Source organism: Candidatus Pantoea bituminis (genome assembly GCF_018842675.1).
GTDB lineage: Bacteria > Pseudomonadota > Gammaproteobacteria > Enterobacterales > Enterobacteriaceae > Pantoea > Pantoea phytostimulans.
The window spans coordinates 57,672-115,342 of sequence record NZ_JAGTWO010000004.1 but is presented as its reverse complement, the minus strand read 5'-3'; the positions used below and the strand labels follow the sequence as shown (position 1 = coordinate 115,342).

Sequence of the window (57,671 nt, the reverse complement as noted above, 5' to 3'; positions counted from 1 at the left end):
TCAACAATTTGTTATTACGCTGGAATTAACGGAGCGCAGTCTGATTAAAGATGGCGACGCCGTGGCGCGTAAACTTGATGCGTTGCGTGAAGTCGGCATTAAGGTCGCGATTGATGATTTTGGCACCGGTCATTGCTCGCTGAGCTATTTAATGACCTTCTCGCTCGATTATTTAAAAATTGATCGGGGTTTTATTAACGCTATTGAATCGCTGGGCGGTGAAACACCGGTACTGGACGCTATTATCAATCTCAGCTTTAAATTGCGTTTACAGGTTTTGGGTGAAGGCGTGGAAACACCGTTACAGCTTCTTTATTTGCAACAACGCGGCGTGGTGTTTATTCAGGGCTACTATTACGCTCAGCCCATGAGTAATAGCGCGCTGAAAATCTGGCTCAAAGAAAAAGGCCCATTGCCCATTCACGTTGAGGATCATGATGCGTCTGAATTGCACCCTTCTTGATGATTATCAGAATATCGCCTTATCACTGGCGGACTGGGAATCGCTGCAACCCGTTGTCACCTCGCGTAGCCTGCAACAACATATTGATGAACCCGACCAGCTGGTTGAGCAACTTGCCAACAGCGATATTTTAGTGGTGATGCGCGAACGCACAGCCATTGATGCGGCGCTAATAGCGCGTTTACCTGCGTTAAAACTGATTGTGACCTCTGGCATGCGCAATGCCGCGATCGATCTGGCTGCTTGCCGCGAGCGTGGCATTGAAGTGTGCGGCACCAGTAGCAGCAGCGCGCCGCCAATGGAGCTGACATGGGGACTTTTACTCGCACTGGCACGGCGCATTACCGACGAGAATCAGGCGCTGCGCACCAACGGTCCTTGGCAGCAATCTCTGGGCATGACGCTGCAAGGTAAAACGCTGGGATTAGTGGGTTTAGGCAAAATAGGCAGCGCGATGGCAAAAGTCGCGCAGGCGTTTGATATGAAGGTCTGTGCGTGGAGCCAGAATCTGACGGCTGAACGCGCAGCAGAATGTGGCGTAACCCAAATGCCCACGTTACAGGCGCTGCTGGCAAACAGCGATGTCGTCTCACTTCATCTGGTGCTTAGCGATCGCACGCGTAACCTACTGGACGCCAGCACGTTGGCGCAGATGAAACCGGGCGCGCTGCTGGTTAATACTTCACGTGCTGGGCTGGTTGATCAATCCGCGATGGTTGCTGCTCTCAAATCGGGGCAGCTTGCGGGAGCTGCACTGGATGTATTTGAAACTGAGCCGCTTCCTGCCGATCACTCTTTGCGCAATTTGCCTAACGTCGTGGCTACGCCGCATCTGGGTTACGTCGCTGACAGCAATTATCAGGCTTACTTTGCTCAGGCAGTAGAAAATATTGCGGCGTGGCTGGATAACAAGCCGCTGCGTTCTCTACTTAAATAGCGGCGCGCGGCGCTTCATGGCGACGCGTAACGCCACTTCAACGGAATCTTCATTCCCTGCCTGCAGCGGCGCGGCGGATTGCGCCTGAAGGCGCTGATTAATCCGCTCCAGCGTCGGCATTAATTGCCCCACCAAGCGCTGATACTCATCCAGTTGAGCGCTATTTTTGCCGGTACGGGTAGAAATGTGTAGCGCTTCGCCTAATTGCTGCAATTGTCGGATGCAATCCTTGCCCTGCCTGGTCAGCCAATCGTTTGCGCGCCGAAGCAAATCATCAGGATTTTGTGCTAGCTGTTGCAGTGCTTGTTCAGCGCGATCGTCACACTGAATCCAGAACTGCGGAATCACCTTAGTAGCAGGCTTTCGTCGAGAGAGGGGCCGATAATTGATTAATTTTCTTTCTATGGTGTCAAATTGAGACAGCCAGGAGTTCTTGAAGGGCTGAAGCGATATCCGTGTCATTTATCCTCCTTACGTCATGACGCGCAGAGTATTACCGAATGTTTCAAATCTGGCAAGTTTCAATAAGCAGTCAAAATATACATTACTTTAACTTAAGATTAACCTTATTAAGCGCATTACTGGCGCTTTTCAACGTTGCGGAAAAACCCATCAATCGTCATCAGACACCGCCATTTTTAACCCACTAGCCTGCTGTTTGTTACCCGGCCAAAACGGTCATTATCAGGTCAAACATGACAAATATCACACTAAAACGGTATACTCTGTCGCTTGAAGCGATAATTTCGACAGGAATTATTGCTTTTACCGCCAGGGAAAAGGCACTTTTCCGGCTATGCTTAAATTTCCTCAACGCAGCGGTCTGAATGCATTTGCTCGGTTCGCGCCGTTGAGGACTTTCATGTTCCATTACAGGGTAATTCTATGAAATTGCGTAGGAAGCGTGTAAAACCAATTGGGCTTGATGATGTCACCATCATTGATGATGCCCGTTTACGTAAAGCCATCACCGCGGCATCTTTGGGCAACGCGATGGAGTGGTTTGATTTTGGTGTATACGGCTTTGTAGCCTATGCGCTGGGCAAGGTCTTCTTTCCAGATGCTTCTCCCAGTGTGCAGATGATTGCTGCGCTGGGTACTTTCTCTGTTCCTTTCTTAATTCGTCCTTTGGGCGGCTTGTTCTTCGGTAGACTGGGCGATAAATATGGTCGCCAAAAGATTCTCTCTATTACCATTATCATCATGTCGATCAGTACGTTCTGTATCGGCCTGATACCGTCTTACGCCTCAATCGGCATTTGGGCACCTATTCTGTTGCTGTTGGCAAAAATGGCACAGGGCTTCTCGGTGGGCGGTGAATATACCGGTGCATCGATTTTCGTTGCCGAATATTCGCCGGACCGCAAACGCGGCTTCATGGGCAGCTGGCTCGATTTCGGCTCCATCGCGGGCTTTGTGTTGGGTGCAGGCTTAGTGGTGCTGATCTCCGCCATTATTGGTGAAGAGAGCTTCCTTGAATGGGGCTGGCGCTTACCGTTCTTTGTGGCGTTACCGCTGGGCATCATTGGTCTCTATTTGCGTCATGCGCTGGAAGAGACGCCGGCGTTTCAGCAGCACGTTGAAAAACTGGAACAAGGCGATCGCGAAGGCCTGCGTGACGGTCCAAAAGTCTCTTTCAAAGAGATTGCCACTAAACACTGGCGCAGCCTGCTGGCATGCGTAGGGCTGGTGATTGCAACCAACGTAACCTACTACATGTTGCTCACCTACATGCCAAGTTACCTGTCGCATAACCTGCATTACTCCGAAGATCATGGCGTATTGATCATCATCGCTATCATGATTGGTATGCTGTTCGTTCAGCCCGTCATGGGAATGTTGAGCGACCGCTTCGGTCGTCGTCCCTTTATCATCATTGGCAGTATCGCGTTACTGATCTTCGCGATTCCGGCGTTTATGTTGATTAATAGCGGCGTATTAGGATTGATTTTTGCGGGTCTGCTATTGCTTGCTGTGATTCTGAATGCTTTTACCGGCGTGATGGCATCGTCGCTGCCCGCCATGTTTCCAACGCACATCCGTTACAGTGCGTTAGCCAGCGCCTTCAACATTTCGGTACTGATTGCGGGTCTGACGCCTACCTTTGCTGCCTGGCTGGTTGAAACCACCAACAACCTTTATATGCCGGCTTACTACCTGATGGTCATCGCCGTGATTGGTTTAATTACCGGTATCTACATGAAAGAGACCGCGAACAAACCACTGAAAGGCGCTACGCCTGCGGCGTCTGACCTTAATGAAGCGCGTGAAATTCTTCAGGAACATCACGATAATATCGAGCAGAAAATCGAAGATATCGATGAAGAAATTACGCGCCTCGAAGCGAAGCGTAAAAACCTGGTGCAGCAGCACCCAGACATCAACGAGTAATCTTTTCTCTCCCGCCGCCCGGCGGGAGATTTTTTCTGTCTCTGCTCTCCGCCGCACACAAACCTTCATCCCTTGCTGCCAAAGGGAGTAAACTATCGCCACTTTTTTATACTGGTAAGCAATGAATATGTCTGATTTTTCCCTTATTCAGCGCCCTAGAAGGCTGCGCTCTAGCGCGTCAATGCGCGCAATGTTTCAAGAATCCTCTCTTAGCGTGAACGATCTGGCGTTGCCAATCTTCGTTGAGGAAGGTGTTGATGATTACAAAGCGATTCAGGCAATGCCTGGCGTGGTTCGCATTCCAGAAAAACGTCTCGCTTATGAAATCGAACGTATTGCGAAAGCGGGCATCCGCTCAGTCATGACATTTGGTATTTCTCACCACCTTGATGCCACAGGCAGCGACGCGTGGAATGAGAACGGTTTGGTGGCGCGTATGTCGCGTATCTGTAAAGACACCGTGCCGGAAATGATTGTTATGTCTGACACCTGTTTTTGTGAATACACCAGCCACGGTCATTGCGGCGTGCTGTGCGATCACGGCGTCGATAACGACCAAACGCTGATCAACCTGGGCAAGCAGGCGGTGGTTGCCGCAGCAGCCGGTGCTGACTTTATCGCGCCTTCAGCGGCGATGGATGGCCAGGTGCAGGCGATCCGTCAGGCACTGGATGCAGCTGGATTCACCCAAACAGCTATCATGTCTTACTCAACAAAGTTTGCTTCATCGTTCTACGGCCCGTTCCGTGAAGCTGCGGGCACGGCTCTGAAAGGCGATCGCAAGACTTATCAGATGAATCCGATGAACCGCCGCGAAGCGATTCGTGAGTCGCTGTTGGATGCCGCAGAAGGCGCAGATTCACTGATGGTGAAACCGGCTGGCGCTTACCTCGATATCCTGCGTGATATCCGCGAGCGCACAGAGCTGCCGCTGGCTGCGTACCAGGTCAGTGGTGAATACGCGATGATCAAATTCGCTGCGCAGGCTGGTGCTATTGATGAACGTAATGTAGTACTGGAAAGCCTCGGTGCGATTAAGCGAGCCGGTGCAGACCTGATTTTCAGCTATTTTGCCCTTGATCTCGCAGAACAAAAAGTGCTCTGATCCCTCTCTCAAAGACAGCGCACTGCATCGCTTCAGTCGCTGTCTTTTTCTTCGCCGCAAGGCAAACACCAGAACCTGGCTTCAGCTAAAAAAATAAAAGGTCTCTGTGATGAAAGCACCTAAGTTTGCTGCCGACGAGGCACAACGTTTATCGCAACTGCGTGCGTTAAATATCATGAATACACCAGCGGAAGAGCGTTTTGATCGTTTAACCCGCCTGGCTCGCCGCCTGTTTAACGTTCCTATCGCGTTAGTCAGCTTGCTGGAAGCCGATTATCAATGGTTTAAATCTTCTCAGGGATTTGACCAAACCCGTTCCCCGCGCACCACCTCATTTTGTGGCCATGCCATTCTCCGGGACGACGTTCTGGTTGTCGAAAACGCATTAGAAGATCAGCGTTTTCACGATAATCCTCTGGTCACTGGCGATCCCCACATCCGCTTTTATGCGGGATGTCCGTTGCGGGCACCGGGCGGCGCAAAACTAGGCACCCTGTGCATTATCGGTCGGGAGCCGCGTCAATTTACTGAAGATGATGAGGTGACCTTGCGCGATCTGGCCGCCATGGCTGAAGCGGAGCTGGCAGCATTTCAGACCGCAACCTGCGATGAGCTGACACAAATTACCAATCGTCGTGGTTTTATGACGCTGGGCCAGCTGGTGTTGAATGAGTGCATTATCAAGCAAAAGCCTGCTTGTCTGACTTTTCTCGATCTCGACAAGTTTAAGCAGATCAATGACACGTTAGGACACCGTGAAGGCGATCGCGCCCTCATGGATTTTGCCGATGCAATGAAAGTGGTTTTCAATCACTCTGATCTTTTCGCCCGCCTGGGCGGAGATGAGTTTGTGGTGCTATTTAATGGCCTGAAGCAACCGCAGGCAGAAGCATTGTTGCAACAGTTCTCACGCTATTTGCAGCAGCAATTTAGCCACCTTAACCGCCGATATAACCTGCAATTTTCAGCTGGCGTGGTGGAATTTGATGCAGCCCAGCCGCAGACGCTGGAACAACTGCTGCATAACAGTGATGAACAGATGTACCTGAATAAAAAGAGCAAGCAAGCGCTGATATCCGCTATTCAGGCGCCGTAGCGCCTGAACGGGTTTACCTGGCCAGATCGTCTATTAACGTCTGGTTAAACTTAGCTGGCTCTTCCATTTGCGGCGCATGTCCCATACCAGGAAGCTCAATCAATCGCGCCCCTGGAATCAGCTTCGCAACCTCTTTGCCCAACACCTTATAGTTGCCCAGCGTCGCTTTCACCGCTGGTGAGGCGATATCGCTGCCGATAGCAGTGGTGTCTGAGGTACCGATGATTAACGTAGTCGGCACGTTAAGATCTTTAAATTCGTAATACACTGGCTGGGTAAAAATCATGTCGTAAATCAGTGCTGAGTTCCAGGCGACCTTTTTATGTCCTGGCCCGCTGTTCAGCCCAGCCAGCATATCAACCCATTTGTCATATTCTGGTTTCCAGCGTCCCACATAATAGGTTTGCTGCTCATATTTTTTAATGCCTTCCGCGCTTAATTTTAACTCACGCTCATACCATTGATCGACGGTGCGATAGGGTGCGCCTTTGGCTTTCCAGTCTTCTAAGCCAATGGGATTCACTAACACTAATTTTTCCGTTTGATTGGGATACATCAGCGCATAACGTGTTGCCACCATGCCACCGGTTGAATGCCCAATAATGACCGCTTTTTGAACGCCCAGTTTAGTCAACAGTTGATGGGTATTTTCAGCCAACTGTTGAAAGGTGTACTGGTAATTAGCGGGTTTGGTCGAGCTACAAAAACCAATTTGATCGGGGGCAATCACGCGATACCCTTTTTCACTCAGATCACGGATTGTCTCTTCCCAGGTGGCCCCGCAAAAATTCTTTCCGTGCATTAGCACTACAGTTTTCCCGTTGGCATTTTGCTGCGGCTTTACATCCATATAGCCCATGCTAAGCGATTGCTGTTGTGATGAAAAATTGAAGTGCTGCAACGTATAGGGGTAGGTAAAGCCTTCAAGCTGCTCGCCATAAACATTGGCGGCAAGGGCAGGTGCGGCGCTGAGTAAGGTCAGCGAGGTGAGCAAAGCGGCAAGCGGTTTCTTCAACACGTATGTCGGGCCCATCCGAATTTCTCCATGCGATAAAAAGAGCACTAAGCCTGGCACGACCCACCTGAAAATGTATTGATACGCCGTGCTATGTGGTTAATTCAGATTCAACCGTCATTTAACCCGGCGATGCCCTTGAATAGATAAATTATTTTGGAATAAGCAAATTAATTCCATCATCTAATTCCTCTATTCCTTCAGAATTTATAACATCCAAACAACAAAAGCCCTTAAAAAATCACCATTTCAAAGACCGGTCTTATATCTAAAAAATAAAAATTCATTTCCTGATAAATCTTTACTAAAGCAGCGTGTAGAGAAAGATAAATTATTCTAAACTTCCCGCATCTTAAATGAGGTGGCTTATGAACGAGAATAAATACAATGAAGGTGTGATTATCTCCATCACTGAATGGATTAATAACAATCTCAATCAGCGCTTGAGTATTAATGACATTGCCGAGAAATCCGGTTATTCCAAATGGTATTTACAAAAACTGTTTGCGCGTTATCACCATGAAACGCTGGCACGCTATATTCGCAAGCGGAAATTAGCCGCCTGCGTGCATGATTTAAAAAACAGTAACGCGCCGATTATTAGTCTGGCCGTGAAATACCATTTTGAAAGCCAGCAATCTTTTACTCGCTCGTTTAAACAGGTTATGGGATGCACACCGAGCGTATGCCGTAAACGACAGCTGAATGCAGAAACACAGGCGCAACTGGAGAAAAGTCATAACCCTTGTGCGCTCTGCTTTCACTCGACTAAGCAAGAGATTATGCGCTGCGGGTCATCACAACGCATGGCACTCGCTTCCACGCGACACCTTATTCCGTCGCGCTACGTTTCCTGATTAAGATTCGTCAGGCTGATAATATTGCACACCAATCTGAATACGCTCGCGACCATTGGCAACGCGATGACGATTGGTGTCGCGCAATGAATAAACGCAACCACAATACTCCTGTTGATAAAAGTGTTCGCGCTTGCTGATTTCAATCATGCGCGCTGCACCTCCGCCTTTACGCCAGTTAAATTCCCAGTAACTCAGATCGGGATAATGCGCCGCGGCGCGCACGCCACAATCATTAATTTGCTGCATATCCTTCCAGCGCGAAATCCCCAGCGAACTGGTGATCACCGGAAAACCATTTTCATGGGCGTAAAGCGCGGTGCGTTCGAAACGCATATCAAAACACATGGTACAGCGTGCGCCGCGTTCCGGTTCCCATTCCATGCCGCGCGCCCGTGCAAACCAGTCATCACGATCATAATCCGCATCCACAAACGGCACGCCAAATTTTTCGGCAAACCGAATATTCTCCTGCTTACGCAGCTCATACTCTTTAAGCGGATGAATATTTGGGTTGTAGAAATAGAGGGTATATTCGATGCCAGATGCCAGCATCGCTTCCATCACTTCGCCGGAACAGGGCGCACAGCAAGAGTGCAACAGGACTTTACGATGACCATCGGGCAGCGGCAGCGGTGATCGTTGAAAGGGTTGAGTCATAAGCACCTTCAATGTATAGCTTGAAAGCGGCAGTGTAGTTTCCGCCGCGTTATGTTGCAAAATTTCGCTTTATAAAGGCAGTAAGCCAACGTTCTTTGCGCATTTGTGCGGCAGCGCAGCTGAGCAAATCGTTGTTAACCTCTTTGTTCTCTAATGCTTTTCCTGCCGTATCACTTAAATCAACGCCGCTAGACTGACTTTTATGTGACCGGCAGCACGTCTGCATCAGCTATGTTTACATAACATTAACAATATTGACAAAGCTGAACCTTCAAGGAGAAATGCATGAGTGCCGCTCACAAAAAACCAGCCAAAATCGTTTTACCTGGTTCGTCTGTTTCATGGCCGCATTGTCTGGCCTGCTGTTTGGATTAGATATTGGCGTGATTGCGGGAGCGCTGCCGTTTCTTTCCGACGACCTGCATATCTCTAATCACGAACAGGAATGGGTAGTCAGTTCAATGATGTTTGGCGCAGCAATCGGTGCGCTGGGTGCAGGCTGGATGTCTTCCAAGCTGGGACGCAAAAAAGCATGCTGGCCGGCGCCACGCTTTTTGTCATCGGCTCATTGTGGTCAGCGTTTTCTCCTGATGTTGAATCGCTGGTGTGCGCCCGTGTGATGTTGGGTTTAGCAGTGGGCATTGCCTCTTACACCGCCCCCTTTATCTGGCAGAAATCGCGCCAGAACGCGTGCGTGGCTCAATGATTTCGATGTACCAACTGATGTTAACCACTGGCATTGTCGTGGCTTATCTGTCGGATACCGCTTTTAGCTATAGCGGTAACTGGCGCGGAATGCTGGGTGTGATCGCTATTCCTGCGGTGATCTTATTCATTGGCGTGCTTTTTTGCCCAACAGCCCACGCTGGTTGGCAGCGCATGGCCGCTTCAATGAAGCTCAACGGGTGCTAGACCGGCTGCGTAATAGCAGCGAACAAGCGAAGCAAGAGCTGGAAGAGATTCGTGAAAGTCTGCAAGTGAAACAACGCGGCTGGTCACTGTTTAAAAGCAACAGTAACTTTCGTCGTGCCGTGTGGTTGGGCATGCTGCTTCAGGTTATGCAGCAGTTCACCGGTATGAACGTAGTGATGTATTACGCGCCAAAAATATTCAATATTGCTGGCTTTTCCAGCACCAGCGAGCAGATGTGGGGCACGGTGATTGTCGGCCTGGTAAACATGCTGGCGACGTTGATTGCGATTGGCTTTGTCGACCGCTGGGGACGTAAACCGATGCTCACCACCAGTTTTCTGGTGATGGCGGTGGGTATGGGCGCGCTAGGCACGCTGCTGCACATGGGGGTTGAAACGGACTTCCGCAAATACTTCGCCATCGCCATGCTGCTGATGTTTATCGTTGGTTTTGCCATGGCGGCAGGCCCGGTGATCTGGCTACTTTGTTCTGAAATCCAGCCGCTAAAAGGCCGTGACTTTGGCATTACCGCGTCAACTACGACCAATTGGGTCGGTAATATGATTGTTGGCGCGACCTTTTTAACCCTGCTCGACAAGCTGGGCAATGCCAACACCTTCTGGTTCTATGCGGCGCTGAACCTGGTGTTTATTTTACTGACGATGCTGCTGGTGCCAGAAACCAAACACGTCACGCTGGAGCACATTGAGCGCAATTTGATGAAAGGAAAAGCGCTGCGGGATATCGGGGCGTAACCGCCCCGCTTTTTCTACCATTGCAGCGTATGGCCGGCGTAGTCAACAAAGTGATGACCGCCGCGCCCGCGCCAGGTATTGAGCTGCTGGATAATACCGGCAGCACTCTCTTCCGCCGTCAGCGGCGCAGATTCACCGCCCATATCCGTTTTTACCCAGCCGGGATGTAGCGTTAGCAGCGTGCCGCGTTGTGCTTCGACTTCACCCGCCAGCGAGCGAGTCAGCATGTTTAACGCCGCCTTACTGGCAGAATAGATCGGCATCTCTGCATCTGGGTTTTCATTCAGGCTACTTAACGTTGAGGAGGTAAAGGCAAGCACGCCTTTCTCATCACTCAGTAAAGGCAGCAGTACTTCTGCGGTGCGCACCGGCGCCACCGCGTTGGTAAGGAACAGCTGAGCCAGCTCATCATCTTCGCTTTGCGCCAACTTTTGATGTGAAGGGCCAAAGATGCCCGCATTAATCAGGATCAGGTCAAACCGTTGCTCACCAAGCTGCGCCGCGAACGCGCTTACTGCCTGCGGCTGCGTCATATCCAGCCGATGCCAGTCACTCTTCGCAACATGGCCCGCCGCAGGAATTTCACTGCGGTAAGTGGCTGTCACATCCCAGTTTTGAGCTGAAAATGCTTGAACAACCGCCAAGCCGATACCGCGTGACGCCCCTACCACTAATGCTTTGCCTTGCTGTGCCATATCCGTTCCTCTTTTTTACGTTAACTGCCAGCTTAGCTTTTCATTCATGAGGCATTGATTCGCAAATGCGGTTTGACGGGCGCATAGCACGAGGTGTAAAAAGATGAGGCGAAAATGTGGCGGATGATGCCTACCCAGATAATAAAAAATCGGGACATTTCTCGCACACCTCCCTTTTTATTGATTTTAAAAGAAAAACATCAGCAATAGTTGCGGTTTTATAAGGTAATGCCCTTCATTAAAACGCAGCACCCGGACTTATTCATCATTTAATTCAGCAGGCATCCTGCTGATTTAATTTAACATTCAAACAGGAATAAAATGGATATTCTTAATAACCTGAATGGCCTTTCCAATAAAATTAAGCAGCAATCAGCCATTATTCAAACTGAGGAAGCCACAAAAAGCGCTTTTGTTATGCCTTTTATCAGTCAGGTCTTGGGTTACGATGTATTTGACCCGGCAGAAGTTATCCCAGAGTTCATTTGTGATGTCGGTACAAAAAAGGGCGAAAAAATAGATTTTGCCATTCTAAAAGGGGTGAAATCCAGATCCTGATTGAATGCAAAAAAATCGGCGAGTCGCTTAATATCAAACATGCCTCACAGCTTTTTCGCTATTTCCACGTCACAAACGCCAGGATATCCATACTCACTAATGGACAGGTCTATAAGTTTTTTACCGACCTGGACGCGCCGAATAAAATGGACGAAAAGCCATTTTTAGAGCTTGATTTACTTGATATTGATGAACACGTCATACCTGAAATCAGCAAACTGAGCAGAAGCGCTTTTGATGTCGATTCCATTGTAAGCGCAGCAGGTGAACTCAAGTACATCAGCCAGATCAAAAAACTGATCTCCACTCAATTCAGTACGCCCGATGAAGACTTCGTTAAATTTTTCGCGTCACGCGTCTATGATGGAATTATCACACAAAAAGTCAGGGAGTTATTTCTGACCTTGACCAAGAAAGCCGCGACGCAATGGTTAAATGATCAGGTCAATGAGCGTCTTAAATCAGCAATAAATGGAACCGCTTCTGCCAGCATTAATATATCTACCGAAACGCCTAACAAAGAAGAGAATGCGCAGGAAGAGCAAGGTAGCGCACTCATCGTGACGACAGAAGAGGAAATCGAAGGCTTCCATATTGTGAAGTCAATCATTCGGAAAATGGTCAAGCCCGAACGCATTACCTACCGCGATACGCAAAGTTATTTTGGTATTTTATTGGATGACAACAACAGAAGACCAATTTGCCGCCTGCACTTTAATCGCAGCCAACTCTATATCGGGATTTTTGATAAAGAGAGAAAAGAAACGCGCCACCCTATTTCATCACTCAACGATATTTATAATTTTGCAGCAGTATTAAGAGAAACAGCGGTGCAATATCAGGGGTAATCATCCAGCCAGGATTTTATCCTGGCTTACTTTTAAAGCGGATCGGTGCGGTTACCTTCACCTAAATCACGCTGCATGATAACGGTGTCAAGCCAGCGGCCATGTTTAAATCCTACCGACTCTAGTGTGCCAATAAGCTTATATCCGCTGGCATAATGCACATTGAGCGAGCCTTGATTCGCGCTGTCGCCCACCACCGCCAGCAGTTGACGAAAACCTTTCTGCTCCGCCCAGCTAATAGCGCACTCCAGCAGCGCACGGCCTGCGCCACGCTTTTGAAAATCGACGTTGATGTAGATGGAATCTTCGAGGGTGAAACGGTAGGCAAAGCGTTCTCGATAACGGCCCAGGTAACAGTAGCCTTTTACCTCGCCGTCATGAATGACCACCAACCACAGCAAGCCTGCTTGCTGAATTTTCCTCAGCCGATTAAGCATCTCAGCTTCGCTGGGCGGTTCGGTTTCAAACGTTGCCGTGCCATGCAGCACATGCCAGGCATAAATTTTTTGTATTGCAGGAATATGGTGTTCTTCTGCCTGAATAATTTCCATCTCGACGACCCCCTTAGCGGCTTTTTTCACAGCCTACTCCTGTTGCGATTAAGAGAGGAGCGTCGTCGTGATAAGAAAAATTTATAACTCTTCTGGTGACTCTTCTGACTGCGGACTTTTAGTCACCGCTTGCGGATCGCCATAGGCCAAAGCGCTGGCGCTGGCCGGATCGAACAGGGAAAGGCTCTCTATCTGATCAACCATAAGCACTTTACGAAAGGCCATGGCATTTTTAGGTTCAGATTCCAGCGTAATATCATGCTCCGCGTACCATTTGCTGTAGTTGTGTTCGACCGCTAATTTCAGCGTTTTGCTGTCACGGTAGCCGCTGAGCATCGGGATCAAGACGATATTGGCCGTGCTTTCATATTCAAACGTGGCGGCGTGTATCATGCCAATATAGATACGACGTGATTTTAAAGTTATCCAGGCCAGCTCACCCTCTTCCATACATTGAAACAGCAACTGCTCAACGCCGTTAGAACGGGACAACTTCTGGTAGAGATCTTTGCGTCCCGGCGCATTGAGACGTGCGCTGCCGGACCAGTTGGAACGATAGAGGCAAAACAGTATTGCGAATGCCAGCATCACCACGACCGGCGCCTGGATGCCGAGGAAACTCCAGTTCATGAACTCGATTTGCCATTTTAAATGGACGCCGGGGATTTCCTGCAGTGCATTCGCAATCGCTGAGATACCTAACAGCACGATCCAAATAATACCGGTGGCAAACACGCCCTGTAATACGAAGATGCAGCCGTAAAGCGCGACCAGGAAGTAAACATCCCAACCCGATGATCGCCGAATTTTAAAGCGGCTAGAGAGATCGCGGCTGGTGTACCAATACCCGCTGACCATCAACACCATAAAGATTGCCGTACCCATGTCACACTCCTTTTAAAGCGTTCACATGGCGAGCGAAATCTTCGCGTACCTCATCACTGGTGACGTTAACCGACGCGTTGCCATCCTCATCAATGATGATGCGATCACCATCAGCGATGGATTCGTTGATGTCCTGGCGTGACATGAGTTGAATGAATTTTTCTGGGCTGGAAAAAACGGAAAGAACATATCTAAACATATTTCTCACTTCATTTGGCTTAAAGTGAAAGTATGTGACCGGATACCCATTCCTGCCATTTTATTAAGGGTAAAAGTTCCTAAATTCAAATGATTAACCAAGCGGCTGGCACTTAGTTGAGGGAATACTGAGGCTTACGTAGCACTGTTATGCAGCGCGCTCTGTGTCGTGCAAAATATGTTTTGCCTTGCCGAGGATAATTTCCCCGGCGACGGAGAAACAGCGGGGATTATCGCCCCTTCTTTTTACGTCCCGGCTGGTTAAAACGCTTACGCGATGCAGCATTGCTCTCCGCTTTTTCTGCGATTTTAGGGCGGTTAACGCCCGGCTTTTTAGCCGCGCCTGACTTAGCCTGCGTTTTCTTCGCCGGTTTGGCTTCTGAAGAGGAGTTTTCAATCAGTTTAAACAACGCAATCAGCTCATCGTCATTTAAATCGCGCCATTCACCCAGCGGCAGCCCTTTAAGATTGACGTTCATGATACGCGTGCGTTCAAGCTTGGTGACTTCATAACCAAAGTGTTCACACATCCGACGAATCTGTCGATTAAGCCCCTGTACCAGCGTAATGCGAAACACAAAAGGCGCTTCTTTCTTCACTTTGCATTTTTTTGTCACCGTTCCCAGCATCGGCACGCCCGCACCTAAACCGTGAATAAATTCATCGGTTATCGGCTTGTTGACGGTAACCAGATACTCTTTTTCGTGATCGTTGCCGGCTCGCAGGATTTTGTTGACCAGATCGCCATGGTTGGTCAGGAAAATCAGCCCTTGCGAATCTTTATCCAGACGACCAATCGGAAAGACGCGTTTGCTGTGGTTAACGAAATCAACAATATTGTCTCGTTCACCCTCTTCCGTCGTGCTGACGATTCCCACCGGTTTATTCAGCGCAATCAGTACTAAGTCCTCTTCGTCGCGCGGCTCAATAAGCTGACCATTGACTTTCACCACATCCCCGGCTGTGACCTGATCGCCGATTGCGGCTCGCTTGCCGTTAATAAAAACATTTCCCTGTTCGATATAACGATCGGCATCGCGACGAGAACAGATACCGCTCTCGCTAATGTATTTGTTAAGACGAATGGATGAGTTGATCAGCATGATGCCTCCTTAAAAATCGAACGATACATTAAAGCGCCTGCGCACATGCCCAGGCCGAGCTCCACGCCCATTGAAAGTTATAGCCACCTAACCAACCGGTTACGTCTACCACTTCGCCAATAAAAAACAGTCCAGGCACATCACGCGCTTCCATGGTTTTCGAAGAGAGTTGAGTGGTGTCCACGCCACCCAGCGTGACTTCCGCCGTACGATAGCCCTCAGTGCCGTTTGGCTGAACTCGCCATTGATGTAGCGTTTGTACCAGCTCGGCCTGCTGTTTGCTGTTGAGCTGCTTCAGGCTGGCGTCCGGCACGACCTTCATCTCTTGCAGAATTTCGACCAGACGCTTAGGCAGCAATTTAGCCAGGCTGTTTTTTACACTGAGATTGGGATGCGCCTCGCGCTGCACGTTAATAAACGCGTCCAGATCATTGGCCGGCGATAAATTGATAGTGACGAATTCACCGGGCTGCCAGTAACTTGAAATTTGTAATACCGCCGGTCCCGACAAACCGCGATGCGTAAAGAGCATCGCCTCTTTGAACAGCGTGCCGTCCTGCGCTTCAATGGTACTGTCGATGGCGACGCCGGAAAGGGTTTGCAGCTGATCCAGCAACGGCTTGTGCAGCGTAAACGGCACCAGCGCGGCGCGAGTGGGAAAGACGCTAAGGCCGAACTGCTCAGCAATTTTATAGCCAAACGGGGTTGCGCCCAATCCTGGCATCGACAATCCGCCGCTGGCGATCACCAGCTTTTTAGCCCGCACCGTGTCGCCATTCAGTTGCAGCGTATAGCCAGATTCATCACGACTGACACTCAATACTTCCGAGCGTAGACGCAGCGTAACCTCTGCTTTTTCGCACTCTTTCACTAACAGTTCGACGATTTGCTGCGCCGAATCATCACAAAACAGCTGTCCTAAGGTCTTTTCATGCCAGGCGATGCCATGTTTGTTCACCAGATCGATGAAATCCCATTGGGTATAACGCGCCAGCGCAGACTTGCAGAAGTGAGGATTGTGCGACAGATAAGCCGCGGCTTCGGTATAGAGATTGGTGAAGTTGCAGCGGCCGCCGCCCGACATCAAAATTTTACGGCCCGGCTTCTTACCGTTATCCAGCAGCAGCACGCGACGGCCACGAAGGCCAGCCTGCGCGGCACAGAACAGGCCTGCGGCACCCGCACCAATGATGATAACGTCAAACTGTTCCACTGCTTCTTACCCACTTTATCTGAAAGGCGCAGATTGTAGTGATCTGCTCACTCCGACGCCAGCGTCAAAAATTTGCCGTAAATGTGTCATAATGTAACTGACTAATTTTTAGACCTTTTTACCCCGTTATATCGTGTAAATTACAACTTAACAGTAAATTAGGACTATATTTTCCTTTCCCATACAGCACGTTGTCGCGGATAATGCGCCGCGTTCATGTCCTCCCAAAATGGCGTAACGTTTATGCTACATCTGTTTGCTGGCCTAGACCTCAGTACCGGCCTGTTATTGGTTCTTGCCCTGCTGTTTGTATTGTTTTACGAAGCAATCAACGGTTTTCACGACACGGCCAACGCAGTTGCGACGGTCATCTATACGCGTGCCATGCGTGCCCAGCTTGCTGTGGTGATGGCGGGTGTATTCAACTTCTTTGGTGTGCTGCTCGGTGGTTTGAGCGTTGCCTATGCCATTGTTCACATGCTTCCCACCGACTTGCTGTTGAATGTCGGATCGGCTCACGGTCTCGCTATGGTGTTTTCTATGCTATTAGCGGCGATCATCTGGAACCTCGGCACCTGGTATTTAGGGTTACCGGCTTCCAGCTCCCATACCTTGATTGGTGCCATTATCGGTATCGGTCTCACCAATGCGTTGATGAATGGCACTTCGGTGGTTGATGCACTCAACATCCCGAAAGTGATCAACATCTTCCTGTCACTGATTCTGTCGCCCATCGTGGGTCTGCTGATAGCGGGTGGATTGATTTTCATTCTGCGTCGCTACTGGAGCAACACCAAGAAGCGCGCCCGGATTCATATGACGCCTGCTGACCGTGAAAAGATCGATGGCAAGAAAAAGCCGCCGTTCTGGACGCGTATCGCGCTGATTGTTTCTGCAATTGGGGTGAGTTATTCGCACGGTGCGAATGATGGTCAGAAAGGCATTGGCCTGATCATGCTGGTCCTGATTGGCGTTGCGCCTGCGGGATTCGTGGTGAATATGAATGCGTCGGGTTATGACATCACGCGTACCCGCGATGCAGTTAATCATCTCGAACAGTATTATCAGCAGCACAATGAATCGCTGACGCACATCATCCAGATGGCTCCGCCTGCGCTGCCAACCCCGGAAGAAGTGCCGTCAGGTCCGCAGCAGTTCCATTGTGATAGCGCACGTGCGCTGCAAGCCGTTCAGCGTGCGCAAAGCTTGCTGAATAACCTGCAGAGCTACGATCAGCTTTCTGTGGAACAACGCAGCCAGATGCGTCGCCTGCTGCTGTGTATCTCTGATACCGCAGATAAAGCGGCTAAGCTGCCGGAAACCACTGGCGATGACAAACGCTTCCTTAACAAGCTGAAAAGCGATCTGCTCGGCACGATTGAATATGCGCCGGTGTGGATTATTGTGGCAGTTGCGCTGGCATTAGGCATCGGCACAATGATTGGCTGGCGTCGTGTTGCGACCACAATTGGTGAAAAGATCGGTAAAAAAGGCATGACTTACGCACAAGGGATGTCCGCGCAGGTCACGGCTGCGGTTTCAATTGGTGTGGCCAGTTATACCGGCTTGCCGGTTTCCACCACGCATATCCTCTCTTCTTCTGTCGCAGGTACCATGCTGGTAGACGGCGGCGGCTTGCAGAGTCGAACCATCAAGAACATTGCCATGGCGTGGATATTCACCTTGCCTGTCTGTATTGTTCTTTCAGGCTCGCTGTACTGGATAGCGTTAAAACTGGTGTAAATCAGTTTGAATAGAGGGCGACGCAAGTCGCCCTTTTTTAATGCCAGATAGCCATCGCTATCAGGCTAATCACCACTAATCCGCACAAAGAACTGGTCAGCATAAACTGCCCACGTACCCGCTCGCAGCGACGAATAAACTCTTCATCGTGGTGATCAAGATAACGCTTAGCCCAGATATAACGTACCAGCCGGACTTGTTTGCTTGGCTGCCCATGAGAAGTGAAAAAGCCCGCGCCATCGACATATTGATAGAGCAGCGGATCGCAGCCTCGTAATACCGCCAGCAAGGCGCGCAGAGAAGAGAAATAGCGCGCCATATTCACAATACAAACCACACACAGAGCCCAAAAAAGCGCGATGGTGCTGATCATCATGTTCCCCTCCCGGCTGGAGCCGCGGAGACGCTTGCAGCGGAATAACGCTAAATACGCCCCACAGAAATTGCCAACCACTGAATGAACCAGACTGCGATGTTGTTCTGACAAGCTCGGGCGCTCAGTACCATACGTGAGTAACCGTCATTTTCAGTGTAGGAGAAATGTTTCATTTTTTTCCAGCGATGATTTTCGTTCGGCGCGAGCAAAAATAGCGGACCTTTGATCTTATTCACAACCGTAGCGGCCGCGGAAGCATTTGTTAACATTCGCAGCTATACTCAACGGTAAAACAATATGACGCCTGCCTCGCAGGCAAACACTTTGGTGGCGCTCATCGCCCGTTCGCGCAAAGGATTTCGCCCAGCTGTGACGCGGCAGGAATACCGGTTGCCATCCTTAATCTCGTGGAAGGAGTTATATCATGGCTTATAAACATATCCTGATTGCAGTAGATCTTTCTCCCGAAAGCCAACTGTTAGTGGATAAAGCCGTTTCGTTGGCTCGCCCTTATGATGCAAAAATTTCTCTGATTCACGTAGACGTGAATTACTCCGATCTCTACACCGGTTTGATTGACGTAAATCTTGGCGATATGCAAAAGCGTATTTCTCAGGAGACGCACCAGGCATTAAGAGGCTTATCTGACTCGGCGGGTTATCCAATCAGCGAAACCCTGAGCGGCAGCGGCGATCTTGCCCAAGTGCTGGTAGACGCAATCAAAAAATATGATGTGGATATGGTGGTCTGCGGTCATCATCAAGATTTCTGGAGCAAACTGATGTCCTCAGCGCGTCAGCTCATCAACACCGTTCATATCGACATGCTGATCGTGCCGTTGCGCGATGAAGAAGACGAATAACGCGTTTTTCGCCTAAAAAAGCCGGTTGAATAACCGGCTTTTTTTATGCTTATTTTGCCAAGGGCGGATAGATATCGAAGCGATGGCTTTTTGTCACCACCGCCGATTGCGTCTCAATATTTGCCAGCGGCGGTGCGTAATCGGGTCGTTTCACCACGATGCGCTTTTTCGCTAAGCGCCGCGCCGGTTCCAGCAACGCGTCAGCATCCTCATCGGCACCCACCAGGGACTGAAATACCCGCATCTCTTTCTTCACCATGGCGCTTTTCTGGCGATGCGGATACATCGGATCGAGATAAACTACGTCAGGTTGTGGCGATATCTCGCTTAATGCCTGGGCGCTGGACGCATGGATCAACGTCAACCTTTCACGTAGCCAACCCCCGATTTCGGCATCCTGATAGCCGCGCTGTAAACCATCTTCTAACAGCGCTGCCACCACCGGATGACGCTCAAGCATCCGCACCCGGCAACCTAACGCTGCCAGCACAAAGGCATCACGTCCCAGACCGGCTGTTGCATCAACCACATCAGGCAAGTATCCGCCTTTAATGCCCACCGCTTTCGCTACCGCTTCACCGCGTCCGCCGCCAAAACGGCGACGATGCGCCATCGCACCGGAGACGAAATCGACAAAAATGCCGCCCAGCTTCGGTTCATCGCGCTTACGCAACTCAAGATGCGTAGGCGTTTGTACCAGCGCCAGCGGTGCATCGTCGTCATGCTCCAGCTGCCAGCGCTGCGCTAAAAGTGATAAGGCGCCGTCTCCGGCGCCTGATTCATCGATCAAACAGATTTTCACGTAACGACTTATCCCTGAATGCCGTAATGTTCCAGCATCGCATCCAGCTGCGGCTCACGTCCACGGAAGCGTTTAAACAGCTCCATCGGCTCTTCAGAGCCGCCGCGCGTCAGGATGTTATCAAGGAAGGATTGACCGGTTTCGCGGTTAAAAATCCCCTCTTCCTCGAAGCGTGAATAGGCGTCTGCGGCCAGTACATCTGCCCACAAATAGCTGTAATAACCTGCGGCGTAACCGCCGGCAAAGATATGGCTGAACGCGTGCGGGAATCGGCCCCATTCTGGGCTTGGCACCACGGCAACCCGGCTTTTCACTTCGCGCAGGGTTTCCAGAATTTGTGCACCTTTCTCTGGATTGAATTCCGTGTGCAAGCGGAAATCGAACAGGCCAAACTCCAGCTGACGCAGGATAAACAGCGCCGCCTGATAGTTCTTCGCCGCCAGCATTTTATCCAGCAATTCTTTTGGCAGCGGTTCGCCGGTTTCAAAGTGACCCGAAATAAACGCCAGCGCATCCGGTTCCCAGCACCAGTTTTCCATAAACTGACTTGGCAGCTCGACCGCATCCCAAGGCACACCGTTGATACCTGCCACGCCGGGGGTTTCCACGCGCGTGAGCATATGGTGCAAGCCATGACCAAATTCATGGAACAGCGTGATCACTTCATCGTGCGTGAACAGCGCAGGTTTCCCTTTCACCGGGCGATTGAAGTTACAGGTGAGATACGCCACCGGTTTTTGCAGATTACCATCCGCTTTACGCATCTGGCCGACGCAATCGTCCATCCATGCCCCGCCGCGTTTGTGCTCGCGCGCATACAGGTCAAGGTAGAAGCTGCCGCGCAGCTCGCCGGTTTCATCAAACAGGTCGAAGAAACGCACGTCTGGATGATAAACATCAACATCGGTACGCTCTTTAGCGGTAATGCCGTAAATCCGTTTTACCACTTCAAACAAGCCCGCAACCGCGCGTGATTCTGGGAAGTAAGGACGCAGTTGCTCATCGCTGATGGTATAAAGATGCTGCTTCTGTTTTTCGCCGTAGTAAGTGAGATCCCAAGGATTCAGGCTTTCAACGCCATGCTCTTTTTCAGCAAAGGCGCGCAGCTGTTGCAGCTCTTTTTCACCCTGTGGACGGGCGCGTTTTGCCAAATCATTCAGGAAGTCGATCACCTGCGATGGGCTTTCCGCCATTTTGGTGGCCAGGGATTTGTGGGCAAAGGAATCAAAGCCCAGCAGCTGAGCCAGCTCATGGCGCAGCGCCAACTCTTCTGCCATGATCGGACCGTTGTCCCACTTACCGGCGTTTGGACCTTGATCAGACGCGCGCGTTGAGTAAGCGCGATACATCTCTTCACGCAGTGCAGCGTTATCGCAATAGGTCATCACCGGCAAATAGCTTGGGATATCCAGCGTCAGCAACCAGCCCTCTTGCTCTTTCGCTTCGGCTTGAGCTTTGGCCGCTGCCATTGCGCTTTCCGGCATACCGGCAAGCTCGCTTTCATCGGTGATCAGCTTGCTCCAGCCCATGGTGGCATCGAGCACGTTGTTGCTATAGGCAGAACCCAACTCAGAGAGGCGCGCGGCGATTTCGCCATAACGTTTCTGCTTCTCTTTATCCAGACCAATACCGGAGAGTTCAAAATCACGCAGCGCGTTATCGACCGCTTTTTTCTGTGCTAAATCCAGTGCCGCGTAATTTTCGCCCTCTTTTAGATTGCGATACGCCTGATACAAACCTTCATGCTGTCCTACCCATGTGCTGTATTCAGAGAGCAGCGGCAGCGTTTGTTCATACGCCTGACGCAGCTCCGGGCTGTTTTTCACTGAGTTAAGGTGGCTAACCGGCGAGAAGATGCGGCCAAGACGATCATCGGTTTCTGCCAGCGGCTGAACAAGATTATCCCAGGTGTAAGGTGCGCCTTGCGCCACGACTTTTTCCACCATGGCACGACAGTCGGTCAACACCTCGGTAACGGCGGGAACCACATGTTCAGGTTGGATGGCAGAAAATGGCGGCAGATCAAAAGAAGTGAGTAACGGATTGGTCATAGCGCAGTCCTTTATCGATGTATGAGGCGCGACAGGTCGCGCAATGCAATCAAAGTAACATGCGGTTAAGTGTAGCGAAAATCAATGGCGGCTATGATGAGGCGCGGAAGAAACGGACAGCGACGAGGCGCAAGGCATAAAAAGCGTCTTGCTACGCAAGCACAATTCACACATCTGGAACGGGTAGCGCGACATCACCCGATTGTTGAGTCACCGCTAACCGAATCTTTAATTTGCAGATATTTATTGGTTTGTGCGCCGGATTTCTGGAATTCAGCCACGTCGTACAGGTCGAAAGGGCCATAAAATGACTAAACTTAAGCTGCAAGCGCTGTTGAATAGCGCGAAACGTCAGCAATTGTTCGCATCTGACGTTATAATCCAGCGCACTCGCTGTATCCCTTTTTAGCTGCAACCTCGGAAATCCCATTTTTTATGCTGAGTTATCGCCACAGTTTTCACGCCGGCAACCATGCTGATGTGCTGAAACACACCGTACAAAGCCTGATCATCACCGCCCTTAAAGAGAAAGAAAAACCGTTTTTCTATCTCGATACGCATGCGGGTGCAGGACGTTATCAATTGAGCGGTGAGCACGCTGAGCGCACCGGCGAATACCTGGAAGGGATTTCGCGTATCTGGCAACAGCCAGACGCACCCGAGCTGTTGCAACCTTATTTCGATGCCATTAAATCGCTTAATCGTGGCGATACCTTGCGTTATTACCCCGGTTCGCCGCTGATTGCCCGTCATTTGCTACGTGAAGATGACAAACTGCAACTGACGGAACTGCATTCCAGCGATTACCCGCTGCTGCGTAACGAGTTTGGCAAAGATAGCCGCGCCCGCGTTGAACGCGCCGACGGTTATCAACAGTTAAAGGCCAAGCTGCCGCCACCTTCACGTCGTGGCTTGATTCTGATCGATCCGCCGTATGAGATGAAAAGTGATTATCAGGCGGTAGTAAAAGGTATTCAGGAAGGCCACAAACGCTTTAACACTGGCGTCTTTGCGCTGTGGTATCCAGTGGTTATGCGTCAGCAGATCAAACACATGATGCGTGATTTCGAAGCGACCGGCATTCGCAATATTTTGCAGATTGAACTGGCGGTGCGTCCTGACAGCGCTCAACGTGGCATGACAGCATCGGGCATGATTGTGATCAATCCACCATGGAAACTGGCTGGCCAAATGAACACGTTGCTGCCTTGGCTGCATAAAAGTTGGTTCCTGCTGGCACCGGTCATTTCAGCGTGACGCAGGTCGTACCCGAGTAACGCATAACGCTGCCGCGATGTTAACGTCGCGGCAAATGTCATCTGTAGGCTTCTGTCATGTGGTTAGTTCTGGCTGGCGCGCTGATTTCACTGGCGCAGGCAAAACGCCTGGCGCTGCTGCTGCTGACACTCTCACTTTTGCTGGGACTTTATCAGGGTCTATTGAGCTGGCCAGCCGGCATATTGATTTTACTTTCGGCAAGCCTCGTCGGGCTGCGTTTACGTTACCCAGCCAATCCTCAACTGCAAAGCAGCACCGAAGCGCTGTTAGTCTTCATCTGTATTGGGCTGTTTCTGCATCTTTTCCCCGGATTTCATCAGCCGCCGCACGTCGAAGCGGTGAGAGCAGGCCCGCAAAGCGTGCCTTTTAGCTTCTCGTTCAATTTTGATAAAGCATTAATTCCTTTTCTGCTGCTAGCCTGCACGCCCACGCTGTTCAACACTGCCGCCCATCCGCCACGGCATAACATCGTTTGGTTTGCCTTGGTGGCTGCTATTCCCCTGCTGCTTTGTTTGGCGGTGATGCTGGGTGGATTAGGATTTGAACCGCATTTTCCCGCGTGGATTTGGGCGTTCATGTTGTCCAATCTGTTTTTCGTGGCGCTGGCTGAAGAAGCTTTTTTCGCGGTTATTTGCAGCACCGCTTGCGCCAGCGAGTAGGCGGAGGCAAAGCCTTGTGGATAACGTCACTGCTGTTTGGATTGGTACATTTTCCAGGCGGTGTATTGCTGGTGATTTTTGCCACGCTCGCCGGGATAATTTACGGCCTTGCGTGGCACTGGAGCGGCCGCTTGTGGATCGCAACCGCATGCCACTTCACCTTCAATATGACGCATCTGCTATTTTTTACTTACCCTGCGCTGCAGCATTAAAAGGTGAAGACCGCCAAATCATGCGCTATCTCAGTCGCCGGAAAAATGGTCTGACATTCTGCCAGCAGGCGCGCCATATCCTGCGGCAGGTAGCGTGAGCTAAAGTGCGTGGCAATCAAACGCTTAGCCCCTGCGTCTTTCGCCGCTTGTGCTGCCTGAAGCGTGGTTGAATGCCCACGTCCGTTTGCCTTTTCAATCATCGCGGCTTCAAGCGTGGTTTCATGCACCATCAAATCAACATCCGCCGCGAGCTGAAGCGCAACCTCAGTCGGTGCTGTATCGCCAAATATCGCCAGCGTTTTGCCTTTGGTCGCGGGCCCCAAATAGTGTGCGCCATTAATCACGCGGCCATCTTCCAGCGTCACTTTTTGGCCCAGCTTCAGCTGTTGATACCACGGCCCGCGCGGCACACCTTCCGCTTTCAGACGCGGCGCATCCAGAAAACCCGGTTTATCGTACTGTTCAATGCGATAACCAAAGCATTCAATGACGTGATTCAACGGCCAGGCCGTCACCCGAAATTCGCCATCATCCAAAACCGTTCCGGCTTCAATCTCAATAATGTCCAGCGGATAGCTGGTAAAAGATCCGCTCAGTGACAGCGCAGTTTCAATGAAGGTTTTAATGCCTTTTGGCCCATAAACGGTAAAAGGATCAAGCAGTCCCGCCATTGAGCGGCTGGTTAATAAACCCGGCAGGCCAAAGATGTGATCGCCGTGCAGGTGCGTAATAAAAATCTTATCCAATCTGCCCGGTTTCAGCGCAGTGCGCATGAATTGAAGCTGGGTACCTTCACCACAGTCGAAGAGCCAGGTTTCGCCGCGAATTGAGCGGGTAAAAGCGATAGAGGTTACGTTGCGTTGCAGGCTGGGCGCACCGCCGCCGGTACCAAGAAAAGTAAGGTGCATGCTATGCTTCCCTGTAATGTGTGGAAAAAATTCGACCCTATTACAATCATAGGCGCAAACTTTGCGTCATTTCGACCCGCAGCGTTACACTCTATGCCAATTTTTCTTGCAACCAGATGGATACTGCAATGACCCGACATTTTGACTATCTCGCCATTGGCGGCGGCAGCGGCGGCATCGCTTCAATTAACCGTGCGGCGATGCATGGACAAAAATGCGCCCTGATCGAAGCCAAAGAATTGGGCGGCACCTGCGTCAACGTAGGTTGCGTGCCGAAGAAAATAATGTGGCACGCTGCGCAAATCGCTGAAGCTATCCATCTTTATGGCCCCGATTACGGCTTCGATACCACGGTAAACCGCTTCGATTGGGCGACCCTGGTGAAAAATCGCAGCGCCTATATTGATCGTATTCACACCTCCTACGACAACGTGCTGGGCAAAAACCAGGTTGAAGTGATCAGAGGTTTTGCCCGCTTCGTTGATGCGAACACAGTGGAAGTCAACGGTGAAACCATCACCGCCGATCACATCTTAATCGCGACCGGCGGCCGTCCAAGCCATCCTCGCATTCCGGGTGCGGAATATGGCATCGATTCCGACGGTTTCTTTGAACTCGACGCGTTGCCAAAGCGCACTGCGGTCATCGGTGCCGGTTATATCGCCGTTGAGCTGGCGGGCGTGGTGAATGCGCTGGGTTCGGAAACGCATCTGTTCGTGCGTCAACATGCGCCGCTGCGCACCTTTGATCCGCTGATCACCGAAACGCTGGTTGAAGTCATGAACACCGAAGGCCCAACACTGCACACCCATTCCATCCCTAAAGCTGTGATTAAAAATAGTGATGGCAGCCTGACGCTGCAGTTAGAAAATGGCAGCGAGCAAACGGTTGATTGTCTGGTTTGGGCTATTGGCCGCGAACCAGCTAACGATGTGTTGAACATTGAAGCCGCAGGCGTGGAACTGGACGAAAAAGGCTATATCAAGGTTGATAAGTTCCAGAACACCAACGTGCCAGGCGTTTACGCCGTGGGCGATAACACGGGCGCAGTCGAGCTGACTCCCGTGGCCGTCGCCGCTGGCCGTCGTCTTTCCGAGCGCTTGTTCAACAACAAGCCGGACGAGCATCTGGATTACAGCAACATCCCAACCGTGGTATTCAGCCATCCACCGATTGGCACTGTAGGTTTAACCGAGCCACAAGCGCGTGAGCAATATGGCGACGATCAGGTGAAAGTCTATAAATCGGCCTTTACCGCGATGTATACCGCCGTGACGCAGCATCGCCAACCCTGCCGCATGAAGCTGGTTTGTGTCGGCGCTGAAGAGAAGATTGTCGGCATTCACGGAATCGGATTTGGTATGGACGAGATGCTGCAAGGCTTCGCCGTGGCGCTGAAAATGGGCGCGACCAAAAAGATTTTGATAATACCGTCGCGATTCACCCAACGGCTTCGGAAGAGTTTGTGACAATGCGCTAATAGCCGCCATTGATTACACATTTATTTCTCATCAGAATCCTACATGTTGAATGTAGGATTTTTTTGGCAATCTACCTAGGATCGGCAATTCATCCTTTATATGAACCCTGAGTTTTAAAAGAATAAAAAAGGCTCAATATTGAGCCTTTTACGATCATACCAACCCTATAAGATGCTTGGTTCATAATAAAAGGGTTAACTCTCTCTCTATAAGAACCTCGCGCTATCCACTTTATACGCAACTGACTTGTGCGCTTTCAATGCCGTTAATCATGCCGGTGGCCTTAAGGCTGCTTATTGATGCGGTGAAAGCCAACTATCAGCCCTGGCGCGCTGGCGCGTTGTGCACCAGCGTGTAAGCGTAATCAACGCCCATGCCATAAGCACCACTGTGTTCACGAACCAGATCCATCACCGCGTCATAGGTCTCTTTACGTGACCAGTCGCGTTGATATTCAAGCAGCACCTGCTGCCAGGTGACAGGAATCGCACCCGCCTGCACCATACGCTGTACTGAGCGTTCGTGTGCATCAACGCTGGTGCCGCCCGACGTATCGGTGACCACGTAGACTTCAAAGCCTTCGTTCAGTGCCATCAATGCCGGGAATGTCAGACAAACTTCCGTCCACAGCGCGGAAATCACCAGTTTTTTGCGGCCCGTTTTTTTCACGGCTTCGACGAATTTGGCATCTTCCCACGAGTTCATCGAGGTGCGTTCAATCGGTTTAATCTCCGGGTGAACCGCCAGCAGTTCAGGCCAGATATAACCGCTGAAGCTTTCGGTCTCAACGGAGGTATAAATCGTCGGCACGTTAAAAATCTTGCCCGCCTTGGCGAGGGCGACAGTGTTATTTTTAAGCTGCTGACGATCAATATTGGCGACGCCGAAAGCCATTTGCGGCTGATGGTCGATGAAGATCAGGGTAGAGTTTTGTGGGTCGAGCAGGTCAAGTTTAGACATGATTATTTCCTCTCAGAAGCCGTTGATTAGGTGGTTGTGCTGTTGGAATAAACTTTACGGCGACAGGCGCATAAGAGATAACGGAATGCATTTGATAACTTGTTCAAAGAATTTATAGAAGCTTGTTAAGAAAGGATTTTTCTGGGGAAAATAGCGAATTCAGGCATGAAAAAGGCGGTTTTATGCCGCCTTATTAACATTTTTTGTGGGTGCAGCGCTGCACCGGTTCGGTGCAGATTAACTTAGTCGATCCAGCCAGCCTACATAGGCTTGATCCCACAGTGCGGCAGGCGTTCCTGCTTTACCTAAACCAAAACCGTGTCCGCCTTTACTGATTTGAATCAGCTCAACCGGGACACGATTACGCCGACAGGTATCGCGCATAAGTTCCGTATTGAAAGGGTTTGAGGTGTGATCGTCCTCGGCCTGCGCCAGGAACGTGGGCGGATAGCTGCGTGTAACGTAATTTTGCACCGACCAGTTAGCTTCATCTTGCGGCGTGGCGTTTTTCCCCACCAACATTAAGTGGGTTGTGGTGTGCTGATACGGCGCTTCCAGCGTAATCACGGGGTAGATCAGACCTACGCTATCCACTTTCGGCACCACTTCATCCAGAGGATCCTGCGGAGCATAAGAGTCATATTCTGGGCGCGCGGCCGCCATTCCCAACAGATGCCCACCCGCAGAGAAGCCCAGCACATGCACCTTGCGCTCAAAAGAGCGCACCAAGCGAATGGCGCGTTGCGCATCCTGTAGCGGCGCTAAATGCCCGGCTTGCCATTTTTCCTGCGGCAGGCGGTAGCTCAGCACATACGCGGTATAGCCATGGGCGTTTAGCCAGCGCGCCACCGGCCAGGCTTCACGCCCCATTCCAATCCAACGATAGCCGCCACCGGCAGCAATTATTACCGCCTCGCCGTTGGGATTTTCAGGCTTAAACCGTTGAATTGACGGGCTAACAATGTTCGACCATGAACCCGTTTTATTGATATGCAGCTCGCCGGACGGTCCGCCACCGCCGGGCGGATCGTCCGGCCAGAGGGGAATAATGTCGTCTCGAGCAAACAATTTGCCAGTGGTCATAGAAAGCGCAAGGGCTCCCGTGCCGAGAATAAAGTGTCGACGCGTAATCATGATGCCTGTATTTCAATGCTCAAATGATCAGCAAACCGTTGCGGTTCACTGAGGAGTGATTATGTAATGCAAGTCCAGTGCCAAATGCTGGCGATTATGTACGCAACTTTGCCTTAAAATCCATAAAAAAACGCGCCAGTCAGGCGCGTTTATTCGTTAATCAAGCTGAACTAATCTTCTTGCTGAAACTGCGTCATGACAGTCTGTTCACACTGCTGTTCATTGGCACGTAATTTAGCGCGTTCTTCATCGCCCAGTTGCAGCCAGGCACTGGCCACTTCATTGGCGGTATCTTCATCAAACTCGGGCTGATTCATGGCTGAAGGTGACTGGCTTTGCGCGACATACGTCTTCATTTTTTCAACGTATTGATCAGCGCTGGAAACCGCGTGCTCGCTGCTAACAATGTGACACAGCTGGCTGGCATACACATTTTGTTCGCCTTCGTTGGCTGCCAGCGCACTGCCGGAAACCAGCATGCCCAGCAGCAGTAGTTGAGTAGCTTTCATTACTGACTCCTGTTTTTTTAAATTAAGCAAAAACGTTAGTTACGATGTCGTGCTTCAAGGCGTTTCTGCCGCCAATTCAACAGCGGTGTCACCGTTACACCGTGAACCACTATGCTGCTTACCACTAGCGTCAACGCCATATCCACCATCATTTCGGCCTGCGCACCTTCCATGCCATGCACCCAGGCAAAAGCGATATAGTTAAGGCTACCGATGCCGCGAATACCCAGCCAACCTATCAGCAAGCGTTGCGCTGTGGGAATGCCGGCTCCGATAGTTACCAGCCACACCGCGACCGGCCGTACTACAACAAACAGTAGCAGGCCAAGCATCACACCGTTGAGATTCCAGTGATACGCCAGCGTTACGCCCAGCACCACCATCATCAACGCAGCCAATAAACGTTCAATAGTATCGCCGAATGACAACGCATCGCCTACGACCAAACCCACCGATTTCACCATGCCGTTGTCATCGTGCTCCATGCGTTTATTGGGATTTACCAAGGCTTCCGCTGGCATCACGCGCTCATCATCGGTCATATCATCCGTTTGATAGCGTTTGAACACCCCAGCTCGGCACGACGTAAGCCTACGCCGGCAGCAAACGCAGCGAGAAAGCCAGACGCACCCAGCCATTGTGTCAACGCATAACTCAGGGCGATCAGCGCCAGCGCAAGAAAATCATTGGGTGCGACATTACCATGCGCACTACGTAAATTGGTTGCCAGCGAGCCGATCAATCGCCCAAGCACAAAGCCAATCAGCAAACCACCGCCAATCGCCCAAAGCACCTCAGTCGCGCCCCAATGTGTCAGCAGCGTGCCGTTCACGCTTTTACCGTTAAACAGCGCCAACGCCAAAACCAGCAACGGCAATGCCGAGCCATCATTCATGCCAGCTTCACTTGAGATTGCGACACGCAGTGAATCATCGTCACGCGCATCGTTAACAGAAATCAGACTCGCCAGCACCGGATCGGTGGGTGCGACAATTGCGCCAAACGCCAGCGACAGCGGCCAGTCAAAACCAATTATCCAGTGCACCAGCGCAGTCATTGCGGCAACAGTGAGCAGCATAGCCGGGAACGCCAGCCTGACGCCAGTACGCCAGCTGCGCGCTTTTAACGGCAAACGCAATTTTAACCCAGTGATGAACAGCGACGCTGCCATGGTGATTTCAGTGATGTGCGCTACCAGCTCGGAATGGCGGATAATGTCAATTTGCAGGACGTTAAAAACCCACGGGCCGCATAACACGCCTGCAACCAGAAAAAGTCCAAATGAGGTCACTGGCCCACGGTGTATCCAACCGGCAGCCAGTGACATAAGCAGTAGCAGACAGCCGGTTGCGGCTGTCCAGGCGAGAAAATCCATAACGCTCCAATTATTTCCAGATTATCTTTAATCCTGGCACATCTTTTGAAAATGAGGTGAGCGTCATGGCAAGCACAATATAATCAGTTTTTAAGATGGCGACTGGCAAAGCGCACCGCCAAACTCGCTGCTCCGGCTAACGTGGATAACGCCACCACGCCGTTCCAACCCCAATGCGCCAGCGCCAGGCTTCCCAAGGCTGCACCGCTTGCCATCCCAATAAAGACAACGGTAAACAGCAAGGCATTCAGGCGGCTACGCGCTTCCGGGGCAAGGCCATAAACCAATGTTTGGTGGGCGACCAAGGTGGCCTGCACGCCTAAATCAAAACCGACGGTACTGATGATGATCAATGCTAGCTGAGCAGGCATCGGCAGCAGCGGCAGTAAAAACATCAAGGCGAAAGAAACGGTCACTAACGCTGCGCCCACTTGGGTAACGCGTGCCGGGCCGATGCGGTCGGCTACGCTGCCTGCCAGCGGCGCAGCCAATGCGCCCGCCGCGCCGGCCAAACCAAATGCACCCGCAACGGCGCTGTCGAAATGAAACCGCTCGCTAAGCATGATCGCTAACGTTGACCAAAAGGCGCTGAAACCCACCGATAACAATCCTTGCGCTAACGCGGCACGGCGCAATGTTTGATGCTGACGCCAGAGATGCACCAACGACAGCAGTAAACGTGGATAGCTCACCGATGTGCCCGGCGTAAAGCGTGGCAGCACGCGCCACAGCGCCAGGCTAATGAAAAGCACCGCCAGCGCAGCGATCATATACATGGTGCGCCAGCCGAAATATTCCGCCACTACGCCGCTCACTACGCGTGACAGCAAAATCCCCACCAGCAAACCCGTCATGACGGTGCCAACTGTTTTGCCGCGGCTGCGCTCTGGTGCTAACGCTGCAGAAGCGGGAACGATATCCTGCGCCACAGTGGCGGTTAATCCGGTAGCAAAGCTGGCAACCAGCAGCGCACTCAGACCACCCGAAAATCCACACAGCAGCAGCGCCGCCATTAACAGCAGCCCTTTGATTAATATAATGGTGCGGCGATCGTGTCGGTCGCCGAGCGGTGCCAGCAGTAAAATGCCCAACGCATAACCCGCCTGCGTCAGCATCGGTACCATGCCCACCGCGCCAACGCCCACGTTGAATTGCTTGCTGATGATATCCAGCATGGGCTGGCTGTAGTAAATCGACGCCACGCTTAAACCCGCGCCTGCTGCGAGTGTAAAAACCAACGGGCCCGGAAGGGCTTCGGCCTGGTCGCTATTGATGCTGTTAACTGCTGACATAATCTCTTCCTATAAATTCATTTCGCACATTAAAGCGCATTGCGGCTATACGCGGTAGACTGCTTAAAAGCAAAACCGTTATGCGCGAGGCGTATGAGCAACCCCATCAGCAGTGATCGCATTGAGCTAATGCAAACTTTTATCCGCATTGTTGAGAGCGGCAGTCTGTCAGCCGCAGCGCAACAACTTGGCACTACGCAGCCGACCATCAGTCGTCGCTTGCAGACGCTGGAGCAGCGGCTCGGCCTGAAACTGATTATGCGCACTACCCATGCGCTGAAACTCACCGATGATGGTGAACGTTGCTATGCGCAAGCGCGGCAGCTGCTGGCAACCTGGTATGCGCTTGAAGACGATTTGACGCGTGCCAGCGACGATCCGGTAGGAACATTGCGCGTGCGTGCGCCGCATGCATTTGGTCAAGATCAGCTGATCGCCCCGCTGCTCGACTACCTGCGGCGTTATCCACGCCTGAATGTCGAGTGGATGTTAAACGATCGCACGCCCGATTTTATGGCAGAGAACGTGGACTGCGCGATTCAGGTCGGTGCACCGACAGACACCTCGCTGGTGGCGATTTTACTGGCTGAAGTTCCGCGCATTGTAGTGGCATCGCCAGACGTATTGGCACAGCACGCTCCTGTCGAACAGGTTGAACAATTGTGTGATTTGCCTTGGCTGGCGCTGACCAGTTTTTATCGTAATGAAGTGGCATTGCAGCGAGTTCAGGATGGACAGCCCGTGAATCTGGCTATTACGCCAAGGTTGAGCAGCGACAGCTTATATGCGGTGCGCAAAGCGGCTTTAGCAGGAATGGGTGCAGCGATCGTGTCGGCTTGGGTAGTGCAGGAGGATTTGGCTGCTGGACGGCTCATTCAACTGACGCCGGAATGGCAAGCACCGCCGCTGCCCATTTGGCTAACTTATCCGTGGGCAAGTTATTACCCGGCAAGGCTAACCCAGTTTTTTGCAATGATTAAAGATGTAATGCCTACGCTGGCAGGTACAAGGCCAGCATCACGTTAGGTTTGGAAGGTGCGCGCTATCCCCCATCCCGGCCTTCCCCGCGACGCGGGGAAGGAGACGCTGCCACATGCTGGTATTGAGCTGACATATTTCAGCGTCTTCCTCCCCATTTATGGGGGAGGATTGAGGTGGGGGACAAACGACTTCCTCTGCGCGCTATCCCCCATCCCGGCCTTCCCCGCGACGCGGAGGAAGGAGACGCTGCCACATGCTGGTATTGAGCTGACATATTGCAGCGTCTTCCTCCCCCATTTATGGGGAGGACCGAGGTGGGGGACAAACGACTTCCTCTGCGCGCTATCCCCCATCCCGGCCTTCCCCGCGACGCGGAGGAAGGAGACGCTGCCACATGCTGGTATTGAGCTGACATATTGCAGCGTCTTCCTCCCCCATTTATGGGGAGGACCGAGGTGGGGGACAAACGACTCATCTGCGCGCTGTCCCCCATCCCAGCCTTCCCCGCGACGCGGGGAAGGAGACGCTGCCGCATGCTGGTATTGAAGTGGCACAAGCCCTGGCCACCGCTTAATTTCCTAATAATCTTTCTTTTGGTTACGCGACATATTGTCCAGCCAGCCCATCACAAACGCAGACAGCACAAAGGTCAGGTGAATAATCACGTACCACATCAGCTTGTCATTAGCGACATTGCGCGCTTCCATAAACACGCGCAGCAAATGGATAGACGAGATCGCCACAATCGAGGCCGCAACCTTGTTTTTTAACGAGCCAGAATCCATCTTGCCCAGCCAGCTCAGCTTCTCTTTGTCTTCATCAATGTCGAGTTTAGAAACAAAGTTTTCATAGCCCGACAGCATCACCATTACCAACAACCCTCCCACCAGCGCCATGTCGACCAACGACAGCAGGATTAAAATCAGATCGTTTTCCGCCACGCTGAAAATGTTGGGCAACAGGTGAACAATCTCCTGAAAAAATTTGATGGTTAGCGCCAGCAATCCCAGCGAAAGTCCAATGTAAACCGGAGCCAACAACCAGCGGGATGCATACATCAGGTTTTCGGTAAAACGTTCCATAATTTCCCAATAATGATCAAATAAGCTGGGCAGTATAACCGAGGAACTGTGAAGTTATTTCAGTGCCTCTTCAGAAATTTCCGGCACGGGCGGCAGCGGCAATGATAAGCGAAATGATGCGCCACCCTGTGGACGATTCTCTGCCCAAATCTGCCCGCCGTGGCTTTCAATAATGGTTTTGCAGATAGCTAAACCCAGGCCCACACCCGGCACCGCCGATTCCTTATTCCCGCGCGCAAACTTATCAAAGATACGGGTTAACTCTGCCTCGGCAATGCCCGGCCCGCCGTCCCAAATTGCCAGTTCCAGCCGGTCTTTTTCCTGCCACGCCTTGATGCCGCGAGGTGCGCCGTGACCCGCATATTTCAGGCTGTTTTCAATCAAATTGGTCAACACCCGCTCAAGCAGCGTGCTGTCGCCTTTGATCAGTACCATCTCTGGCGGTAACTCCAGCTGAATATGTTGCCCTTTCAGCGAGGCAGCCATGCTGCTGAGGGCGCCGCCAATCACCTCTTCCAGCGCCAGCCACTCTTCACGTAAATTCAAACCGCCCGATTGGATACGCGCCATATCCAACATATTGCTCACCAGCCGAATCGTGCTCAACGTCTGTTCGCGAATCTGGCTGGCCTGCTGCACATATTTTTCATCTTCGCTGGCGAGATCGAGCATCAACATTTCCGCCTGCCCAAACAGCACCGTCAGCGGCGTGCGCAAATCGTGGGATAGCGCCGAAAGCAGTGCATTCCTCAACTGTTCACGTTCTGCTGACAAGCGCGACGCTGCTTCACTCTGCGAAAGTGCTATACGCTCTAATGCGTTAGCGATCAGCACGGTAAAGGTTTCGACCAACCGCTGCTGCTCAGGAATCATCAACTGGCGCAGGTTTTGTGGCTCAACCACCAGCAAACCGCGACACAGCGCACCACTTTTGAGCGGCAGGATTTGATAAGGCACGGCGGACAAGGTGTCAGTGCCCGCGCCTGCGGGTTGGCCTTTGCTGAAGCTCCACTTGGCGATAGCGCGATCCGGTTCGTTGGCGGGTAGCGCATCACCAATAGACTGTAACTCACCCTGCTCATCCGGCAGCAGCAGCAGACTGTGCGCCTGTAACGTAACGTCAATTACCCGCTGGCTGGTCGCAGCGATATCCTGCGGCGTTAATGCGCTGCTCAGCGATTTCGCCATTTCATACAGATAGCGCGCCCGCTGTTCGCGGTAACGTGCAACCCGCGCCTGATAGCGCACGCCAGCGGTGAGATTCCCGACAATCACCCCCACCGCCAGCATCACCGCAAAGGTCACCAAATATTGCAAATCGGAAACCGCAACCGTGCCGGTCGGCGCGACAAAAAACAGATCGAAAGCGAGAATGTTCAAAATGGTCGCAATGACCGAAGGCAAGCGTCCATAACGCAGCGCGACGATCACCACCGCCAGCAAGTAGATCATCACGCTGTTAGCGGGATCGAAACCGATCAGCAACGTTTGCCCCACCGCCGTCACCAGCACGCACAACACCAGCGCCATAAAGCAGCCACGCAGGTGCAACCGCCATTTATCGTTGCTAATGCGTCCCTCCGCCAGTGGATGCGGCGCATCCTTTACCGGCTCATTCAGCGCCACTACCAATAAATCGACATCCGGGCCGAGCTGACCCAGACGCTCGGCAAAGCTATCGCGTCGCCAGCGGCGTACCGGACGGCGACCCATTACAATTTTGCCAAGATTGTGTTCGCGTGCGTAACGCAGCACCGCCTGGGCTTCATCAGGATCGGAGAGCGTAGCGGTTTCTGCGCCCAGCTCTTGCGCCAGTTGCAAGGTGCGGAGAATGGCACGACGGCGGGCTTCTGGCAGGCGATTCAGCCGCGGCGTCTCAACGTAAACCGCATGCCATTCGCTGCCCAACCTGGCGGCGAGCCGCGCCGCGCTGCGCACTAATTTTTCGCTGCCACTGTCGTCGCCAATGCACAGCAAAATGGCGTCACGCGTATGCCATACGCGATCGCTGCCTTGACGGTCGCGCCAGGCACGCATCTGGTCATCAACACGATCGGCGGTGCGGCGTAGCGCCAACTCACGCAGTGCAAACAAGTTACCTTTGCGGAAGAAATTTTCGATGGCGCGTTCAGCGCGCTCACCCATGTAAACCTTGCCCTCTTTCAGCCGCTGGCGCAGGTCATCCGGCGGCAAATCGACCAATACCACTTCATCGGCGCTGTCGAAAAAGGGATCGGGCACGGTTTCGCGCACCTGAATGCCGGTCACGCCGCCAACAACATCGTTGAGGCTTTCAAGGTGCTGAACGTTGACGGTGGTGAGTACGTCAATGCCCGCCTCCAGCAACTCTTCAATATCCTGCCAGCGCTTTGGATGACGTGACCCCTGCACATTGGTGTGCGCCAGTTCGTCCATCAGGATGACCGCAGGATGGCGTGCCAGCGCAGCATCAAGATCGAACTCGGCATGGCGCGAACGCCCCGTCGCGCGGCGTGGCAACAGCGCCAGACCTTCCAGCAGCTGCGCCGTCTCAGGCCGTTCATGGGTTTCTACCACGCCGACCAATACATCCAATTCTTGCGCCCGCATGCGCTGTGCCTCTTGCAGCATGGCGTAAGTTTTCCCGACGCCCGCGCAGGCACCAAAATAGATTTTCAGCTTGCCGCGATGGCTGTCGCTGTTTTCCTGCAGCAGCGCATCGGGATTGGGCCGCAAAGGCTCGTCGTTCATAGCGTCCTTATTAAGGGTTTGCTGGCATCGCATCCAGCGCCATATTCAGCTGTAATACGTTCACCGTCGCTTCGCCGCTGAAGGTCAAAAACGGACGACGCGCCTGTTGTGTAATCAGCGCCTGCACCTGTTCTAACGGCAGCTGGCGCGCAGCGGCAATGCGCGGCGCTTGCCATTGCGCGGCCGCAGGCGAAATATCGGGATCGAGGCCGCTGCCCGACGCGGTAACTAATTCAACCGGCACCGCTTTTGGCGCGAGCGGATTGGCTGCCCGCAACGCTGCAACGCGCTCAGCTACCAGGTTATCCAGCGCCGGATTGCTGCCCGCCAGATTGCTGCCGCTGGAAGCCAGCGGATTGTAAGGCGCATCGCCGCTTGCCGACGGGCGACCCCAAAAGCGATCTGGCTGGGTAAAGTTCTGGCCAATCAGCGCCGAACCGCGCACCACACCTTTTTCCTCTAATAATGAACCGTTGGCCTGAGCGGGAAAAAGCCATTGCGCCAGGCCGGTGGTGAGCAAAGGATAAACCACGCCGGTGACAACGGTAAGCAGCAACAACAGTAAAATCGCAGGACGTAACTGACTCATTTTTTCTCCTCAGGCCACGCCAAACAGCACCAAGATGAGGTCGATGGCTTTGATACCGACAAACGGCACCAGCAGCCCACCTAATCCGTAGATCAACAGGTTACGACGCAATAATGCCGCCGCACTCAGGGGACGATAACTCACGCCTTTTAGCGCCAGCGGGATCAGGAACACAATCACCAGCGCGTTGAATATCACCGCCGAGAGAATGGCCGAGTTAGGGAATGCAGCTGCATCACGTTGAGCGTATTGAGCTGCGGATACGTGGCGGCAAATGCCGCCGGAATGATGGCAAAATATTTGGCTACGTCGTTGGCGATGCTGAAGGTCGTCAGCGAACCGCGCGTCATCAGCATCTGTTTACCGATGTGCACCACTTCCAGCAGCTTGGTGGGATTAGAATCGAGATCCACCATGTTGCCCGCCTCTTTTGCGGCCTGGGTTCCCGAGTTCATCGCCACCGCAACGTCAGCCTGTGCCAATGCAGGCGCATCGTTGGTGCCGTCGCCTGTCATCGCCACCAGGCGGCCTTCAGCCTGATATTGACGGATCAGCGCCAGCTTGGCTTCCGGCGTTGCCTCCGACAAAAAGTCATCCACGCCCGCTTCCGCAGCAATCGCCGCCGCCGTCAGTGGATTGTCGCCCGTGATCATCACCGTTTTAATGCCCATTTTGCGCAGCTCGGCAAAACGCTCTTTAATCCCGCCTTTAACGATATCTTTCAGCGCCACCACGCCTAACACGTTCGCGCCTTCTGCCACCACCAGCGGCGTACCGCCGGTGCGCGCCACCTCTTCAACTCGCGCATTCACTTCAGCCGGAAAATGACCATTACTGGCTTCAATGTGACGACGTACCGCGTCCACCGCGCCTTTACGAATCAAGCGATCCTGCACGTTCACGCCGCTCATGCGGGTTTGCGCCGAGAAGGGAATAAAACTCGCGCCCATGCTGCTAAGGTCGCGTTCGCGCAGATTAAACTTCTGCTTGGCGAGCACCACGATGCTGCGCCCTTCGGGGTTTCATCCGCCAGCGAGGCGAGCTGCGCCGCATCTGCCAGCTGCTCTTCGCTGACGCCGGGTGCCGGTAAAAATTGCGTGGCCTGACGATTACCCAGCGTGATGGTGCCGGTTTTATCCAGCATCAACACATCGACGTCACCCGCTGCTTCCACCGCCCGCCCGCTGGTTGCAATCACGTTTGCGCCTAACATGCGGCTCATTCCCGCCACGCCAATCGCAGAAAGCAGGCCACCAATGGTAGTTGGAATCAAACAGACCAGCAGCGCCACCAGCACCGTAACGCTGACCGGCGTGCCGCCCCACGCGGAAAAGGGCCACAGCGTCACCGTTGCCAACAAAAAGACGAGGGTGAGCGACACCAGCAAAATAGTCAGCGCGATTTCGTTAGGCGTTTTACGACGTTTCGCGCCTTCAACCATGGCAATCATGCGGTCTAAAAAGGTTTCGCCCGGATTTGCGCTGCAACTGATTACCAGCCAATCGGAAAGAATGCGCGTGCCACCCGTCACCGACGCAAAGTCGCCACCCGACTCACGTATCACCGGTGCCGATTCGCCGGTGATGGCGCTTTCATCCACCGATGCGCCACCTTCCAGCACTTCACCATCGCAGGGAATGATGTCGCCCGCTTCCACTAACACCACGTCGCCTTTACGCAGCTGATCGGCCGCGACCTGCTGCCAGCTTGCGCCGTAGCGCGCCTCGGCGAGTTTTTTGGCGAAGCTGGTTTTCTTCACGCCTTTTAAGCTACTGGCTTGCGCCTTGCTGCGCCCTTCCGCCAGCGCTTCTGCCATATTGGCGAACAGCACGGTAAACCACAGCCAAATCGCGATCGCGCCGGTAAAGCTGGCGCTGCCGCTGGTTTTTCCCGCCAGCATCGCCAACGCTAAGAGGCTGGTCAGTACGCTGCCGAGGTAAACCACAAACATCACCGGATTACGAAATTGCACGCGCGGATCGAGCTTTTTCATGGCATCGAGCACCGCAATGCGCAGCAGCGCTGCATCAAACAGCGCCTGTTGTTGACGACTCATGATGTTTTCACCTGAAGATTAAGATGCTCAGCGATTGGGCCTAAAGCCAGAGCAGGAATGAAAGTCAGTGCACCCACCAGCAGCACGGTGCCAATCAGCAGCGAAATAAATAACGGGCCGTGTGTCGGCAGAGTGCCGTTGCCAACCGGCTGCACTTTTTTCACCGCCATCGCACCGGCAATCGCCATCACTGGAATGATGATGCCAAATCGTCCCAGCAACATGCAGCTTGCCAGCAGCAGATTCCAGAAAGGGGTGTTAGCACTTAGACCCGCAAAGGCGCTGCCGTTGTTGTTCGCCGCCGATGAAACGGCATACAGCACTTCGCTGAAGCCATGAATGCCGGGATTTAACATGCCAGCACGCCCAGCATCGGTCATCATCGCCAGCGCCGTTCCGATCAGTACCAGCGCAGGCGTGACTAAAATCGCCAGCGCGGTCATTTTCATTTCCCACACATCGATTTTTTTGCCGAGAAATTCTGGCGTACGACCGATCATCAGGCCCGCGATAAACACCGCTAACAGCACAAACAGCAGCATGCCGTACAAGCCTGCGCCCACGCCGCCAAACACCACTTCACCCAACTGCATCAACCACATCGGCACCATACCGCCCAGCGCGGTAAAAGAATCGTGCATGGCATTCACCGCCCCGCAGGAAGCCGCAGTGGTGATCACCGCAAACAGGCTGGAGTTGAGAATGCCAAAGCGCGTTTCTTTGCCTTCCATATTCATCGCGCTGTCAGCGCCTAATGCGATGAAATGCGGATTACCCTTGACCTCTGCCCACATCACAACACTCACCGCGACCACAAACATCAGCGTCATCGCCCACAGCAGCATGTTGCCCTGACGCCGATCTTTGACGCTTTCACCAAAGGCAAAGCAGAGCGCGGCGGGGATCAAAAAGATGCTGAGCATCTGCACCAGATTGGTTAATGCGTTGGGGTTTTCAAAGGGATGAGCGGAGTTAACGTTAAAGAAGCCACCGCCGTTAGTGCCGAGCATTTTGATCGCTTCCTGCGATGCCACCGGCCCCATCGCCAGCGTTTGCTGTGCCCCTCCAGCGTGGTGATGCTGTGATAGGGTAAAAAGTTCTGGATGCTGCCCTGGCTGACAAAAAACAGCGCCATCAGCAGGCTAATTGGCAGCAGGATATACAGCGTAATGCGTGTGAGATCGCGCCAGGCGTTGCCTAAAGTTTCAAGCGAACGACTGGCGAAGCCGCGGATCAGCGCAAACGCCACCGCGATGCCGGTGGCTGCCGACAGGAAGTTTTGTACCGTTAATCCCACCATCTGACTGAAATAACTCAGCGTGCTTTCGCCACCATAAGATTGCCAGTTAGTGTTGGTGACAAAGCTCACGGCGGTATTCAGCGCCAGATGCCAACTCAGGCTCGGCAACTGCTGCGGGTTAAGCGGCAATTCGCCTTGTAGCAATAAAATGGCCAGCAACAGCAGCAAACCAAGGGCGTTAAACAGCAGAATCGCCAGCAAATAATGCGGCCAGCGCATGCCTGGCTGCTCCGTTCCCAACAGACGCCACAGCGGGCGTTCCAGCCCGGCAAACAGCGGCTTGTCAGCCACGAAACGTGCCAGCCCACGTCCCAGTGGCTGCGCCAGTACCATGAGCAGCAGCACATAAACGGCGATCAGTAAAAATGCATTAGCCGCCATTAGAACGCCTCCGCATTGAGCAAGGCATAAACTAAATAGCCCAGCAATAACACCACCAGCACAATGCCGGTTATTACGTCCACGCTCACAGTCACCTCCAGAGAATTGGATTTGCTGATTAGCTTGCGCTGAGGCGTATAAAGAAGGTGTTAAAATGCGTGGCGTGGGTGTAAATAAAGTATAAAAATGCCGATAAATCAGGCGTTTTATGTGGGTTATGCAGGCTGCATTAATAGGCGGCGCTTAAGCCGCATGCAACGCCCAAATACGGTTGAGATCGACGTTTATCCATAAATTGCTCTCTTCTGCGCTAACAATACTGTCAGTACAAAAGCTGTCACCGAGATCGACTATTTCAGGCTTCATTTCGCGCTGGGCATGCAGCGACCAGAATACGTGAACACAAGGACGCAACAGGGATTTTTCGCCTGCCTTTACCACCAGCGCAACCCGGCCCGATGCCAGACGCACCAGCGATCCCACCGGATAAATGCCAATAGTGCGCACAAAACTATTGAGCAGGTGGCTGTCAAAATGACCGCGCCAGCTCAGCATGTTGTGCATCGCTTCTGCGGGCGTCCAGCCTTTACGATAAACACGCGTCGACGTCAGTGCATCGTAAACATCGCACACCGCCGCCATGCGAGCGAACCGTGTAATCTGTTCGCCTTTCAGCCCATGTGGATAGCCATTTCCGTCATATCTTTCATGATGGTGCAGGGCAATATCCAGCAGATCTTCGTCAGCGTCAGCCTCCATTAAAATCTGTGCTCCGATAATGGGATGCTGACGCATGACGTTGAACTCTTCCTCTGTCAGCTTGGTGGGCTTATTGAGAATATCCAGCGGCACCGCCGCCTTGCCCACGTCATGCAGCAAGCCGCCCATACCCACTCGACGAAGCTGCTGTTCGTTGAGACCCAATGTTTTACCCAGTGAGATCATCAAGCCGCAGACCGCCATGGAATGCAGATAGGTGTAATCATCGTGGCTTTTTAGCCGCGCCACGCTCAGCAAAGCAGAAGGTTCACGCTCAATGGATCCGGCGATTTCATCGACTAAATCGATCATAAAAGAGAGATCGAGGCTGTTACCCAGACGCGCTTCGTTGAACATCGCTAACACTTTCGGCTTGCCCTGCTGAAAGATCAGCTGCGCCTTATCCAGTTCCTGAAAAAACGGCGTGCGTGGAATAGCTTTTTTCTACTGCTGGTGCAAGCGGGGCCTGTACCGATTTATCGAGATCGATCCAGATCGATTGGATCCCTTCGTTACGTAAAGTGATGATCTGATGAGGATCAGTGATCAGCATTTGGTTGCGAATGCGCTTGTCTTTCATCCACCAAACGTCCAGTTTGTGGATGAACATTCCGAGCCGCAGTTCGCCAACGGCAATCAGCTTTATCACGATATCACTCCTTAATATCAGCGGGTGGTAGGGTGATATCGGCAGCTGAACAAATATTCTTCAACAGGTTTTGTGCAAACTGTGTGGTACGACGAGACGGGGATTGTGCGCGCTGTCTCCTGTCCTCTGCACGCTGTCAAACGGCCTCATCTGCGCGCTGTCAAACGGCCTCATCTGCGCGCTGTCAAACGGCCTCCTCTGCGCGCTGTCAAACGGCCTCCTCTGCGCGCTGTCCCCCATCCCGGCCTTCCCCCGCATCGCGGGGAAGGAGACGCTGCAACATGCAGCTTCAATACTCGCATGTGGCAGCGTCTTCCTCCCCCATATATGGGGGAGGATTGAGGTGGGGGACAAACGGCCTCGCATTTATAAGGATCGAGGGGGGACAGACGACCTCATCTGCGCGCTGTCAAACAGCCTCATCTGCGCGCTGTCCCCCATCCCGGCCTTCCCCCGCACCACGGGGAAGGAGACGCTGCCACATGCAGCTTCAATACTCGCATGTGGCAGCGTCTTCCTCCCCCATGTATGGGGGAGGATTGAGGTGGGGGCATACGACCCCGCACTTATGAGGATCGAGGGGGATAAACGGCTTCATCTGCGCGCTGTCAAACGGCCTCCTCTGCGCGCTGTCCCCCATCCCGGCCTTCCCCCGCATCGCGGGGAAGGAGACGCTGCCACATGCAGCTTCAATACTCGCATGTGGCAGCGTCTTCCTCCCCCATATATGGGGAGGACTGAGGTGGGGGACAAACGACCCCGCACTTATGAGGATTGAGGTGGGGGACAGACGACCCCGCACTTATGGGGGGCTTTTATCAGCACGTTAAATTGCTTTAATGCCATCTTCTTTCCCCTGTTTTTCGAAGCCTTGGTGATTTTCCTGCTGCTCTTCCCCGACACGTTCGATAGGGCCCATCACAAACAGGAACAATACTGCGGCAATCACGCAGTGCGCGCCGACAAACACCAAACCGATACTGTAACTGCCGGTCAAACCCACGATGATGCCGAACAGCAGCGGCGTGGTGAAACCCGCGATATTACCGATACCGTTAAAGATTGCGCCCGCCAGGCCAACCGCTTCTTTGGGTGCGGTATCGCTAATCACGGTCCAGGTTCCTGCGCCCGCTGCCACACCTTTGCCAAAGAAAGCAAACGACATGATGGCGATAATGCCCACATTGCTGGGGATCACTGCCGCCAGAATCAAGCTGGCTGCCATCAACATACCCACGATGTAAGGCGTTTTACGCGCCCAGGAAACGCTCCAGCCTCTGGCCAGCAGTTTGTCAGAGATATAACCGCCGCTGATGCCGCCGAGGAAGCCAAACAGCGCCGGTGCAATGGTGGCTAAACCGGCATCCATAATGTTCATGCCGCGCGCCTGCACCAGATAGATAGGAAACCAGGTAATGAAGAAGTAGCTCAGCGCGATGATGCAGTACTGGCCGAGATAGGCGCACCACAACATGCGGTTGGTCAGCAGTTTTTTGAACATCGCTTTGCTCAGTGCCGGACGCTCTTTCAGTGTTTTGGCTGAGTCGATATCCACCAGCGCGCCACCCTCAACGATGTGGCGGAATTCGTTTTCCGACACGCCAGGATGATTGCGCGGTTCACGCATATAGGTTGCCCAAACAAACACCGCCAGCACGCCAATGCCGCCAAGCACAAAGAAAGGCCATTCCCAACCGTGACGTGAAACCAGCCAGGCAGAAAGCGGCGAAAAAATAGCGACAGCAAAGTACTGCGCCGAGCTAAACAGCGACGACGCACGACCGCGTTCAGCGCCAGGAAACCACATGATCACCACGCGGGCGTTGGCAGGAAAGCTGGGTGCTTCTATCAATCCCAGCAGGAAACGCAGGCCAAACATCAGTATCAGTGCACCTGTCATGCCGCTGGAAAACTCACCGACAAATCCCATCGCGATAGTGGATACCGACCAGAGCGCCAGCGTGACGCCATAGACTTTTTTAGCCCCAAAACGATCCAGAAAAAGTCCGCCGGGGATTTGGCCGATCACATATGCCCAACTGAATGCCGACAGGATCAGCCCAAGCTGGATCGCGGACAGGCCAAATTCATCTTTGATCGCCGATCCTGAGATCGACAGGATCGAACGGTCAGCATAGGCCACCACCGATAAAAAGAGGATCAGACACAAAATCCAGATACGAACATGCGAGGTTTTCGTCGCGAGCTTATCTTTCAACATGAGGTGAATTCCTTAAAAAGGGGCAGCGTCCTGCCGCATAGTTTTTTTCAGGAATACCGCTGAGATTCCCTTGTGAAGAAAATATAGATAGGAGCCTAACTAAAGGTCATTGTGCGAATGGTGAGATTGTCGGCCATGTTTAGCGCTAATTTTGGCATCTGCCACAATGCGCAGTGCGACGCTGCACATAAGCTGAAAAAGTACGCCCTTTTTGCCGTGGAATGTGCGCCGTGTCTGAGAAATCAGCACCAGAGAAGGCTATGCAGCACAAATTTTTTCAGCAAAGTGTGCACCCGCTTGCAAGAGTAAAATCAGGCAATTGTCAAAGCCCGCGCCGACTCGTAGGCTGCAAATGAATTCATTAAACCGTTTCCTTTCTTAATGAAAAGAAAATTCCAAAAATAGCCTGCGGAGTCTGCAATGAAAAAGAAAGCGTTAGTAATGCTGTGCATGATGAGTCTCTCCGCTTCGGCGCTGGCTGAAAAAATCGGCGTATCGATGGCTTACTTTGACCAAAACTTTCTCACCATTATTCGTCAGTCGATTGATAAAGAGGCTAAAACGCAGGGGCTGGAATCGCAGTTTGAAGATGCGCGCGGCGATGTCGGTCGGCAAACCGATCAGGTACAGAGCTTTATCGGCTCAGGTGTAGACGCCATCATTGTCGATCCGGTTGATTCTGCCAGCACGCCTGCGCTCACCAAGCTGGCGCAACAGGCAAAAATTCCGCTGGTGTTTGTTAACCGTACGCCAGGCGATAAAACGCTGCCGCCGGGCGTGGTGTTTGTGGGTTCTGACGAACGTGAATCGGGCGTGTTGCAGATGGAAGCGCTCGCAAAAATGGCTAACTATCGCGGCAACGTCGCCATCATGATTGGCAACCTCACCGATGCGGGTGCATTGCAGCGTACCAAAGACGTTGAGCAAGTGGTGGCGAAATACCCCAACATGAAAGTGGTGCTGAAACAAACCGCCAACTATTCACGCAGCGAAGGCATGGATTTGATGTTGAACTGGCTGTCGAACGGTGAAGATATCGACATTGTTGCGGCCAATAACGACGAAATGGCGATTGGTGCCACCATGGCCATCGCGCAGGCAAAACCGAAGAAAAACATTCTGGTCGGCGGCATTGATGCCACGCCGGATGGATTAAAATCGATGGCTAACGGCAGCATGCAGGTCACGGTATTTCAGGATGCGGTGGGACAAGGCAAGAAGTCTGTTGAGGTGGCGCAGCGTTTAATAAAAGGCGAAAAAGTGGATTCGCATCAGTGGATCCCGTTTGAGCTGGTCACTAAAGAGAACATGCAGCAGTACATCGATAAAAGTAAATAACCTGAAACCGGAGCGGCCTGTCCGCCGCTCCGGGCTTGGTTAACTATCCAGCAGCTTCGCCATCATCACCACGTCATGCCGTTTTCCGTCGCGCAACGATGCCTGACGCCGTACGCCTTCACGCTCAAACCCAAGACGCTCATACAAGCGCAGCGCACGGTGATTATCGTGAAACACCTCCAGTTCGATGCGCGTCACGCCCAGCCAGTTTTGCGCGTAATCTATCCCGGTACGAATCAATCGCTCGCCCACGCCGCGCCCGGCAAAGGCGGGATCAACACCAATACCAAAACTGATGCAGTGGCGCGTCCGCGGCCTGTTTTCAACAAACAGGGTTAATTCGCCCACCATTTTGCCGTCAATTTCAGCAACAAAAGCGATGAATCCTTCAGCATCCATTTTCAAAAATTTCTTTTCCCAAGTCGCTACGCTCGGATACGGCAGCTGAAGCGTCCAGGGATAAACATCAGGATGGCTGTACAAACGCTGATAAGCCGCAGCATCGCTGGGTTCACGTCCACGAACGGTAATTTCCATATTTTCTCCTGTTAGACGGTGGGTTTCACTGCACCAAATTGCACTAAGCTGTAATTCTTTATCGGTTGGAAAGAGTGATTCTATGTTGTATCGCCGTTTTGAACGTTTTATCAATATTTTTCAGGATGCGCCCACCGAATCGCCGCCCTCATCAGTTTGGCCCTTTTACGCGTATTATTTGCGTCAGGTGTGGCCCAGTTTTGCGGCGCTGTTGGTGGTTGGGCTGGGATCGGCGTTGGTGGAAGTCGCGCTTTTCAGCTACCTGAGCCGCATCATCGACCTGGTCAACCATTCAACGCCCGCCAGCTTGTTCCGCGACAACTGGCAAATTCTGCTCTGGATGGGATGTGTCGCCTTGATTCTGCGACCCATCTTTATCGCGCTGCATGACATGCTGGTGCATCAAAGTATTAACCCCAGTATGACCAGTATGATCCGCTGGCAGCACCACAACTATGTGTTGCGCCAGAGCCTGAACTTCTTCCAGAACGACTTCGCTGGACGCATTGCGCAGCGCATCATGCAAACCGGCAATGCGCTCAGAGATTCATCAGTACAACTGGTGGATGCCATCTGGCACGTGCTGATCTATTCCGTAACCTCGCTGATTCTGTTCGCCGAAGCGGACTGGCGATTGATGATCCCACTGATTATCTGGATTGTTGCTTATGCCGCCTCGCTGCGCTTTTTGTGCCACGCGTGAAAGCGCGTTCAGTGGTCTCTTCAGAAGCGCGTTCAAAATTGATGGGCACGATTGTCGATGGCTACACCAATATCACCACCATCAAACTCTTTGCCCACAGCGACCTGGAACGCAAATATGCCCGCGAAGCGATTCAGGAACAGACCAACAAAACGCAGCACGCCAGCCGCATGGTTACGAGCATGGATCTGACCTTATCAGCGTTGAATGGCCTGCTGATAGTCTCCACTTCCGGGCTGGCGCTGTGGCTCTGGAGCGAGTCGCTGATCAGCGTCGGTGCTATCGCACTGGCAACCGGTTTGGTGATCCGCCTGGTCAACATGTCCGGTTGGATCATGTGGGTGGTGAACGGCATTTTTGAAAATATCGGCATGGTGCAGGATGGCCTGAATACCATCGCCCAGCCGCTGAGCGTGCAGGATGCGCCAAAAGCCAAAAACCTTGAAGTGACACGCGGCAATATCCGCTTTGAGGATGTGCGCTTTGATTACGGCGGCGGCCGTCAGGTCATCAATCGCCTTAATCTCGACATCAAACCGGGCGAGAAGATTGGGCTGATTGGCCCGTCTGGCGCGGGCAAATCCACCCTGGTTAACCTGCTGCTGCGGCTGTATGACCTGAACGGGGGCGCATCGTGATTGATGGCCAGAATATCGCGGAAGTTACCCAAGAAAGCTTGCGCAGCCAGATTGGTATGATCACCCAAGATACCTCACTGCTGCACCGTTCGATTCGGGAAAACCTGCTGTATGGCCGCCCCGATGCCAGCGAACAAGCGCTGCAATTGGCTATTCATCGCGCCCGCGCAGACGAATTCATTCCGCTGCTCTCTGACCCGCAAGGACGTACCGGGCTGGATGCGCAAGTTGGTGAGCGCGGCGTGAAGCTTTCTGGCGGGCAGCGTCAACGTGTGGCGATTGCGCGCGTGCTGCTGAAAGATGCGCCGATTTTGATCATGGATGAAGCCACATCGGCACTCGACTCGGAAGTCGAAGCGGCTATTCAGGAGAGCCTGGAATCGCTGATGCAGGGCAAAACAGTGATTGCTATCGCTCACCGCTTGTCGACCATCGCCAAGATGGATCGCTTAGTGGTGCTGGAGAAAGGTGAGATTGTCGAGATGGGCAGCCACCGCGAGTTGCTGGCGCAAAACGGACTGTACGCCCGCTTGTGGCAGCATCAAACCGGCGGCTTTGTCGGCACCGATTAATCACCGCGTCGATAGGGCAAGGCGTCGCGCGCCTCCTCTTCCCAGGCGCGTACGCCCCCCTTTCTCGCTGAAGAAAATCATCCACCGCTTCACGCAATCCCGGATGCATTAAGTAATGCCACGAGTGGGTAATATGCGGCTCAAAGCCGCGCACCAGTTTATGTTCGCCTTGTGCGCCCGCATCAAAACGCTGCAATCCTTCTGCAATGGCAAAATCCATTCCCTGATAGAAACAGGTTTCAAAATGCAGCCGGTCAAATTCGGCTAAACATCCCCAATAACGTCCATACAGTGCGTGTTCATCTTTGAGGTAAAACGCCATCGCTGCGGGCTGCTGCTGAAGGTGCGCAATCACCACGCGGATATTTTCTGGCATCCGCTCCGCCAGCAAACTAAAGAAATTGCGCGTTAAATAGGGCCGCTGGCCGCGCACTGCGTAAGTGTTGGCGTAACAGGTATACACAAAATCCCACTGATCTTCACGGAGCTGATCGCCGCGATACCCGCTGAATTCAAAGCCACTCTGCGTCACCTGTTCACGCTCTTTGCGCAGCTGTTTACGCTTGCGTGACATCAACGTGTCGAGGAAATCCTGAAAGTCGCGGTAGCCGCGATTGTGCCAGTGATACTGCAGGCCCCAGCGTTCAAGCCAGTTGGGCTGCTCGTGCAGCAGATGATTGGCCTGCGCATCGGTAAAATTAATGTGCGCGCCGCTCAATCCGTTTTTTAGCAGCGTTTCCGGTAAGGCTGCCAGCAATTGTGCCGCCGCGTCGGGCGCGCCAATCAGACGTGCGCCCGTGACCGGACTGAATGGAATGGCCCCAAGCCATTTTGGATAATAACGGATCCCTGCACGCTGGCTGGCATCGGCCCATGCATGATCAAATACATATTCGCCCTGCGAGTGACGCTTGCGATAGCCAGGAATAGCAGCGCGCAGCACGCCGTTTTCACGCCACAGCAGATGATCCGGTTGCCAGCCCGATTCAGCGCGCACGCTGCCGCTCTCCTCCAGACTAGACAGAAAGGCGTGGCGTAAAAAAGGTTGATCATCAGGTAACAGCGCATCCCATTCGGCGGCAGCAATCTCTGCTAACGAAGTCAGGTGAATCAGTGACATCAACAACTCCAGACAAGAACGGGCGAACCGTCAGTCAAGCAGGTTTTTGAGTAGAGGGAAAGTGTAATGGTATCAGCAGCGGCCAGACGTTATCTATTGATGGAACGGGATGGATCGTTCCGTGATGACAACGCATTGAAACTGCACCCGTTCGACGGTGCGCATTTTACCCGCTCACTGGTCATTTGGCACAGACATCACGCTAGCTGCTCGATGTGGATGTCGCATATTTTCACTCCGTATCCGCTTAACGTATCACCGCGACTATTCTTTCCATTTTGGAAATAACGTTTACCTTTTGGACCGGATTATCACTGAACCCGCAGCGGGTTAAGCTGCTTCTTATTACCATAGAGGAGCAGAATGATGTTAGTGAACGGCAAATGGAGTGCAGAATGGCATCCGGTGCAGGCCACCGATAAGCAAGGCGGATTTGTTCGCCAGACTTCACGCTTCCGCGACAGGATCAGCAGCGATGGCTCAACGGAGTTTGCTGCCGAACCTGATCGCTATCATCTCTATGTTGCGCTGATTTGTCCGTGGGCATCACGTACATTGATTACCCGTAAACTCAAAGGGTTGGAATCACTGATTAGCGTGTCGGTGGTTGAACCGCTATTAAGTGAGCAAGGCTGGCGTTTCGGTGATTATCCGGGCGCCGATCGCGACAGCGTAAACGGCGCAGAATATCTGCACGAACTTTATACCCGCGCTGACGCTGACTTTACCGGTCGCGCCACGGTACCGGTATTGTGGGATAAAAAGACCGGCACCATTGTAAATAACGAATCCGCTGATATTGTGCGAATGCTGAACAGCGGGTTTGGTGGTTTGGCGGATAACCGCATCAATCTCTATCCTGAATGTCTACGTGAAGAGATTGACGCCCTGAACGCGCAAATCTATCCACGCCTGAATAATGGCGTCTACCGGGCGGGATTTGCCACCACGCAAATCAGCTATCAGCAAGCATGTAATGAGGTGTTTGAGCAAATGGATGAGCTGGAAACGCGCCTACAAGATGGCCGCACTTTTCTGCTTGGCGAGCGCATCACCGAGGCGGATATCCGCTTGTTTGTCACGCTGATTCGTTTTGATGCGGCCTACTTCGGGTTGTTTAAATGCAACTTGCGCCGGGTGCGTGACTATCCGTTGCTCAACCGCTACCTGAAGAGCATGCTGTCGGTGTCTGGCGTGCGCGAAACCGTCAATATTGATCATATTAAACAGGGTTATTACTCGATCAAGGCGCTGAACCCCAACGGCATTGTGCCCGCAGGCCCAGACCTGAGCGATTACGGCTTTTAAGGAATAAACATGGCAAAAGCATTGGTGATATTTTTACACGGCGTTGGCAGTAATGGTGACGATCTTGCTCCGATTGGTCAGCATTGGACTGCATTGTTACCCGATGTTGTTTTTGCCTCGCCTGACGCGCCTTATGCTTTTGAGCAGGGATTCGGCTATCAATGGTTCAGTCTGGCCGGTGTAACAGTAGAAAATCGCCCAGCCCGCGTGCGTGAAGCGCGAGCCGCATTTGATGCCCGACTAAGCGAGATCATGGCGCAAAACAATATGGCCGATCAGTGGGATAAAGTCGTGCTGGTGGGGTTTTCACAAGGCTCAATAATGGCGCTGGATGCGCTGGTAGATGGCCGTTATCCGTTGGCCGGCGTGGTGGCTTTTTCAGGTCGACTGGCTTTTGATGGCCCTCTAACGCCGCAGCCTTATACGCCAGCGATGCTGATTCACGGGCACGCCGATGACGTGATTCCGTGGAGAGAAAGCGAATCAGCAGCACGTCGGCTTAAAAGCGCCAATGTCCCGACCGAAACGCTGTTTGAACCCAAAACGGGTCATTCGATTTCAGGGCAAGGCGCGATGCATGCTGCCGCTTTTATCGCCCAGTGTTTGCAGGATTAAGGCCAGTAACGATTTAATGCTCGCCACGCTTGCTGTGCCGCTTCGGCGGGCGGCAAGCGTTTGAGTTCATCGTTAAACACTTCAATGCCCACCGGGCCTTGATAACCGGCACTTTTCAGCTTATCAACGAAATGTTCAATATTGATGATGCCGTCGCCGGGCAACAGGCGTTGATGGCGCGCGGTGTCGATCAATGCCTGTTTATCCTGTGACGGTTTTTCCGCCATATCGCACAGTTGCACTTCATAGATGCGATCGGCAGGAATGCCGTCCAGCTGCGAAGCATCGCCGCCAAGGGCGCAAATGTGAAACAGATCCACCACTAAACCGATGTTGGGCTGATCGAGACGCTGCAAACGTTCCCACGCCAGCGGTAGCGTGTTATCCACGCTGCACCACGCCATTGGCTCATACATGATGCGCATTTTGTAGCGGGCGGCTTCCGACGCCATCCAGCGTAAATCGTCATCAATGCATTCGGGAAGACAATCTTCACGTGTGGTTGCCGGTGCCTGAATGGTATCGCAGCCCAGCGCCTGCGCGATCTGAATAAACTGGCGTAGCTCCTCGCGTTTTTCAACGCGCAGGCCATCGGATGCGCCGGTAAAATCGCGTAACACTTGTAGATTGGTAAAACCTATTCCCTGTTGGCCCGCAAACTGCGCTAACGCCGCTGCACCCTGCTCACAAGCTTGTACATCCTCACGCCATATTTCGACCTGATCGAAACCGGCTTCTCGTGCCGCCTGCAATTTTTGCTCGGGTCCACCGTTTAACAACACCAGGTTAAGGAATTTAGGGTTGTGGCTCATCAACGTGCTCCTTAATCGTCCGGAATAATCGGTGACTTAACGTTCAGGTTCTGTTTTTACTCTTTACTGAACCTGAAACAGTATCTACCTCTTTAGGGTTAATTCAAGGGCGATTTCGCTGCCTTTCCGCGCCAGGGATTACCCCAGCACGTTGACCACGGCAAAGCCGGCAAAGGTCATCAGCAGCGAACCGATAACGTGTACTAACACGCTCGACATCGCCCAAAGGTATTTACCTGATTGTAGCAGCACGACAATTTCAGCGGAGAAGGTCGAAAACGTGGTCAAGCCGCCGCATAACCCGGTGACGATCAGCAATTTCCAGGTTGGGTCGATTTGAGGATTTTTTACGAACCACGCCAGTGCGGCACCAATGACAAACCCGCCTACCAGATTCACGATTAACGTGCCTGGCGGCAGATTAGGAAACAGCGTATTAAAACGCAGTGAAATGAGCCAGCGCAGGGCACATCCAACCGCCCCGCCTAACATCACGGCTAACAGAGATTTCAACATCAGTAATGCTCCTGTTTAGGGATACGCGCAGGATCGCGGTGGCAGGCAAAACACGCGCCTGACACATCCGCTCCTGCGTGAGGATTACGGTGTATGTCAGGCGTCATCAGCCGCGGATTAACGCCGCAAGCGGTTGGGAAAGGTGGAACGCCATCACCTTAAGGCGATGATAATACTCGCGAGATTGGCCGCTGACAACTCAGGGTTTTAAGGGGAAATAGAGCGTGAAGCGGGTTAATCCCTGCTCACTCTGAACCGCGCAGCGTCCATGATGTAACTGCATTATGCTGCGCACAATCGACAAGCCTAAACCGCTGCCGCTGGAAGAGAGATGACGTGAACTGTCGGCGCGCCAGAAGCGATCAAACAGTCTGGCTTGCCGTTCTGAAGGAATGGTTGGGCCGTGATTTTCCACGCAGATTGTTACGCCATTCGCACCTGTTTCGCTGAACAACCGAATCACGCTGCCGCTGTCACCATAGCGCAGCGCGTTGGCGAGTAGATTGGCCAACGCACGCAGCAGCAGGTCGAGATCGGCCTGTACTTCGCCCTGTAATTCAACCCGTAACCCCATCTGACGCTCTTCCGCCAGACCTTCAAAATAGTCTGCTAAGCGTGTACCCAAACTCTCAAGATCCAGGATTTGTAGGGCAATCGCCTGGCTGGCATCTTCAGCTTTCGCCAGAAACAGCATGTTATCAATCATCTTTGCCAGTCGTTCTAGCTCTTCATAATTCGAGCCGAGCAGCGCCTGATATTCAGCGGGCGTGCGTTGCTGACGCAGCGCCACTTCGGTTTGCCCGATGAGCGTATTCACGGGTGTGCGCAGGTCGTGAGCCATATCCGCTGAGACCTGACTCAATTGCTGATAGCCCGTTTCCAGTCGCGTCAGCATTTGGTTAAACGCCGCCACCAGCGGCTGGAGTTCAAGCGGCACTTTTGTGAGTCGAATGCGATGAGAAAGGTGGCGAACATCTATCGCATCCGTTTCTGAAGCCAAATGACGTAGCCCAACCAATCCTCGGCGCAGGGAAACATGCGCGATTAACGCCACTAACAGCGTAGCCAGTAAGGTAAAGGTAATAATTTGATCACGATAGCTGGCAAGGGTTTGGGTACGTTCGGTCATCAAACGTCCGGTGACAATTTCTATTTTTCCCGGTCCGTCACGCGTGTTGGCCAGCGCGGCAGCGGCGATAAACGGCGTGCCATCTGATGACTGTAAATGATGAACAGCATTGAGCGTCAGCGGCTGTTCGGCGGACATCGGCGTGATGGCAGGCAAGGTGCGCTGGCCAGGATTGACCTCAATCAGTGGCGATTGACCGGGAAAACGCAGCATTAATAGCGACTCGGTGTTTCCCAACATGTTGGCAAACAGTCGCGGCTTTTGATGAATAAGCGCAATCGCGTCCTCATCACGCAGCAGCGTACGAATTTGATCCATGCGCGCCAGCAACGCGCCATCATCACGCACACTGATTTGCTTCGCCAATGAGTGATACAGCGCCAGACCCGTTAACGCCATCACTACCAGCATGGTACACGCCAGAATCAGCGACAGCCGCGTGGTGAGCGACAGCGGTTTCATGCTTCCGCCTCGCAGCGATAACCGACGCCGTGCACGGTGTGAATCAGTGGCCGGGAAAAGGGTTCATCTACTTTCTGTCGTAAGCGGCGCACTGCCACATCCACGACGTTGGTATCGCTATCAAAATTCATATCCCAGACGCGTGAAGCGATCAGCGTGCGCGTTAACACCTCGCCGGGATGCTGCATAAACAGCAGCAGCAGATTGAACTCTTTATTAGTGAGATCGATGCGCTGACCAGCACGCTCAACCCGCCGTTTAGCAATGCTAAGCCGCAGGTCGGAGAGTGTCAGAATATCGGGAAGCTTCTGCTGGCTGCCGCGTCGCAACTGCGTTCGTACCCGCGCCAGCAGCTCAGCAAACGAGAACGGTTTCACTAAATAGTCATCTGCGCCCAGCTCCAGACCTTTAATGCGATCCTCTAGCGTGCCTTTCGCCGTCAGGAAAATCACGGGCGTGTGGATCTGTTGATCCAGCGAGGCCATCACTTCCCAGCCGCTCATTTCCGGCATCATGACATCCAGTAAAATCAGATCGTAATGGTGTTCTTGTGCGCAAAACAGGCCATCCTGGCCATTTGCGGCGACATCGACAACATAACCCGCTTCCGTCAGGCCATGTCGCATGTATTCACGGGCCTTCGCCTCGTCTTCAATCACCAGAATTTTCATCGTGTTCTCCGGAAATATCTGCGGGCGCGCCGATGGTCAGGATTTGGCGTGTTGAGCTGCTTGCTCAATTAAACTGGCGACCGCATCAGGATGTGATTCATACACCGAATGGCTGGCGCCGGCCACTTCTACTGTGTGACTGTGGGCGCGTTTGGCGTACATCCGCTCGAGATCGGGATTAATAATCTTGTCGGCTTTCGCCACCATGTACCAGCTGGGTTTGGTTTTCCATGCAGGATCAGAAATGTTGGCGGTAAACACGGCAGCAGACGTCGGCATCTGTGCATGCGCTTCAAAGTCGGCTTGTTTAGCCGTCAAATCGGCAGCAAAGTCGCTATGAAAGTGTTGCGGCGCAATCATCAAAAATCCATCCGGCGTTTTCATGAAAGGGTGCGCGCTATTAGGGAATTTTTTGCCGTTGCTGGCTTCGGTTTCCCCATTATCCAGCGCATGTGCCGCGATATAGACCAGTCCCGCCACATGTTTGTCGTTGCCCGCTTCGGTAATGATCGCGCCGCCGTAGCTGTGGCCGACCAAAATCGCCGGCCCCTCTTGCTGATCAAGCACGCGCCGTGTCGCGGCAACGTCGTCAGTAAAACCGGTTAACGGTTCCTGCACCAGCGTGACGTGATAGCCGTCGTGCGTCAGCCGATCGTAAACCGGACGCCAGCCCGAACCGCCTACAAAGGCGCCGTGGACTAATACAATATTTTTTACTGTTTCCGCCTGTGCCGCTGTTCCTGCCAGAGCACACAGCATACCTGCGGCCAGAATGATTTGCTTTTTCATGATCGTTTCCTCATTGATTTGATGTGAAGAGGATAACGAATCGGCTCTGACACAGAGGTGAGGAAGTTATGACAAAAGAATGACCGTTCGTTTCGATTATTTCGATTACATTGAAACCCAGTGTAAACATCAGGCGCTAAACAGGCGCGCCAGCGTTACTTGACGCGCTGGCACTCAGCGCTGTAATGCTGGGTACTTAATACGTTTTTCGGAGAACACCATGCGCACCCTGATTTTTGATACTGACATCGGCGTTGATGACGCATTTGCGTTGGCGTATGCAGCAAAAACCCAGCGTTTGCTCGGTATCACTACCGTGTTCGGGAATGTTGCGGTTGGGCAAGCGACAAAAAATGCCCGGCTATTTTGTGAAAAAATGGGCATTGATGTGCCGATTTATCGCGGCTGTTCACGTCCGCTGGCGCAGGCGCCCAGCGCGCCCGCTAAACTGCACGGCGAAGACGGATTGGGTGATGCCTTTGAAAACCCACACAGCGATCAGGCCACGGGCGCGGTGCAGTTCATCATTGATAGCGTGCGGGCGCAGCCGCATGACATCACGCTGGTGGCGATTGGTCCGCTGACCAATATCGCCAGCGCCATTAATCAGGCGCCTGACATCATTCCGCTGGTGAAAGAGTTGGTCATCATGGGTGGCGCGTTTGGTACAGAAGGCCATTCAGGCAACGTAACGCCCTTCAGTGAATTCAATATCTGGAAGGATCCGCACGCCGCCGATCAGGTGCTGTCATCAGCATTGCCGGTGGTTTTGATGCCGCTGGATGTTACGCACAAAGTCTTGATTCGTGAGGCAGAAGTGCATCAGCTGAATCAGCCTGTGTTAAGTGCCATCTGCCGTCCTTACCTTGCCTACAGCCTGGCAAAAGAGGGTTTTGCCGGCATGGCGCTGCATGACACGCTGACCATTTCCTGGCTCTGTTTGCCCCACGCGTTCACATTGATTGAAAGCCCGCTAAGAGTGATCACTGAAGGCATCGCCAGCGGGCAAACAGTCAGAAAACTCAGCAGGTTAGCATCACGCGAAGATGCGTTTCGCGATCTCCCTGCGCAGCGTGTTGCGTTATCTGTTGATGCCGATGCGGTACGCGCGCACTTCTTCTCTACCCTTTCCGCACAGCCATCATGACTTCAAGCGGGTTAATCCTTGAGAATGGGGTTAACCCGCCAGGCTAGCGCGGTACATCAGCGGTCAAAATAGATAACACCTTTGATCAGCTCACGATTGTTAATCACCTGCGGTTCAAAATCTTCCGCCAGCGTTGAGAAAGCGAAGTGTTCATTTAACATCATTTCAGCACGCAATTTTCCGCTGGCCATCAACGCACGAACACAGTCGAAATCTTCACGCGTCGCGTTGCGGCTGCCCATTAGCGTGGTCTCTTTTTATGAAACTCGCTGTCGGGGATCACCAAATCACCTTTATGCAGACCGACGTAAACGATGGTGCCGCCGTGACGCATTAAATTCACCGCGTTATTCATCGCTGCTGGATTGCCGGTGGCATCAATGACTTTCAGGGCCAATCTGCCATTAAACTGCTCGCGCAGCGCATCGTAAAAGTTTTCGTCGGCGGGATTAAGCGCCGCTAATGCCAACTTATCGTTGACGTGCTGTCGACGGAATTCGCTGGTATCTGCTACCACCACGCTTGCACCGTTTGCGGCGGCAATCGCGGCCACGCCTAACCCAATCGGCCCGGCTCCCACCACTAAAACATGTTCACCGGCAACGATTCCGGCGCGGCGCACTGCATGTGCACTGATAGCGAAGGGTTCAATCAGTGCGGCAGCTTCGGGCGCCACATCGTC

41 protein-coding genes, 12 pseudogenes and 1 riboswitch (2 of these 54 cut by a window edge) are annotated in these 57,671 nt (G+C 52.7%); of the genes and pseudogenes, 19 read left to right on the top strand and 34 right to left on the bottom strand.

Annotated features, from left to right (window positions below; translation table 11 throughout):
* Positions 1-463, top strand: partial view of an EAL domain-containing protein gene (locus tag KQP84_RS04170; protein WP_215845335.1) — the end only. Its footprint begins 1,142 nt before the window's first position; only the last 463 of its 1,605 coding nucleotides appear in the window; the start codon falls outside the window, past its left edge; it ends in the stop codon at positions 461-463.
* Positions 438-1,400, top strand: coding sequence for a D-2-hydroxyacid dehydrogenase family protein (locus tag KQP84_RS04165; protein WP_215848206.1), 963 nt, complete (start codon positions 438-440; stop codon positions 1,398-1,400). Before KQP84_RS04170 ends, KQP84_RS04165 begins: the two co-directional genes overlap by 26 nt.
* On the opposite strand, the gene KQP84_RS04160 is transcribed toward KQP84_RS04165, so the two are convergent.
* The gene (locus KQP84_RS04160; protein ID WP_252515220.1) at positions 1,389-1,748 is read right to left on the bottom strand and encodes a hypothetical protein; all 360 of its coding nucleotides are present in this window, start codon (positions 1,746-1,748) and stop codon (positions 1,389-1,391) included. The genes KQP84_RS04165 and KQP84_RS04160 overlap by 12 nt on opposite strands.
* 537 nt (positions 1,749-2,285) lie before the next feature.
* Here KQP84_RS04160 and proP point away from each other — a divergent pair.
* The 3 genes from proP (at position 2,286) to KQP84_RS04145 (ending at position 5,992) form a co-directional block, all read left to right on the top strand.
* Positions 2,286-3,791 (top strand): glycine betaine/L-proline transporter ProP, encoded by a 1,506-nt coding sequence (gene proP / locus KQP84_RS04155; protein ID WP_215845333.1) that lies wholly within the window; start codon positions 2,286-2,288, stop codon positions 3,789-3,791.
* Positions 3,792-3,918: 127 nt separating this feature from the next.
* Complete coding sequence (hemB, locus tag KQP84_RS04150) at positions 3,919-4,896, top strand: porphobilinogen synthase (protein WP_215845332.1); 978 nt, start codon at positions 3,919-3,921, stop codon at positions 4,894-4,896.
* Positions 4,897-5,005: 109 nt separating this feature from the next.
* Positions 5,006-5,992, top strand: a complete 987-nt coding sequence (locus tag KQP84_RS04145; protein WP_215845331.1) for a sensor domain-containing diguanylate cyclase — start codon at positions 5,006-5,008, stop codon at positions 5,990-5,992.
* Positions 5,993-6,005: 13 nt separating this feature from the next.
* On the opposite strand, the gene KQP84_RS04140 is transcribed toward KQP84_RS04145, so the two are convergent.
* On the bottom strand, positions 6,006-7,025 hold the full coding sequence (locus KQP84_RS04140) for an alpha/beta fold hydrolase (RefSeq protein WP_215845330.1): 1,020 nt from the start codon (positions 7,023-7,025) through the stop codon (positions 6,006-6,008).
* A gap of 350 nt (positions 7,026-7,375) precedes the next feature.
* On the opposite strand from KQP84_RS04140, the gene KQP84_RS04135 reads away from it, so the two are divergent.
* Entirely contained in the window at positions 7,376-7,864 is a 489-nt protein-coding gene (locus tag KQP84_RS04135) for a helix-turn-helix domain-containing protein (protein ID WP_215845329.1), read from the top strand.
* On the opposite strand, the gene KQP84_RS04130 is transcribed toward KQP84_RS04135, so the two are convergent.
* The gene (locus KQP84_RS04130; protein WP_215845328.1) at positions 7,865-8,524 is read right to left on the bottom strand and encodes an epoxyqueuosine reductase QueH; all 660 of its coding nucleotides are present in this window, start codon (positions 8,522-8,524) and stop codon (positions 7,865-7,867) included. It abuts the gene before it with no gap.
* A 281-nt stretch (positions 8,525-8,805) separates the two neighbouring features.
* Here KQP84_RS04130 and KQP84_RS04125 point away from each other — a divergent pair.
* Positions 8,806-10,191 (top strand): annotated as a pseudogene (locus KQP84_RS04125) (sugar porter family MFS transporter).
* Between the two features lie 14 nt (positions 10,192-10,205).
* Here KQP84_RS04125 and KQP84_RS04120 read toward each other — a convergent pair.
* A complete protein-coding gene (locus KQP84_RS04120; RefSeq protein WP_215845327.1) occupies positions 10,206-10,886 on the bottom strand; it encodes an SDR family oxidoreductase in 681 nt (226 codons plus the stop codon).
* Positions 10,887-11,207: 321 nt separating this feature from the next.
* On the opposite strand from KQP84_RS04120, the pseudogene KQP84_RS04115 reads away from it, so the two are divergent.
* A pseudogene (locus KQP84_RS04115) lies at positions 11,208-12,292 on the top strand (type I restriction endonuclease).
* 32 nt (positions 12,293-12,324) lie between these two features.
* On the opposite strand, the gene KQP84_RS04110 reads toward KQP84_RS04115, so the two are convergent.
* The 5 genes from KQP84_RS04110 to KQP84_RS04090 all read right to left on the bottom strand — a co-directional run bounded on the left by KQP84_RS04110 (position 12,325) and on the right by KQP84_RS04090 (position 16,242).
* Positions 12,325-12,843 (bottom strand): GNAT family N-acetyltransferase, encoded by a 519-nt coding sequence (locus KQP84_RS04110; protein WP_215848205.1) that lies wholly within the window; start codon positions 12,841-12,843, stop codon positions 12,325-12,327.
* Between the two features lie 81 nt (positions 12,844-12,924).
* Entirely contained in the window at positions 12,925-13,728 is an 804-nt protein-coding gene (locus KQP84_RS04105; protein ID WP_215845326.1) for a hypothetical protein, read from the bottom strand.
* Between the two features lies 1 nt (position 13,729).
* The gene (locus KQP84_RS04100) at positions 13,730-13,927 is read right to left on the bottom strand and encodes a hypothetical protein (protein WP_215845325.1); all 198 of its coding nucleotides are present in this window, start codon (positions 13,925-13,927) and stop codon (positions 13,730-13,732) included.
* Between the two features lie 229 nt (positions 13,928-14,156).
* Complete coding sequence (gene rluF, locus KQP84_RS04095) at positions 14,157-15,029, bottom strand: 23S rRNA pseudouridine(2604) synthase RluF (protein ID WP_215845324.1); 873 nt, start codon at positions 15,027-15,029, stop codon at positions 14,157-14,159.
* 28 nt (positions 15,030-15,057) lie between these two features.
* Positions 15,058-16,242 carry a BaiN/RdsA family NAD(P)/FAD-dependent oxidoreductase gene (locus tag KQP84_RS04090; protein ID WP_215845323.1) on the bottom strand — a complete coding sequence of 395 codons (1,185 nt, stop codon included), beginning with the start codon at positions 16,240-16,242 and terminating at the stop codon, positions 15,058-15,060.
* Between the two features lie 243 nt (positions 16,243-16,485).
* On the opposite strand from KQP84_RS04090, the gene pitA reads away from it, so the two are divergent.
* Complete coding sequence (pitA, locus tag KQP84_RS04085) at positions 16,486-17,985, top strand: inorganic phosphate transporter PitA (RefSeq protein ID WP_215848204.1); 1,500 nt, start codon at positions 16,486-16,488, stop codon at positions 17,983-17,985.
* Between the two features lie 37 nt (positions 17,986-18,022).
* Here pitA and uspB read toward each other — a convergent pair whose 3' ends face one another.
* Positions 18,023-18,358 carry a universal stress protein UspB gene (gene uspB / locus KQP84_RS04080; RefSeq protein WP_215848203.1) on the bottom strand — a complete coding sequence of 112 codons (336 nt, stop codon included), beginning with the start codon at positions 18,356-18,358 and terminating at the stop codon, positions 18,023-18,025.
* 427 nt (positions 18,359-18,785) lie between these two features.
* On the opposite strand from uspB, the gene uspA reads away from it, so the two are divergent.
* Positions 18,786-19,223: a universal stress protein UspA gene (uspA, locus tag KQP84_RS04075; RefSeq protein ID WP_215845322.1), complete on the top strand. Its 438-nt coding sequence runs from the start codon at positions 18,786-18,788 to the stop codon at positions 19,221-19,223.
* A 49-nt stretch (positions 19,224-19,272) separates the two neighbouring features.
* Here the strand turns inward: uspA and rsmJ are convergent, their stop codons facing one another.
* Both rsmJ and prlC read right to left on the bottom strand, forming a co-directional pair.
* Positions 19,273-20,025: a 16S rRNA (guanine(1516)-N(2))-methyltransferase RsmJ gene (rsmJ, locus tag KQP84_RS04070; protein ID WP_215845321.1), complete on the bottom strand. Its 753-nt coding sequence runs from the start codon at positions 20,023-20,025 to the stop codon at positions 19,273-19,275.
* A gap of 8 nt (positions 20,026-20,033) precedes the next feature.
* Positions 20,034-22,076 carry an oligopeptidase A gene (prlC, locus tag KQP84_RS04065; protein WP_215845320.1) on the bottom strand — a complete coding sequence of 681 codons (2,043 nt, stop codon included), beginning with the start codon at positions 22,074-22,076 and terminating at the stop codon, positions 20,034-20,036.
* Between the two features lie 435 nt (positions 22,077-22,511).
* Between prlC and KQP84_RS04060 the strand changes: the two are divergent.
* Positions 22,512-23,353 (top strand): annotated as a pseudogene (locus KQP84_RS04060) (23S rRNA (adenine(2030)-N(6))-methyltransferase RlmJ).
* A gap of 57 nt (positions 23,354-23,410) precedes the next feature.
* A pseudogene (locus KQP84_RS04055) lies at positions 23,411-24,225 on the top strand (CPBP family intramembrane glutamic endopeptidase).
* Here the strand turns inward: KQP84_RS04055 and rnz are convergent.
* A complete protein-coding gene (gene rnz / locus KQP84_RS04050) occupies positions 24,222-25,133 on the bottom strand; it encodes a ribonuclease Z (RefSeq protein ID WP_215845318.1) in 912 nt (303 codons plus the stop codon). The pseudogene KQP84_RS04055 and the gene rnz sit on opposite strands and share 4 nt — an antisense overlap.
* A gap of 128 nt (positions 25,134-25,261) precedes the next feature.
* On the opposite strand from rnz, the pseudogene gorA reads away from it, so the two are divergent.
* Positions 25,262-26,613: pseudogene (gene gorA, locus KQP84_RS04045) on the top strand (glutathione-disulfide reductase).
* A gap of 319 nt (positions 26,614-26,932) precedes the next feature.
* Here the strand turns inward: gorA and KQP84_RS04040 are convergent.
* The 5 genes and pseudogenes from KQP84_RS04040 to KQP84_RS04020 all read right to left on the bottom strand — a co-directional run bounded on the left by KQP84_RS04040 (position 26,933) and on the right by KQP84_RS04020 (position 31,884).
* Complete coding sequence (locus KQP84_RS04040; RefSeq protein WP_215845317.1) at positions 26,933-27,574, bottom strand: hydrolase; 642 nt, start codon at positions 27,572-27,574, stop codon at positions 26,933-26,935.
* Positions 27,575-27,811: 237 nt separating this feature from the next.
* Entirely contained in the window at positions 27,812-28,708 is an 897-nt protein-coding gene (locus tag KQP84_RS04035; RefSeq protein WP_215845316.1) for an alpha/beta hydrolase, read from the bottom strand.
* Positions 28,709-28,878: 170 nt separating this feature from the next.
* The gene (locus KQP84_RS04030) at positions 28,879-29,217 is read right to left on the bottom strand and encodes a hypothetical protein (RefSeq protein ID WP_215845315.1); all 339 of its coding nucleotides are present in this window, start codon (positions 29,215-29,217) and stop codon (positions 28,879-28,881) included.
* A 35-nt stretch (positions 29,218-29,252) separates the two neighbouring features.
* A pseudogene (locus tag KQP84_RS04025) lies at positions 29,253-30,592 on the bottom strand (cation:proton antiporter).
* Positions 30,593-30,675: 83 nt separating this feature from the next.
* Positions 30,676-31,884 (bottom strand): MFS transporter, encoded by a 1,209-nt coding sequence (locus tag KQP84_RS04020; protein ID WP_215845314.1) that lies wholly within the window; start codon positions 31,882-31,884, stop codon positions 30,676-30,678.
* Between the two features lie 93 nt (positions 31,885-31,977).
* Here KQP84_RS04020 and KQP84_RS04015 point away from each other — a divergent pair, with 93 nt between their 5' ends.
* Positions 31,978-32,910, top strand: coding sequence for a LysR family transcriptional regulator (locus KQP84_RS04015; protein ID WP_215845313.1), 933 nt, complete (start codon positions 31,978-31,980; stop codon positions 32,908-32,910).
* 533 nt (positions 32,911-33,443) lie between these two features.
* On the opposite strand, the gene KQP84_RS04010 is transcribed toward KQP84_RS04015, so the two are convergent.
* The 8 genes and pseudogenes from KQP84_RS04010 to KQP84_RS03975 form a co-directional block, all read right to left on the bottom strand.
* A complete protein-coding gene (locus KQP84_RS04010; RefSeq protein ID WP_215845312.1) occupies positions 33,444-33,947 on the bottom strand; it encodes a TIGR00645 family protein in 504 nt (167 codons plus the stop codon).
* Positions 33,948-34,001: 54 nt separating this feature from the next.
* Positions 34,002-36,677 (bottom strand): two-component system sensor histidine kinase KdpD, encoded by a 2,676-nt coding sequence (gene kdpD, locus KQP84_RS04005; RefSeq protein WP_215845311.1) that lies wholly within the window; start codon positions 36,675-36,677, stop codon positions 34,002-34,004.
* A gap of 10 nt (positions 36,678-36,687) precedes the next feature.
* The gene (kdpC, locus tag KQP84_RS04000) at positions 36,688-37,266 is read right to left on the bottom strand and encodes a potassium-transporting ATPase subunit KdpC (RefSeq protein ID WP_215845310.1); all 579 of its coding nucleotides are present in this window, start codon (positions 37,264-37,266) and stop codon (positions 36,688-36,690) included.
* A 9-nt stretch (positions 37,267-37,275) separates the two neighbouring features.
* Positions 37,276-39,322 (bottom strand): annotated as a pseudogene (kdpB, locus tag KQP84_RS03995) (potassium-transporting ATPase subunit KdpB).
* Positions 39,319-40,955: pseudogene (kdpA, locus tag KQP84_RS03990) on the bottom strand (potassium-transporting ATPase subunit KdpA). Before kdpA ends, kdpB begins: the two co-directional pseudogenes overlap by 4 nt.
* Before the next feature lie 47 nt (positions 40,956-41,002).
* Positions 41,003-41,092, bottom strand: coding sequence for a K(+)-transporting ATPase subunit F (kdpF, locus tag KQP84_RS03985; protein ID WP_215845309.1), 90 nt, complete (start codon positions 41,090-41,092; stop codon positions 41,003-41,005).
* Between the two features lie 154 nt (positions 41,093-41,246).
* A pseudogene (locus KQP84_RS03980) lies at positions 41,247-42,411 on the bottom strand (HD-GYP domain-containing protein).
* An 826-nt stretch (positions 42,412-43,237) separates the two neighbouring features.
* Positions 43,238-44,632, bottom strand: coding sequence for an MFS transporter (locus KQP84_RS03975; protein WP_215845308.1), 1,395 nt, complete (start codon positions 44,630-44,632; stop codon positions 43,238-43,240).
* A 420-nt stretch (positions 44,633-45,052) separates the two neighbouring features.
* Between KQP84_RS03975 and KQP84_RS03970 the strand changes: the two genes are divergently transcribed.
* Entirely contained in the window at positions 45,053-45,970 is a 918-nt protein-coding gene (locus KQP84_RS03970) for a sugar ABC transporter substrate-binding protein (protein ID WP_215845307.1), read from the top strand.
* A gap of 39 nt (positions 45,971-46,009) precedes the next feature.
* Here the strand turns inward: KQP84_RS03970 and KQP84_RS03965 are convergent, their stop codons facing one another.
* Positions 46,010-46,507, bottom strand: coding sequence for a GNAT family N-acetyltransferase (locus KQP84_RS03965; RefSeq protein ID WP_215845306.1), 498 nt, complete (start codon positions 46,505-46,507; stop codon positions 46,010-46,012).
* 82 nt (positions 46,508-46,589) lie between these two features.
* Here KQP84_RS03965 and KQP84_RS03960 point away from each other — a divergent pair.
* Positions 46,590-48,420: pseudogene (locus KQP84_RS03960) on the top strand (ABC transporter ATP-binding protein).
* Here the strand turns inward: KQP84_RS03960 and KQP84_RS03955 are convergent.
* Positions 48,417-49,540 (bottom strand): annotated as a pseudogene (locus tag KQP84_RS03955) (GNAT family N-acetyltransferase). The pseudogenes KQP84_RS03960 and KQP84_RS03955 overlap by 4 nt on opposite strands.
* Positions 49,541-49,906: 366 nt before the next feature.
* Between KQP84_RS03955 and KQP84_RS03950 the strand changes: the two are divergent.
* Positions 49,907-50,848, top strand: a complete 942-nt coding sequence (locus KQP84_RS03950; RefSeq protein WP_215848202.1) for a glutathione S-transferase family protein — start codon at positions 49,907-49,909, stop codon at positions 50,846-50,848.
* Between the two features lie 9 nt (positions 50,849-50,857).
* Positions 50,858-51,463 (top strand): alpha/beta hydrolase, encoded by a 606-nt coding sequence (locus tag KQP84_RS03945; RefSeq protein ID WP_215845305.1) that lies wholly within the window; start codon positions 50,858-50,860, stop codon positions 51,461-51,463.
* On the opposite strand, the gene KQP84_RS03940 is transcribed toward KQP84_RS03945, so the two are convergent.
* The 5 genes from KQP84_RS03940 to KQP84_RS03920 all read right to left on the bottom strand — a co-directional run bounded on the left by KQP84_RS03940 (position 51,460) and on the right by KQP84_RS03920 (position 55,842).
* Entirely contained in the window at positions 51,460-52,275 is an 816-nt protein-coding gene (locus tag KQP84_RS03940; protein ID WP_215845304.1) for a sugar phosphate isomerase/epimerase family protein, read from the bottom strand. The genes KQP84_RS03945 and KQP84_RS03940 overlap by 4 nt on opposite strands.
* A 138-nt stretch (positions 52,276-52,413) precedes the next feature.
* Positions 52,414-52,791: a fluoride efflux transporter CrcB gene (gene crcB / locus KQP84_RS03935; RefSeq protein WP_215845303.1), complete on the bottom strand. Its 378-nt coding sequence runs from the start codon at positions 52,789-52,791 to the stop codon at positions 52,414-52,416.
* Positions 52,792-52,881: 90 nt separating this feature from the next.
* A riboswitch (Fluoride riboswitch) is annotated at positions 52,882-52,958 on the bottom strand.
* Positions 52,959-52,990: 32 nt separating this feature from the next.
* Complete coding sequence (locus tag KQP84_RS03930) at positions 52,991-54,382, bottom strand: heavy metal sensor histidine kinase (protein WP_215845302.1); 1,392 nt, start codon at positions 54,380-54,382, stop codon at positions 52,991-52,993.
* Positions 54,379-55,053 carry a heavy metal response regulator transcription factor gene (locus tag KQP84_RS03925; RefSeq protein ID WP_215845301.1) on the bottom strand — a complete coding sequence of 225 codons (675 nt, stop codon included), beginning with the start codon at positions 55,051-55,053 and terminating at the stop codon, positions 54,379-54,381. Before KQP84_RS03925 ends, KQP84_RS03930 begins: the two co-directional genes overlap by 4 nt.
* Positions 55,054-55,089: 36 nt before the next feature.
* Positions 55,090-55,842 (bottom strand): alpha/beta hydrolase, encoded by a 753-nt coding sequence (locus KQP84_RS03920; protein ID WP_215845300.1) that lies wholly within the window; start codon positions 55,840-55,842, stop codon positions 55,090-55,092.
* Between the two features lie 220 nt (positions 55,843-56,062).
* On the opposite strand from KQP84_RS03920, the gene KQP84_RS03915 reads away from it, so the two are divergent.
* Positions 56,063-56,989, top strand: coding sequence for a nucleoside hydrolase (locus tag KQP84_RS03915; RefSeq protein WP_215845299.1), 927 nt, complete (start codon positions 56,063-56,065; stop codon positions 56,987-56,989).
* A gap of 56 nt (positions 56,990-57,045) precedes the next feature.
* Here KQP84_RS03915 and KQP84_RS03910 read toward each other — a convergent pair.
* Positions 57,046-57,671, bottom strand: a pseudogene (locus KQP84_RS03910) (zinc-binding alcohol dehydrogenase family protein) (it continues 402 nt past the right edge of the window).

Bases quoted from the DNA above. Each gene is read 5' to 3' on its own strand.
- KQP84_RS04165 (WP_215848206.1), top strand. From the start codon at position 438: ATGCGTCTGAATTGCACCCTTCTTGATGATTATCAGAATATCGCCTTA.
- proP (WP_215845333.1), top strand. From the start codon at position 2,286: ATGAAATTGCGTAGGAAGCGTGTAAAACCAATTGGGCTTGATGATGTC.
- hemB (WP_215845332.1), top strand. From the start codon at position 3,919: ATGTCTGATTTTTCCCTTATTCAGCGCCCTAGAAGGCTGCGCTCTAGC.
- KQP84_RS04145 (WP_215845331.1), top strand. From the start codon at position 5,006: ATGAAAGCACCTAAGTTTGCTGCCGACGAGGCACAACGTTTATCGCAA.
- KQP84_RS04140 (WP_215845330.1), bottom strand. From the start codon at position 7,025: ATGGGCCCGACATACGTGTTGAAGAAACCGCTTGCCGCTTTGCTCACC.
- KQP84_RS04135 (WP_215845329.1), top strand. From the start codon at position 7,376: ATGAACGAGAATAAATACAATGAAGGTGTGATTATCTCCATCACTGAA.
- KQP84_RS04130 (WP_215845328.1), bottom strand. From the start codon at position 8,524: ATGACTCAACCCTTTCAACGATCACCGCTGCCGCTGCCCGATGGTCAT.
- KQP84_RS04120 (WP_215845327.1), bottom strand. From the start codon at position 10,886: ATGGCACAGCAAGGCAAAGCATTAGTGGTAGGGGCGTCACGCGGTATC.
- KQP84_RS04110 (WP_215848205.1), bottom strand. From the start codon at position 12,843: ATGGAAATTATTCAGGCAGAAGAACACCATATTCCTGCAATACAAAAA.
- KQP84_RS04105 (WP_215845326.1), bottom strand. From the start codon at position 13,728: ATGGGTACGGCAATCTTTATGGTGTTGATGGTCAGCGGGTATTGGTAC.
- KQP84_RS04100 (WP_215845325.1), bottom strand. From the start codon at position 13,927: ATGTTTAGATATGTTCTTTCCGTTTTTTCCAGCCCAGAAAAATTCATT.
- rluF (WP_215845324.1), bottom strand. From the start codon at position 15,029: ATGCTGATCAACTCATCCATTCGTCTTAACAAATACATTAGCGAGAGC.
- pitA (WP_215848204.1), top strand. From the start codon at position 16,486: ATGCTACATCTGTTTGCTGGCCTAGACCTCAGTACCGGCCTGTTATTG.
- uspB (WP_215848203.1), bottom strand. From the start codon at position 18,358: ATGATCAGCACCATCGCGCTTTTTTGGGCTCTGTGTGTGGTTTGTATT.
- uspA (WP_215845322.1), top strand. From the start codon at position 18,786: ATGGCTTATAAACATATCCTGATTGCAGTAGATCTTTCTCCCGAAAGC.
- prlC (WP_215845320.1), bottom strand. From the start codon at position 22,076: ATGACCAATCCGTTACTCACTTCTTTTGATCTGCCGCCATTTTCTGCC.
- rnz (WP_215845318.1), bottom strand. From the start codon at position 25,133: ATGCACCTTACTTTTCTTGGTACCGGCGGCGGTGCGCCCAGCCTGCAA.
- KQP84_RS04040 (WP_215845317.1), bottom strand. From the start codon at position 27,574: ATGTCTAAACTTGACCTGCTCGACCCACAAAACTCTACCCTGATCTTC.
- KQP84_RS04035 (WP_215845316.1), bottom strand. From the start codon at position 28,708: ATGATTACGCGTCGACACTTTATTCTCGGCACGGGAGCCCTTGCGCTT.
- KQP84_RS04030 (WP_215845315.1), bottom strand. From the start codon at position 29,217: ATGAAAGCTACTCAACTACTGCTGCTGGGCATGCTGGTTTCCGGCAGT.
- KQP84_RS04020 (WP_215845314.1), bottom strand. From the start codon at position 31,884: ATGTCAGCAGTTAACAGCATCAATAGCGACCAGGCCGAAGCCCTTCCG.
- KQP84_RS04015 (WP_215845313.1), top strand. From the start codon at position 31,978: ATGAGCAACCCCATCAGCAGTGATCGCATTGAGCTAATGCAAACTTTT.
- KQP84_RS04010 (WP_215845312.1), bottom strand. From the start codon at position 33,947: ATGGAACGTTTTACCGAAAACCTGATGTATGCATCCCGCTGGTTGTTG.
- kdpD (WP_215845311.1), bottom strand. From the start codon at position 36,677: ATGAACGACGAGCCTTTGCGGCCCAATCCCGATGCGCTGCTGCAGGAA.
- kdpC (WP_215845310.1), bottom strand. From the start codon at position 37,266: ATGAGTCAGTTACGTCCTGCGATTTTACTGTTGTTGCTGCTTACCGTT.
- KQP84_RS03975 (WP_215845308.1), bottom strand. From the start codon at position 44,632: ATGTTGAAAGATAAGCTCGCGACGAAAACCTCGCATGTTCGTATCTGG.
- KQP84_RS03970 (WP_215845307.1), top strand. From the start codon at position 45,053: ATGAAAAAGAAAGCGTTAGTAATGCTGTGCATGATGAGTCTCTCCGCT.
- KQP84_RS03965 (WP_215845306.1), bottom strand. From the start codon at position 46,507: ATGGAAATTACCGTTCGTGGACGTGAACCCAGCGATGCTGCGGCTTAT.
- KQP84_RS03950 (WP_215848202.1), top strand. From the start codon at position 49,907: ATGTTAGTGAACGGCAAATGGAGTGCAGAATGGCATCCGGTGCAGGCC.
- KQP84_RS03945 (WP_215845305.1), top strand. From the start codon at position 50,858: ATGGCAAAAGCATTGGTGATATTTTTACACGGCGTTGGCAGTAATGGT.
- KQP84_RS03940 (WP_215845304.1), bottom strand. From the start codon at position 52,275: ATGAGCCACAACCCTAAATTCCTTAACCTGGTGTTGTTAAACGGTGGA.
- crcB (WP_215845303.1), bottom strand. From the start codon at position 52,791: ATGTTGAAATCTCTGTTAGCCGTGATGTTAGGCGGGGCGGTTGGATGT.
- KQP84_RS03930 (WP_215845302.1), bottom strand. From the start codon at position 54,382: ATGAAACCGCTGTCGCTCACCACGCGGCTGTCGCTGATTCTGGCGTGT.
- KQP84_RS03925 (WP_215845301.1), bottom strand. From the start codon at position 55,053: ATGAAAATTCTGGTGATTGAAGACGAGGCGAAGGCCCGTGAATACATG.
- KQP84_RS03920 (WP_215845300.1), bottom strand. From the start codon at position 55,842: ATGAAAAAGCAAATCATTCTGGCCGCAGGTATGCTGTGTGCTCTGGCA.
- KQP84_RS03915 (WP_215845299.1), top strand. From the start codon at position 56,063: ATGCGCACCCTGATTTTTGATACTGACATCGGCGTTGATGACGCATTT.